This is a genomic window from Streptomyces sp. NRRL F-5122 (assembly GCF_001507435.1).
GTDB lineage: Bacteria > Actinomycetota > Actinomycetes > Streptomycetales > Streptomycetaceae > Streptomyces > Streptomyces lannensis.
The window spans coordinates 1-57671 of record NZ_LMWH01000243.1 but is presented as its reverse complement, the minus strand read 5'-3'; the positions used below and the strand labels follow the sequence as shown (position 1 = coordinate 57671).

Annotated in this window: 43 protein-coding genes and 5 pseudogenes (1 of these 48 running past the window's edge); 24 read left to right on the top strand and 24 right to left on the bottom strand. The window is 71.6% G+C overall.

The annotated features are described in order from the left end of the window. On the top strand, positions 1–276 hold the 3' portion of the coding sequence (locus tag ADL25_RS27845) for an ABC transporter ATP-binding protein (RefSeq protein ID WP_234381074.1). It extends 396 nt beyond the left edge of the window; 276 of the gene's 672 nt are visible here — the last part of the coding sequence; its start codon lies off the left edge, out of view; it ends in the stop codon at positions 274–276. A gap of 274 nt (positions 277–550) precedes the next feature. Here the strand turns inward: ADL25_RS27845 and ADL25_RS27840 are convergent, their stop codons facing one another. Next, positions 551–988 carry a TIGR03618 family F420-dependent PPOX class oxidoreductase gene (locus ADL25_RS27840; protein WP_059130588.1) on the bottom strand — a complete coding sequence of 146 codons (438 nt, stop codon included), beginning with the start codon at positions 986–988 and terminating at the stop codon, positions 551–553. Between the two features lie 83 nt (positions 989–1071). On the opposite strand from ADL25_RS27840, the gene ADL25_RS27835 reads away from it, so the two are divergent. The 3 genes from ADL25_RS27835 to ADL25_RS27825 all read left to right on the top strand — a co-directional run bounded on the left by ADL25_RS27835 (position 1072) and on the right by ADL25_RS27825 (position 3057). Then, on the top strand, positions 1072–1422 hold the full coding sequence (locus tag ADL25_RS27835) for a winged helix-turn-helix transcriptional regulator (RefSeq protein WP_059130587.1): 351 nt from the start codon (positions 1072–1074) through the stop codon (positions 1420–1422). 156 nt (positions 1423–1578) lie between these two features. Then, positions 1579–2394, top strand: a complete 816-nt coding sequence (locus tag ADL25_RS27830; RefSeq protein ID WP_059130586.1) for a DUF1028 domain-containing protein — start codon at positions 1579–1581, stop codon at positions 2392–2394. A gap of 138 nt (positions 2395–2532) precedes the next feature. Continuing rightward, positions 2533–3057 carry a hypothetical protein gene (locus ADL25_RS27825; RefSeq protein ID WP_059130585.1) on the top strand — a complete coding sequence of 175 codons (525 nt, stop codon included), beginning with the start codon at positions 2533–2535 and terminating at the stop codon, positions 3055–3057. Between the two features lie 100 nt (positions 3058–3157). On the opposite strand, the gene ADL25_RS27820 is transcribed toward ADL25_RS27825, so the two are convergent. Then, entirely contained in the window at positions 3158–3565 is a 408-nt protein-coding gene (locus tag ADL25_RS27820) for a winged helix-turn-helix transcriptional regulator (RefSeq protein ID WP_063805762.1), read from the bottom strand. A 184-nt stretch (positions 3566–3749) separates the two neighbouring features. Between ADL25_RS27820 and ADL25_RS27815 the strand changes: the two genes are divergently transcribed. Continuing rightward, positions 3750–4856: a Gfo/Idh/MocA family protein gene (locus ADL25_RS27815; RefSeq protein ID WP_059130584.1), complete on the top strand. Its 1107-nt coding sequence runs from the start codon at positions 3750–3752 to the stop codon at positions 4854–4856. A gap of 208 nt (positions 4857–5064) precedes the next feature. On the opposite strand, the gene ADL25_RS27810 is transcribed toward ADL25_RS27815, so the two are convergent. After that, positions 5065–6696, bottom strand: coding sequence for a DUF1416 domain-containing protein (locus tag ADL25_RS27810; protein WP_159045021.1), 1632 nt, complete (start codon positions 6694–6696; stop codon positions 5065–5067). 255 nt (positions 6697–6951) lie between these two features. Then, entirely contained in the window at positions 6952–7869 is a 918-nt protein-coding gene (locus tag ADL25_RS27805; protein WP_059130583.1) for a LysR family transcriptional regulator, read from the bottom strand. Between the two features lie 466 nt (positions 7870–8335). Here ADL25_RS27805 and ADL25_RS27795 point away from each other — a divergent pair, with 466 nt between their 5' ends. Continuing rightward, positions 8336–9238, top strand: coding sequence for a slipin family protein (locus ADL25_RS27795; protein WP_079050611.1), 903 nt, complete (start codon positions 8336–8338; stop codon positions 9236–9238). A gap of 93 nt (positions 9239–9331) precedes the next feature. On the opposite strand, the gene ADL25_RS27790 is transcribed toward ADL25_RS27795, so the two are convergent. Then, entirely contained in the window at positions 9332–10534 is a 1203-nt protein-coding gene (locus ADL25_RS27790) for an MFS transporter (RefSeq protein ID WP_059130581.1), read from the bottom strand. A gap of 78 nt (positions 10535–10612) precedes the next feature. Here ADL25_RS27790 and ADL25_RS27785 point away from each other — a divergent pair, with 78 nt between their 5' ends. From ADL25_RS27785 to ADL25_RS27775, 3 genes are all read left to right on the top strand, one after another. Beyond that, positions 10613–11578, top strand: a complete 966-nt coding sequence (locus ADL25_RS27785; RefSeq protein WP_059130580.1) for an ArsR/SmtB family transcription factor — start codon at positions 10613–10615, stop codon at positions 11576–11578. 35 nt (positions 11579–11613) lie between these two features. Beyond that, positions 11614–12129 (top strand): glutathione peroxidase, encoded by a 516-nt coding sequence (locus ADL25_RS27780; protein WP_059130579.1) that lies wholly within the window; start codon positions 11614–11616, stop codon positions 12127–12129. A gap of 74 nt (positions 12130–12203) precedes the next feature. Further along, on the top strand, positions 12204–13094 hold the full coding sequence (locus tag ADL25_RS27775) for a MerR family transcriptional regulator (RefSeq protein ID WP_059130578.1): 891 nt from the start codon (positions 12204–12206) through the stop codon (positions 13092–13094). Positions 13095–13138: 44 nt separating this feature from the next. Here ADL25_RS27775 and ADL25_RS27770 read toward each other — a convergent pair whose 3' ends face one another. Both ADL25_RS27770 and ADL25_RS27765 read right to left on the bottom strand, forming a co-directional pair. Next, the gene (locus ADL25_RS27770) at positions 13139–15088 is read right to left on the bottom strand and encodes a hypothetical protein (RefSeq protein WP_059130577.1); all 1950 of its coding nucleotides are present in this window, start codon (positions 15086–15088) and stop codon (positions 13139–13141) included. Positions 15089–15340: 252 nt separating this feature from the next. Beyond that, positions 15341–17989, bottom strand: coding sequence for a serine hydrolase (locus tag ADL25_RS27765; RefSeq protein ID WP_107116717.1), 2649 nt, complete (start codon positions 17987–17989; stop codon positions 15341–15343). A gap of 144 nt (positions 17990–18133) precedes the next feature. On the opposite strand from ADL25_RS27765, the gene ADL25_RS27760 reads away from it, so the two are divergent. The 3 genes from ADL25_RS27760 (at position 18134) to ADL25_RS27750 (ending at position 20565) form a co-directional block, all read left to right on the top strand. Next, positions 18134–18886 carry a GOLPH3/VPS74 family protein gene (locus ADL25_RS27760; protein ID WP_059130575.1) on the top strand — a complete coding sequence of 251 codons (753 nt, stop codon included), beginning with the start codon at positions 18134–18136 and terminating at the stop codon, positions 18884–18886. 402 nt (positions 18887–19288) lie between these two features. Then, positions 19289–20146, top strand: a complete 858-nt coding sequence (locus tag ADL25_RS27755; protein WP_059130574.1) for a helix-turn-helix domain-containing protein — start codon at positions 19289–19291, stop codon at positions 20144–20146. A 230-nt stretch (positions 20147–20376) separates the two neighbouring features. After that, entirely contained in the window at positions 20377–20565 is a 189-nt protein-coding gene (locus ADL25_RS27750) for a DUF397 domain-containing protein (RefSeq protein ID WP_059130573.1), read from the top strand. Positions 20566–20737: 172 nt separating this feature from the next. Here the strand turns inward: ADL25_RS27750 and ADL25_RS27745 are convergent, their stop codons facing one another. Next, positions 20738–21577: a hypothetical protein gene (locus tag ADL25_RS27745; RefSeq protein ID WP_059130572.1), complete on the bottom strand. Its 840-nt coding sequence runs from the start codon at positions 21575–21577 to the stop codon at positions 20738–20740. Between the two features lie 100 nt (positions 21578–21677). Between ADL25_RS27745 and ADL25_RS27740 the strand changes: the two are divergent. Continuing rightward, positions 21678–22459: pseudogene (locus tag ADL25_RS27740) on the top strand (SDR family oxidoreductase); the annotation flags it as partial. A 391-nt stretch (positions 22460–22850) separates the two neighbouring features. Continuing rightward, entirely contained in the window at positions 22851–24422 is a 1572-nt protein-coding gene (locus ADL25_RS27735; protein WP_059130571.1) for a sodium:solute symporter family protein, read from the top strand. Positions 24423–24522: 100 nt separating this feature from the next. On the opposite strand, the gene ADL25_RS27730 is transcribed toward ADL25_RS27735, so the two are convergent. The 3 genes from ADL25_RS27730 to ADL25_RS27720 form a co-directional block, all read right to left on the bottom strand. Beyond that, positions 24523–25638 carry an ADP-ribosylglycohydrolase family protein gene (locus ADL25_RS27730; RefSeq protein WP_059130570.1) on the bottom strand — a complete coding sequence of 372 codons (1116 nt, stop codon included), beginning with the start codon at positions 25636–25638 and terminating at the stop codon, positions 24523–24525. A 214-nt stretch (positions 25639–25852) separates the two neighbouring features. Then, positions 25853–27529 (bottom strand): hypothetical protein, encoded by a 1677-nt coding sequence (locus ADL25_RS27725; protein WP_059130569.1) that lies wholly within the window; start codon positions 27527–27529, stop codon positions 25853–25855. A 172-nt stretch (positions 27530–27701) separates the two neighbouring features. Further along, positions 27702–30287, bottom strand: coding sequence for a bifunctional FO biosynthesis protein CofGH (locus ADL25_RS27720; protein WP_059130568.1), 2586 nt, complete (start codon positions 30285–30287; stop codon positions 27702–27704). A 205-nt stretch (positions 30288–30492) separates the two neighbouring features. Between ADL25_RS27720 and ADL25_RS27715 the strand changes: the two genes are divergently transcribed. Beyond that, positions 30493–32013 (top strand): CehA/McbA family metallohydrolase, encoded by a 1521-nt coding sequence (locus ADL25_RS27715; RefSeq protein ID WP_059130567.1) that lies wholly within the window; start codon positions 30493–30495, stop codon positions 32011–32013. Positions 32014–32115: 102 nt separating this feature from the next. Further along, positions 32116–32511, top strand: coding sequence for a nitroreductase family deazaflavin-dependent oxidoreductase (locus ADL25_RS27710; RefSeq protein WP_059130566.1), 396 nt, complete (start codon positions 32116–32118; stop codon positions 32509–32511). A 7-nt stretch (positions 32512–32518) separates the two neighbouring features. Here the strand turns inward: ADL25_RS27710 and ADL25_RS27705 are convergent, their stop codons facing one another. The 7 genes and pseudogenes from ADL25_RS27705 to ADL25_RS27675 form a co-directional block, all read right to left on the bottom strand. Further along, positions 32519–33970 carry an aldehyde dehydrogenase family protein gene (locus tag ADL25_RS27705; RefSeq protein ID WP_059130565.1) on the bottom strand — a complete coding sequence of 484 codons (1452 nt, stop codon included), beginning with the start codon at positions 33968–33970 and terminating at the stop codon, positions 32519–32521. Continuing rightward, positions 33967–35698, bottom strand: a pseudogene (locus ADL25_RS27700) (N-acyl-D-amino-acid deacylase family protein). The gene ADL25_RS27705 and the pseudogene ADL25_RS27700 overlap by 4 nt, the downstream one beginning before the upstream one ends. Positions 35699–35710: 12 nt before the next feature. Further along, positions 35711–36829 carry an LLM class flavin-dependent oxidoreductase gene (locus ADL25_RS27695; protein ID WP_079050610.1) on the bottom strand — a complete coding sequence of 373 codons (1119 nt, stop codon included), beginning with the start codon at positions 36827–36829 and terminating at the stop codon, positions 35711–35713. 102 nt (positions 36830–36931) lie between these two features. Then, positions 36932–37709: pseudogene (locus tag ADL25_RS27690) on the bottom strand (SDR family NAD(P)-dependent oxidoreductase). A gap of 9 nt (positions 37710–37718) precedes the next feature. After that, a complete protein-coding gene (locus ADL25_RS27685; protein WP_059130563.1) occupies positions 37719–38660 on the bottom strand; it encodes an LLM class F420-dependent oxidoreductase in 942 nt (313 codons plus the stop codon). 108 nt (positions 38661–38768) lie between these two features. Continuing rightward, positions 38769–39722, bottom strand: coding sequence for a hypothetical protein (locus ADL25_RS27680; RefSeq protein ID WP_199839218.1), 954 nt, complete (start codon positions 39720–39722; stop codon positions 38769–38771). A gap of 144 nt (positions 39723–39866) precedes the next feature. Further along, positions 39867–41132, bottom strand: a complete 1266-nt coding sequence (locus ADL25_RS27675; RefSeq protein ID WP_059130561.1) for an amidohydrolase family protein — start codon at positions 41130–41132, stop codon at positions 39867–39869. A 208-nt stretch (positions 41133–41340) separates the two neighbouring features. On the opposite strand from ADL25_RS27675, the gene ADL25_RS27670 reads away from it, so the two are divergent. The 3 genes from ADL25_RS27670 (at position 41341) to ADL25_RS27660 (ending at position 46353) form a co-directional block, all read left to right on the top strand. Further along, on the top strand, positions 41341–44286 hold the full coding sequence (locus tag ADL25_RS27670; protein WP_059130560.1) for an AfsR/SARP family transcriptional regulator: 2946 nt from the start codon (positions 41341–41343) through the stop codon (positions 44284–44286). A 218-nt stretch (positions 44287–44504) separates the two neighbouring features. After that, positions 44505–44705 (top strand): hypothetical protein, encoded by a 201-nt coding sequence (locus ADL25_RS27665; protein ID WP_059130559.1) that lies wholly within the window; start codon positions 44505–44507, stop codon positions 44703–44705. 250 nt (positions 44706–44955) lie between these two features. Further along, the gene (locus ADL25_RS27660) at positions 44956–46353 is read left to right on the top strand and encodes an O-antigen ligase family protein (RefSeq protein WP_063805761.1); all 1398 of its coding nucleotides are present in this window, start codon (positions 44956–44958) and stop codon (positions 46351–46353) included. A gap of 47 nt (positions 46354–46400) precedes the next feature. On the opposite strand, the pseudogene ADL25_RS46545 reads toward ADL25_RS27660, so the two are convergent. Next, positions 46401–47996: pseudogene (locus ADL25_RS46545) on the bottom strand (FadD3 family acyl-CoA ligase); the annotation flags it as partial. 110 nt (positions 47997–48106) lie between these two features. On the opposite strand from ADL25_RS46545, the gene ADL25_RS27645 reads away from it, so the two are divergent. Genes ADL25_RS27645 through ADL25_RS27635 form a run of 3 tightly spaced genes read left to right on the top strand, consistent with a single transcriptional unit; the run spans position 48107 to position 50499 of the window. After that, positions 48107–49255: a lipid-transfer protein gene (locus ADL25_RS27645; RefSeq protein WP_059130556.1), complete on the top strand. Its 1149-nt coding sequence runs from the start codon at positions 48107–48109 to the stop codon at positions 49253–49255. A 36-nt stretch (positions 49256–49291) separates the two neighbouring features. Continuing rightward, the gene (locus tag ADL25_RS27640) at positions 49292–49723 is read left to right on the top strand and encodes a Zn-ribbon domain-containing OB-fold protein (protein WP_059130555.1); all 432 of its coding nucleotides are present in this window, start codon (positions 49292–49294) and stop codon (positions 49721–49723) included. After that, positions 49720–50499: an enoyl-CoA hydratase/isomerase family protein gene (locus ADL25_RS27635; protein ID WP_420711367.1), complete on the top strand. Its 780-nt coding sequence runs from the start codon at positions 49720–49722 to the stop codon at positions 50497–50499. Before ADL25_RS27640 ends, ADL25_RS27635 begins: the two co-directional genes overlap by 4 nt. 291 nt (positions 50500–50790) lie before the next feature. Here the strand turns inward: ADL25_RS27635 and ADL25_RS27630 are convergent, their stop codons facing one another. Both ADL25_RS27630 and ADL25_RS27625 read right to left on the bottom strand, forming a co-directional pair. Beyond that, entirely contained in the window at positions 50791–53127 is a 2337-nt protein-coding gene (locus ADL25_RS27630; protein ID WP_059130554.1) for a serine/threonine-protein kinase, read from the bottom strand. Between the two features lie 288 nt (positions 53128–53415). After that, positions 53416–54204, bottom strand: coding sequence for a VOC family protein (locus ADL25_RS27625; RefSeq protein ID WP_159045019.1), 789 nt, complete (start codon positions 54202–54204; stop codon positions 53416–53418). Positions 54205–54347: 143 nt separating this feature from the next. Between ADL25_RS27625 and ADL25_RS27620 the strand changes: the two genes are divergently transcribed. After that, positions 54348–54995, top strand: a complete 648-nt coding sequence (locus ADL25_RS27620; RefSeq protein WP_079050609.1) for a TetR family transcriptional regulator — start codon at positions 54348–54350, stop codon at positions 54993–54995. A gap of 110 nt (positions 54996–55105) precedes the next feature. On the opposite strand, the gene ADL25_RS27615 is transcribed toward ADL25_RS27620, so the two are convergent. Next, positions 55106–55567, bottom strand: coding sequence for an Lrp/AsnC family transcriptional regulator (locus ADL25_RS27615; RefSeq protein ID WP_059130552.1), 462 nt, complete (start codon positions 55565–55567; stop codon positions 55106–55108). A gap of 82 nt (positions 55568–55649) precedes the next feature. Here ADL25_RS27615 and ADL25_RS27610 point away from each other — a divergent pair, with 82 nt between their 5' ends. Beyond that, on the top strand, positions 55650–56276 hold the full coding sequence (locus ADL25_RS27610; protein WP_059130551.1) for a LysE family translocator: 627 nt from the start codon (positions 55650–55652) through the stop codon (positions 56274–56276). Between the two features lie 81 nt (positions 56277–56357). Here ADL25_RS27610 and ADL25_RS27605 read toward each other — a convergent pair whose 3' ends face one another. Beyond that, positions 56358–56831 (bottom strand): nitroreductase family deazaflavin-dependent oxidoreductase, encoded by a 474-nt coding sequence (locus ADL25_RS27605; RefSeq protein WP_059130550.1) that lies wholly within the window; start codon positions 56829–56831, stop codon positions 56358–56360. Continuing rightward, positions 56828–57571: pseudogene (locus ADL25_RS27600) on the bottom strand (acyl-CoA dehydrogenase family protein); the annotation flags it as partial. The gene ADL25_RS27605 and the pseudogene ADL25_RS27600, both read right to left, overlap by 4 nt. Positions 57572–57671: the final 100 nt, after the last annotated feature.

The following is a 57671-nucleotide window of genomic DNA, read 5'->3' as shown; positions in this document are numbered from 1 at the left end:
GACCACGCCGCACAGCGTCCCGGCGAGTTGTCCGGCGGCCAGCAGCAGCGCGTCGCCATCGCCCGCGCCCTCGCCAATCGCCCCTCCCTCCTCCTCGCCGACGAACCGACCGGGCAGCTCGACGCGGAGACCGGCCGCTCCGTCATGGAACTGCTGCGCGCGGTCGTCCACAGCCAGTCCGTCACCGCCCTCGTGGCCACCCACGACCCCCAGCTCCTGGCCATCGCCGACCGTGTGCTGGAGCTGCGGGACGGCCGTATCGTCCCGGCGGAATGAGCTCGGGGGCGGCGCATGCCGGCCGATCCGGGAAGGCGGAATCCCTGCGGCCTTCCGACGCCCGGTGCGCATCCACGGACAAGGCGTTCCGCGCCGCGGCGCAACTGGTCCCTGCTGAAACCCGTCCCGGGGGCGCCGCTCAACCGCTCGGGCCTTTCGGCGAGCCGTGGGTGGTCTTGGTGCGCGTGCGAGAGATTCTGCCCCGGCGAGGCGTGTCGCCGACCCCACGTGTGCAGTTCGGCGAGGACCGGGAGCAGGGCGCGGACGCGGGAGGTCAGCGGCCGTAGATCCGGGTTGGGGTGACCAGGACGGCCGTGCGCCGCTGCTCCGCCATGACCCGGTCGTACTCGTCCCAGTCCTCGTGGCTGCCGCCGGCCGCCGTGAACACCGCGCGCAGCAGCAGCCGCAGCCGCTCGCCGTCGACGCCGGCGACCCGATCGTCCGGCCCCACGAGAGCGACCGAGCCCTCGACGGTGACCCAGTCCCAGCCGGAGCGGACCGAAACGGTCACCTGGGGCCGTGCCCGCAGATTGGCCAGTTTGACCTTGCCGTAGGTGACGAACCCGAGCGCCTGCCCGCCCGTGAGCGGGTGCGGCAGCAGCCCCGCGTTCACCACCGAGGCATGGATCGTGCCGTCCGCCCGAAGCGTCGAGACGACGACCAGACCGCTCTCCTTCGCGGCCAGCGCGGCGAACCTGTCCAGCGTTGTCATACGCACCCTGTCCCTCGTCCGCGTCCGGCACCGGACCTCTGTGGATTCGGTTTTCGGACTCACCGCGGCGCTACCGTAGCAGGGTGAGTCGGAACAGCGAGCCAACGAATCCGGGCGCGCCCCGGGTCTGCCCCATCGCCGACGCGCTCGACGTCGTGGGCGAGCGCTGGACGCTGCTCGTGCTCCGCGAACTGGGTTTCGGCGTGCACCGGTTCAAGGACATCCGGACCAACACCGGCGCACCCCGCGAGACCCTCACACTGCGTCTGCGCAAGCTCGAGGAGTCCGGACTCATAGAGCGCCGTCGGTACTCGGAGCGTCCGCCCCGCGACGAGTACCTGCTCACCGCCGCGGGCAAGGACCTCGAGCCCGTCCTCCGCGGCCTTCGGGAATGGGGCGAGCGCCACGCCACCCCGCTGCGCCGCACCTCCTGAACGAGCCCGGCCGGCACCCCGCTTCGTCCACCGGCGCCCCGGCGCGCCCGGCTCCGGCCGCTCGCCCCCTCGGGCGACAGCGGCAACACATCACCGGCGTGAGTGTCCGTCCCGGCTTCTGGTGCCGGTGTCCGGGCCCCTCTAGGGTCCTCTTCCATGACGTTCTCGATCGTGGCCCGGTCCGGCAAGGCCCTGGGCATCGCAGTGGCGAGCAAGTTCCTTGCGGTCGGTGCCGTGGTTCCGGCCGCGGAGGCCGGGGCCGGGGCGGTGGCCACCCAGGCGGCGGCCAACCTCCGTTACCTCCCCCAGGGACTGGCCCTGCTGCGTACGGGCGTTCAGCCCGCGGACGTGGTGGCGGGTCTCGTCGCCGCCGACCGGGAACGCGCGCACCGTCAGGTGGGGATCGTCGGACCCGAGGGTCCCGGAGCGACGTACACCGGCGAGGAGTGCCTGGACTGGGCCGGCGGGACGGCGGGGGACGGCTACGCGATCCAGGGCAACATCCTCACCGGCCCCGAGGTGGTCGAGGCCATGGAGTCGGCCTGGCTGTCCTCGCCCCAGGAGGCGCTCGACCGTCGGCTCCTCGCGGTGCTGGCGGCGGGCGACGCGGCGGGCGGTGACCGCCGGGGCCGCCAGAGCGCGGCCCTGTACGTGGTGTCACCGGGCGCCGGATACGGAGGTGGCAGCGATGTCGCATGCGACCTCCGGGTGGACGACCACCCCGACCCGGTCGGGGAGCTGCGGCGCCTGCGGGACGTCCATGAGCTGCTGTTCGGCACGCCCGACCCGGGCACCCTGCTCGACCTGTCGGGTGAGTTGAAGGAGGAGGTCCAGAGCCTGGTCACCGAGCGCGGTTACGCCTCACTGGACATGTGGGCCGGGGTGGAGAACCTCGAGAACCGCCTGGTCTCCGGCAAGATCGATCCGGTGGTGCTGGCCCGGCTGCGGGACGCCGCCCCGGACGGGAAGTAACGGGCTCGTACGGCCCGGCCCTGCCGGATGCGGGAGCGGTCCGCGGCCGACAGGTCCGGCCCCGGGGCGGATCGGCGCCGTTGCGTGTCCGGCGCGCGGCGGCGCAACCGGCGAGCCCTCCGAAGAGTCCTAAGCGGCATGATCGACACACGCGCACGCCACGCTCTCGGCGCCTCCACGCTCGTCGTGGCCCTGGCGTCCCTGTTGCTCGCCTGCTCCGGCAGCCCAAACACGACGTCCGGCGGCGGGACGTCGCCCTCACACGACGTCCGCACGACGGCGTCGGCACCCGCCGCCCAGGAGCCGGCCGCGGGCGAGCCGGCCGCCGCCGACGCGACGGAGCCGGCACCGGGGGTCGAGAAGGTCCGCGACGTGTTCGCCCGGCTCCAGGCCACCTACAACGACGGGTGCACGACCCCGGGGAACTGCGAGTACTTCCTCGGCCGGGTACTCGACGAGCTCAACGGCCTCGACGCGGCGATGAAGGCGGACCCCCAGGGACCCGCACACTTCAAGGAGCCTCTGGCCCGGATCGCGGAACTGCGGGCCGAACTCGGCGGCGACCGCTCCTTCGAGAACCTCAAGCAGCACCAGCAACTGCTCACCGGCACCCGGGACAAGATCAACGCCTGGATGCAGGGCCACCCGGAGGACTACCGATAGGACGGGCGCAGAGCACGGACGGCGGGAACTCCGGGGCCGCCGGGCCTCGTTCAGCCGCGCACAGGCCACACGCTGTCCTCTGGGTACGACGGCCGGAAGGTCACTCCTCCCGGCCGTCGTACTCGGTACGGGACTCGCCGATCTCCTGCGCATGGGCGTCGGCCCAGCCGGCCAGATCGCGGACGACGCCGAGCAGCGAGCGGCCGCGTTCGGTCAGCGCGTAGTCGACCTGGGGCGGAACCGTCGGATGCACGGTGCGGCTGACCAGGCCGTCCCGCTCGAGACCGCGCAGCGTCACGCTCAGCATCCGCTGCGTGATGGGGCTGGTCAGTCGCCGCAGTTCGTTGAACCGGTAGGTCGACTCGCCCAACTGGCAGACGACGACCACGCTCCACTTGTCGCCGATCCGCTCCAGCACGCTGCGGATCAGCGGACGGGCCTCCTCGCGGCAGCCCGGGGACTCGGACGCCGCTTCCGTACGGAGTTCTTCTGCAGTTGCCGCGGTCACGGTTCCCTCCGGGATACCTGGGCACTTCGAAGTGCTCTCTTGTCCGGATCCGCCACCGACACGAGGCTCGATCGTGAGCAGTCGGCGGTGCCGGAGCGCATCACATGCGTCCCACCACTGTAAAAGCCACAGGGCGGTGACCGGAGGCCGAAGGCGGACTGCCACAGCGCACGAGGAGAACCACATGGCGAAGATCGGCGTCGGCATCATCGGAGCCGGCCGCGGCGGCTGGGCCGCACTCGGACACATACCGGCTTTCAGGGTCCTGCCCGACTACGAACTGCGGGCGATCAGCACCACCCGGCGCGCGTCCGCGGACGCGGCCGCCCAGGAGTTCGGCGTCCCGTCGGGCTTCGACAACCACCGCGATCTGATCGCCCACCCGGAGGTGGACCTGGTGGTCGTGTCGGTGAAGGTCGCCCACCACCACATGCTGGTCTCCGAGGCGCTGGAGGCCGGCAAGGCCGTCTACAGCGAGTGGCCGCTCGGCGTCGACCTCGACCAGGCCGTCGACCTGGCGCAGCGCGCCCGCACCGCACGGGTCCGCACGGTGATCGGTCTGCAGGCGCGGTTCGCCCCCGCCGTGCGCCATGTCCGCGACCTGGTCGCGGACGGCTACGTCGGCAAGGTGCTCGGCACCACCCTGATCGGCTCGGGGCTCGCCTGGGTCGGCGAGACCGACCGCGCCCACGCCTACATCTTCGACCGTGCGAGCGGCACGACGACCCTCACGGTCCCCGCCATGCACGCTCTGGAGGCGCTGAACTTCGCGCTCGGAGACTTCGACGAGGTCTTCGCCAACCTCGTCAGGGGACGTACGGAGGTCCGGATCACCGACGAGGGGACCACCGTCCCGGTGACCGCACCCGACCAGGTGTCCGTGACCGGCACCCTGCGGGGAGGCGCCGCCGCCTCCGTCTACTACCGCGGGGCCCACTCCCGCGGCGACAACCTGCGCTGGGAGATCAACGGCACCGAGGGCGATCTGGTTCTGACCGCCCCTGGCGTCAACGGCAACCTGCAGGTGGCAGACCTGCGCCTGGAGGGTGGCCGCGGGTCCGACGACACGGTCGCACCCATCGAGATCCCCGACCGGTACTTCGCCGCGGTTCCCCGCGGGCTGACGGGACCGGCACACAACGTGGCGCAGGTCTACGCCGCGTTCGCCGCCGACCTCCGCGACGGCACCCGTACCGTCCCCGGCTTCGACCACGCCCTGGAGCGGCACCGGCTGCTCGGCCTCATCGAGGCGACCTCCCGGACCCGGACCGCCCTCAAGCCCGCCGCCTGAGGTCCGCGCGACGCACGGACCGGCGGCCGGACTCCGGCGATCGCTGCGTCCGTCCGGTGACCGTGGCCGGGCGGGCGATGGTGAGCCCGTCGAAGAAGGAGCTGCTGGAAGCGATGGCGAAGTATGCGGCGCACCTGCTGCCCGGGGCCGGCTGACCGGGCTTTCGCGGGGGGGAGTCGGGACCACCGGCCTGCCCCGGCTCGATCCGTTACCGCTCCAGGGCGTCGATCACCGCGTGCTCCACGATGTCGTCGACGAGTACCACCCGGTGGCCGGCGGCGGCGAGCAGCGAGGCGGCGATCGCGGCTCGGAAGCCGCTGTGGCAGTGCACCCAGTACTCCGCGTCCGGCAGGGACGCGAGGGCCTGGGGCAGTTGGGGCAGCGGGATGTGGCGGGCGCCGGGGAGGTGGCCGGAGCGCCACTCACGGCCGCCCCGGACGTCCAGTACCTCCACAGGTCGCCCGGTCCGGACCCGGGCGAGGGTGGCGAAGTCGGCACGCGGGTACGAGGCGAGCCACTGGGCGCCCGCCCATTCCAGGGGGCTCCCGACGGCCGCGGCCGCGATGCGGTCGAAGCCGATCCGCAGCAGCTCGATCCGGACCGCCTCCAGTTGGTTGCGGCCGGTGGCCAGCAGGGAGAGGGACGAGTCGAACGGCACCAGCCAGCCGAGATAGGTGGCGAGCGACCCCGAGGCGTCGAAGTTGACGGTGCCCGGCAGGTGGGCCGAGGCGTAGTCGGCTCGTGCGCGCACGTCCACCACCCACTCGCCCGCCGCGATCCGGTCGGCCAGTTCGGCCGGTTCAGCCGGCCGGGGCGGGGCGAGCGAGGCCCGCGGCACCGGCCCGGCGGCGTTGATCGCCCCCATGCGGTGGTAGTACGCGGGACAGGGCTCCAGAGCGGCCAGCGTCGTCGTGGCGAAGGCGTCTTCAGTCTGGTCGAAGACGGGGTTCACCTGCCGTTCCCGGCCGATGGTGGACCGCTGCACCACGCTCGTCGTGGTCGCGGCGCAGAAGCTGCCGAAGCCGTGGGTCGGGAGCACCACCGTGTCGTCCGGCAGCAGCTCGGCCAGGCGGCGGACCGAGCGGTACTGCTGGTGGACCAGCGGCCCGGTCCGCTCACTGCCCATGAGGTCGGTGCGTCCGGTGGTGCCGTACAGCAGCGAGCCTCCCGTGCACACGAGCCGCGGCACCCCGTCGGCGGACGCGAAGGCGTAGGCGACGTGGTGGTCGGTGTGCCCGGGCGTGGCGATCACCCGGATCCGCAGCTCACCGGCTTCCAGCAGGTCCCCGTCGGCGACCCGGACGGCGTCGAAGCCCAGCCTCGGCCCGGTGGGCACCGCGTACCCGGTCCGGAAACGGCGGCTGAGTTCGAGGCCGCCGGTCACGTAGTCGTTGTGCAGATGGGTCTCCACGACCGAACCGAGCCGCAGGCCGCGGGAGTCCAGCACGTCGACGATCCGCTCCACGTCGCGCTGCGGGTCGACGGCGACCGCGACCGTCCCGTCCGTGATGAGGTAGCTCCGGTTGCCGAGGCTGAGTGTGGAGATCTGGATGGTCTCCAGGCGTTCGGGGAGCAGTTCGCACAGACGCAGCTCGGCCTCGACGGTCCGGCCGGGCTCCGCCTCGACCGGTGTCTCGGTGACTCCGAGCGGGGAGAGCGCCCGCAGCACCCAGCGCCCCGGGAGCACATCGAAGCGGAACTCGCCGGCCGGTGAGGTGGCGACCTCGGCGACGAACTCGCCCGCCGGGTCGAGCAGGCGGACCCAGGCGCTCGAGGCCGACCCGTCGGCGGCCTGGACCCGCCCGGCCACGACGGTCCGGGTGGTGGTAGCGGGATCCACGGGCGTTCCGATCATCTGTGGCGTGCCGTCCGCGGACCGGTGCGTGCGACCAGGTCGCCCCACGCCGCGAACGCCGGGCGCAGTGCCGTGGACGTGAGCCGTCGACGACGGCTCCGGACGGCACGTCCCTCGGACGGGATACCTCCACCACACCCCATCCCTTCGGCGCCGTCAAACCCACGAGGCCCCTGATCGCAACGGCCGCACCGGACCGGGGTGGGGCATGCGCCCTCGTGGCCCCGGGCACCCGCAGTGTCATGCCGGCCGCCGCGCCGGGGAGGGCACCCGGTCGCAGACCATCTGGGCGGCCAGCGACGTGAACGCGCGGACCTTCGCGTTCTCGGTGTCCGCGCGCCAGACGAGGGCGCCGTTGGCCCGGGGCAGACCACTGAGCGGGCGGTGTACGACGCCGGGATGCCGGTATGCGCGGAACAGTCCCTCATGGGTCGTCCACACCGTCTCGCCGGTGGCGACGTTGTGCAGCGCCTCCTGGTAGGTGCTCCCGCCCCTCCCGCGGCGCAGGGGCCTGCCGGTCGGGGTGAACGGCGGGCAGAAGCCGTGCCGCAGGGCCTCCGGCAGTTCGGCGGGACCGTCGAGCAGGACCCAGCCCGCCAGGTCCTCGATGTCGACCGACTCCCGCTCCCCCAGCGGATGGTCCAGGCCGACGGCCAGCACGCGCCCGTGGGACACCAGGACGGGCCCCACCTGGAGGTCGGGCTCGTCTATCGGCAGCAGCGTCAGCAGTACGTCGACCTCGCCACTGCGCAGCGGCGAGTAGGGGTCGCGCCAGGCCACCTCGGTCACCACGACGTCACAGGCCGGGTGGCGGCGGCCGAAGACGACGACCATGTCCGTCAGGGGCGGCCCGTTGAGGCAGCCGAGGAAGCCCACCCGCAGGGTCCCGACCATGCCCTGCGCGATGGCGCAGGCCTCGTCGTAGCTCCTGCGGAGGCCGGTGTACGCCGCGCCGAGCGTCCGCCGGGTGTGCTCGCCCAACGGGGTCAGCTCGACCCGGCGGCTGGTGCGGGTGAACAGCGGTGCGCCGATGTGCCGTTCCAGGGACCGGATCAGCTGGCTGACGCGGGACTGGGACAGTCCCATGCGTTCCGCCGTGCGGCCGAAGTGCAGCTCCTGCGCCAGTACCAGGAAGGTCTCGATCTCCGTCAGATCCACTGCCTTGCTCCTCGCATCGATGAGCCCGGCTCATGGATTGTGTACTACTTCGGCCTTGATCGACCAACCCTCCGCTGCGATCGTCTGGTTGCGGCCGGCCGACTCGTCGACATTCGGGGGAGTCGACAGGTCGGTCGGCGGCATGTGCGACTCGGAGGCACTCGCCCGGCGCTCGCTCCGTGAACAGCCGTGCGAGGCACGGGACTTCGGCGCCGCCACCACCGCGGTCCCGTTGCGGGGAGTCCACCGTGCCGTGGGACGGGCGCCCGGTGCCGCCGGAGGCCGACGCAGAGGCTACCGCGTGGATCGAGGAGCTGTGCTCCCGGGCGGTGCAGCCTTCCAGGTGGATGGGGGCCGGTTCCCGTTTCTTGACGAACTCCTGACGCTTCGCCCGCATCCGGCACTCCGGTCCGCGGTGTCCATCTGGGTGTCACTCTTCGAAACCCTGTAAGGGAAGTGAAGTGCCATGGAAGGCACCGTCGTGGCGGTCGTCCTGGTGGTCGTGCTGGTTCTGCTCGTGCTGCGCAGCGGAATGCGGGTGGTCAACCAGGTCGAGCGCGGGGTCGTGTTCCGCTGGGGGAAGGCACAGTCGCACCACAGGCAGCCGGGCATCACGTTCCTGATCCCGTTCGCCGACCGGATGCGGAAAGTGAACGTGCAGGTGGTGACCATGCCGGTACCCACTCAGGAGGGAATCACCAAGGACAACGTCTCGGTCAAGGTCGACGCGGTCGTCTACTTCCGGGTGATCGATCCCGTGAAGGCCGCCATCGAGGTCCAGGACTACGTCTTCGCGGTCGGGCAGGTCGCCCAGTCCTCGCTCCGGTCCATCATCGGCAAGAGCGACCTCGACGATCTGCTGTCCGACCGTGAGCGGCTGCACGAAGGCCTCGCTCTGATGATCGACAGCCCGGCCGCGGGGTGGGGCATCCACATCGACCGCGTCGAGATCAAGGACGTCCAGCTGCCGGAGTCCTTGAAGCGCTCCATGTCGCGGCAGGCCGAGGCCGAGCGCGAGCGGCGGGCCCGGGTCATCACCGCCGACGGCGAGTTCCAGGCGGCGCAGCAGCTGGCCAACGCCTCGCGCATCATGTCGGACACCCCGGAGGCCATGCAGCTCCGGCTCCTGCAGACGGTCGTGGAGGTCGCCGCGGAGAAGAACTCGACGCTGGTGATGCCCTTCCCGGTCGAGCTGCTGCGGTACTTCGACCGGGCGGCGCGCAAGTTCGGGTCCGAGGAGGCGCCGGGGCCCCGGGCGGACGCCGTCAAGGCCCCGCAGGCCCCGCAGGTGCAGCCGCCCGCGGACCCGCGGCTGTCGACCGCGGTCTTCCCGTCGCCCGCGAACGAGGCGCCCGGCAACGAGGCGTGACAACGCGGACGGCCCCGTCCCGGACCTTCGTGGTCCGGGACCGGGCCCCCTCGCCGGTGGACGCGACGGCCCCCCGCATCCCGAAGTGCGGTCTCACTCCCCGCTCTTCGCACCCGCGGCGGGCACGAGAAGGCCGTCGCGCGGCTGCCGGCGCCGGGCCCCGACCGCCAGCGTCACCATGACCGACGCCACCGCCATCACGGTCATCGCGGAGCCCGGCGAACCGAGTTGGGCCACCGCTCCGGCCAGCGCCGCGCTGACGCCCTGCATCGTGAGCATGCCCGCCGAGTGCAGACCGAGGGCGTGCCCGGCGAGTGCGTCCGGCGTCAGCTCCATCAGCCGTTCCTGCTGAACGAGGCTCGCGCCGAAGCCGGCCGAGGCCACCGTCACACAGACCGCCGCGACCGGCAGCGCGGGACGGAGCACAAACAGCAGATAGGGCGTCGCCAGAAGCAGCAGCAACGGAACGCCGAGGCGGCGCCGCACGGCGGGCGGCACGAGACGGCCCATGGTCACGTCCCCCACGAACATCCCGAACGCCGCGCACGCGAACAGCACCCCGGCGCGCTCGGGTGCGTAGGCGACGTACAGCGACTCGCAGCCGACGATCAGGCCGTTGGGGATCCACAGCAGCAGATAGATCCTCCGGCGCGGCGGCGACGACCACAGCAGCGCGTTGGTGCGCCAGGTCTGGGCGACCGAGGGACGACCGCCGGTCCGCGCGGCGCGGCGGCTCAGGCCCAGACGGATTCCCACGGCCGCCGCCAGGTACAGGGCCGCCGCGGTCAGCAGGGTCGTGCGCGGGGACAGGACCGCCACCAGAACACCGCCGGTCGCATATCCGGCGATCTGCATGAGCCCGCTCATCATGTTGAAGAGTGAACGGCCCAGCAGATAGCCGTCCTTGGACAGGATCTCGTTCAGCAGCCCCCAGCGGACCCCGCCGCCGAGCGACTGGACCAGACCGAGAAGCAGGACCAGCGCGAACACCCAGCCGACGGGCAGGCCGGGCGCCGCCATCGCCGCCGTACCCACCGCGAACACGCACGCGATGCCGGCCAGGGTGGCCCGCGGGGGCAGCCGGTCCGCCGCCGACAGCAGGGTCGTCGCGCCCAGGACCTGCGCCAGCTGCGGGCCGAACATACTCACGGCCGACAGCAGGGGCGAGGCGGTGGCGCGGTACACCAGGGTGCCGAGGGCCAGACCGCCGACGGTCGAGGCGGCCGTCAGGAGGGAGGTGGACAGGAAGAACGGGGTGAACTCCCGGGTGCGGAAGAGGTCGGAGTAGCTGCGCATGCGCGGAGTCTGGGCGGCGCCCGTGCACGGTCGTTAATGTTTCGCGTACACGCGAAACATCGGGAGGGCGCGGGCCCCATGAGTCTCTGGTACCTCAACGCCGACACCCTCGCCGGCAGCCGGTTCATGGTGTCGCCGCTCGCCGAGACCTTCGCGAGCCTGAAGCTGCTGCACGCGGGCGCGGCTTCCCACCCCGGCGAGAGAGCCTGGCTGGACACCCATCTGCCCGCCTACCGGCGGCTGCTGGCCGACGACCCGGTCACGGCGCTGCTTGTGCGCAGCGGCCTGGGCCGGGAGTGGATCGCGGACTTCCTCACCCCCACCCCGAGGGAGCAGGAGAGCTTCGAGGAGGGCGTCGCCCGGGTGCGCACGGCGTCCCCCGCCGTGGCCCGCGCTCATCTCACGGTCTCCCTGCGCGGCCCGCTCCCCGCCCGCCTGGACCGCGACGACCTGCCGGAACGCGCCGCCGAACTCCTGACCTATGTGTGGACGCGGACCGTACGCCCCTACTGGGACCGGCGGCGCCGCATCCTGGAGGCCGACGTGGTCGCCCGCACCGCGCAGTTCGGCCGGGGCGGCTGGGCGGCCGCGGTGGACACCCTGCGGCCCGGGCGGACACGCTGGCTCGGCGGGAACCGGCTCCAGGTCAATCTGCACGAGTACCCGCCGCGCGAGATCTCCGGCGCCGAGCTGCTCTTCGTGCCCGTCACCCCGCAGACCGGCTGGGTGTCCTGGGAGGAGACCGACCGGTACGCCGTCGTCTACCCGTGTGCGGGCGTGCTGGCGCAGGGACCGCGTACGGAGGTGCCGGAGAGCCTCGGCACCCTGCTCGGACCGGCCAGGGCCGGGGTCCTCGTCCTGCTCGACTCGCCGATGAGCACCAGCCAGCTGGTCGCCGTGACCGGACAGGGGCTCGGCACGGTCGGGCGCCACCTCAAGGTGCTGCTCGACGCCCGTCTGGTGGATCGGCGACGGACCGGCCGGTCGGTGCTCTACTCCCGTACGGCCGCGGGTGAGGTGCTCGTCACAGCACAGCGGGACTGACGGCCTCGTCATGATGCGGAGTTAGCATCCGCGTCATGACTACAGACAACACCAGCGGTTCCGGCGGCTCCGTCCTCGACGTCGAGATCGACGCCCTCCAGGGCGGTTCCGCGAACCTCTCCCAGTACGCGGGCAAGGCCGTCCTCGTGGTGAACGTGGCCTCCAAGTGCGGGCTGACCCCGCAGTACGCGGGCCTGGAGCGGCTGCAGGAGCGCTTCGCGCCGATGGGCTTCACCGTGCTCGGGGTGCCGTGCAACCAGTTCCTCGGGCAGGAGCCCGGGAGCGCCGAGGAGATCGCGGAGTTCTGCTCGGCGACCTACGGCGTGACCTTCCCGATGACCGAGAAGGTCGAGGTGAACGGCGACGGGCGGCACGCGCTGTACGAGCGTCTGGTCGGCCACGCGGACGCCGAGGGCCACACCGGCGACATCCGCTGGAACTTCGAGAAGTTCCTGATCGGCAAGGACGGCCGGATCGCGGCCCGCTTCGCGCCGAAGACGGAACCGGAGTCCGCCGAGGTCGTGGCGGCGGTGGAGAAGGCGATCGTCTGACCGCGTTCTCCACATGGTTGACCCTGCCCCAGGGGCAGGGTGGAGCGTCCTCGTCACCGGGCGGCAGGCGCCCGGTGACGGAGGATGACAGGGTGAAGGAAGAACTGCTCACGATCGGCGCCTTCGCCGCGCGGTCACGGCTGTCGGCGAAGGCGCTGCGGCTGTACGACCGGCTGGGACTGCTGACGCCCGCGCACGTCGACGAGGCCAGCGGCTACCGCTACTACCGGGCCGACCAGGTGGAACGCGCCCGGACGGTGGCGCTGCTGCGCCGGCTCGACATGCCCCTCGCGCAGGTCGCCGATGTGGTGGCGGCGCGCGAGTCGGACGGCGGCCGGGCGTCCGAGCTGCTCGCCGGCTACTGGGCCGGTGTCGAGGAGCGGATCGCCGGACAGCGCACCCTCGCCGACTTCCTCCGTGGACGGCTGTCGGGGAGGAGCTCCGAGATGTACGGGAAGTTCGTGGTCGAGACGGTGGACGTGCCGGCGCAGGTGGTGATCACCGAGAAGCGGCACACGCTGGCGGACGAGCTGCCGGCCTGGATCGGCGCCTCGTTGGGACGGCTGGAGGAGGCGGCACGGGCGTGCGGCGGGGTGGCCGGCGCACCGTTCGTCGTCTACCACGCCGAGGTCTCCCAGGAGAGCGACGGACCCGCCGAGGCGTGCGTACCGGTGGCCGACGAGGCGGCGGCACGCGCCTGGGCCGAACAGCGGGGCCGGACATGGGAGACCGAGGTGCGGGTCGAGCCCGCCCAGCGGCTCGCATGCACCCGCATCACCAAGGCGCAGGTCGCGCACCCGCAGATCCTCGCGGCGTTCGAGGCGGTCGAGGCCTGGGTCGCGGAGCAGGGACTGGAGTACGCGGGGCCCTGCCGCGAGGTGTATTTCGCCGACTGGGACGCGGCGGGGCCGCAGGACCCGGTGTGCGACGTGGCGTTCCCGGTCAGGGGCACCGCCGCGCGGTAGGCCGTCGCGGTGGCACGACCGCCCGCGGTCGCGACGGACGGCGGCTACCGCAGCTCCTCCGGACACGGGGTGCCCCGCGGCAGCTGGTACGGCGCGGCCAAGCGGTAGACGCCGGAGCCGGGGGCGACGAGTTCCGTCCACTTGTCGCCCGCCGCGTCCTCGGCGGTCTCCATCAGACAGCCATGGACGTTGTCGTACGTCTTCGGCATGCCCGGGGCCCGGTGCTTGGACTCCTCCGTCTCCTGCGGCGGCTTGACGCTCTTGCCGTCCGCGTCGACCAGGCCCAGCCAGGGCGAGTACGGGATGCGGATGAGCACCCGGCCCGCCTTCTTCACCTCGATCGTCAGCTCACCCTGCTCCGCGCGGTCGACGACCGCCGGGGGGTCCGCCAGCGGAGTGGGGTCGGTCACCGCGAACAGCTGCCAGTTGGCGTCGCCCCAGACCTGTTTCAGATACGGCATCCCTCGCTGGACGAGCTCCCGTTCGCGTTCGCCGCCGTCCCCGTCGGGCTCCCCCTTCGGCAGTACGACGTAGTGCACCGCCCAGCGCTGGAGCCACGCGTGGTAGTTGGCGGAGTTGAGCGTGTCGTCGTAGAAGAGCGGGTTGCGCTCCATGTCGGCCTGCCGGTTCCAGCCGCGCGCCAGGTTCACGTACGGGGCGAGCGCCGACGCCTCGCGGTGCGAGCGCGCGGGGACCACCTCCACCCGGCCCCGCTCGGCGCCCGCCACCTGGAGCTGGTTCACCAGCGGCGCGAGCTCGCGCGCCCAGGACGCCGCCGGGGTCGTGTGGACGATGTCGTCGACCGTCTTGGCCCCGATCCAGACGACGAAGCCGGCCGACGCGATCACCAGGGCATACCACTTCCGGCTGCGCGGCACGGCGAACGGCAGGGCCGCCACCAGCGCCACGCCCGCGAACAGCATCGCCAGCCGGGTGATGTTCGAGCCGATCTGGGAGCTGATCAGCCAGACGAGGAGCACGGACAGCGCGTACACCGGCGCCGTGATCCGTACCGTCCGCCACTCCCTCGGGACCAGGACGGCGACCAGGACGGCGTACACGAACGGCAGGAGCGCCGAGGCCCACGTCATCGGCTGCGTGCCGGAGAAGGGGAACAGCCAGGCGGAGAGGGCCACCACGACGGTCGGCGCCAGGCCCAGGGCCCATGCTCCCGGGCGGCGTCTCTGCAGGAACAGCGCCACCGCCACCAGACCCACGAACAGGCCCGCCACCGGTGAGGAGGCGGTGGCCAGCGCGGCCAGCGGCGCCGCGCACAGCGCCTTCGCCCAGCGCTTGTGACGCCAGCGGTGGGGCCAGCAGAAGACGCACGCCGTGGCACCCAGCGCGAACATCGTGCCCAGGCCGAAGGTCACCCGTCCCGAGATGGCGTTGCACAGCAGGGCGAACACCCCGGCCAGGGCCGGGCCCCACGGCTCGCGGACCGCACGGCTGCGGATGAGGATCAGAGTCAGCAGCCCCGCCGAGATCGTCCCCGCGACCATCATCGTCGTACGCACGCCGAGGACCGACATCAGATACGGCGACACCACGCTGTACGACACCGGGTGCATACCCCCGTACCAGGCGAGGTTGTACGCCGAGTCGGGGTGGCGGCCCACGAACTCCGCCCAGGCGTCCTGCGCGGCGAGGTCGCCGCCACTGTTCGCGAACGTGAAGAACCAGACGAGGTGCAGCACTCCCGCGAGAGCGGTGATCGTGAGGACCGTGTGCCGGCGGGCCAGGTCCGCCGCGCGCGACGACCTCACCCGGGTCAGCAGGGGGCGCAGGCCCGACGCCGACTCGGGGCCCCCGCCAGGGGCTTCGGGCGCCGAGTCAGCGGCCGGGGGCCGGAGGCTGTCCGGAGGCGCCGGGACGGCCCGGGACGGGGTCCCGTCGGCGGTGGGCGCGCTCAGCGGTATTCGCGGGCCCGACGACCCGCCCGCATGACGACCCGGATCCGCGTCGTCGGCGTGCTTCGGCTCCGCTGTGGCCACCTGAAGGTACTCCCCGTGTCCCGTTTTCCGTTCTCGTCCGCCCCGGTTCCGTTCTCTCCCCGTGTCCGGGCGTCCGCAAGAGTTACGTCACCGTTCCGTCGGGGTTCTCTCCGGTGTCCGGGCCGGGTCAGGTCGTGCCGCTCACGGTCTGCCCCGATCTCGCGACGCTAGCACGCACCCCGCCGAGAGGATCCCGGGTGGGGGCTCGTTCGGCGGGGTGCGCGGCGTCGTTCCGGCGGCCGGTACGGCGGCTCAGCCCGTTCGGGTGAACTTCGCGCCGTAGCCCGGTTCCGCGAGGTCCTTCTGCAGGGCGACCGGGATCGTCACCGCGCGGTTGGATGCGTCGCCGACCTTCAGCTCGCCGACGACCGTGCCGGCCTTCGCCTCGTGCGGAAGCGGCTTGCCGTTGTCCCCGATGGAGATGCCGGTCTTCAGCCCGGGCCACCCGATCGCCTTCATGTTCTTCGTGGCGACCACCGGGGTCCGCCCGCCGAGCTGGTCGTCCACGTAGCCGACGACCTCACCCTTCTTGACCACCGTCGCGGTGGCCAGGCTCTGCTGGACCTTGTCGATCAGCTTCTGGCTGTTGTCGAGCGCGAGCTGGAGGCTGTCCCAGACCCGGCCCGTGTGGGCGTCCTGGTTGAGGACGGCACCGTAGATGGTCTGCGTCTCCCCGTCGACGACCTTGGTCGCCGCCCACACGAGGTTTCCGCCGGCCGGGGTCGACGAACCGGTCTTCAGGCCGATCACGCCGACCTGCTTCACCAGCAGGTCGTTGTTGTTGTAGATCGGCTGGTCGAGGCCGGGGATCTCCGCCTTGGCCATGCCGACGACGGAGCGGAACACCTCGTTCTGCATGACCGCCCGGGCCAGCTTCAGCTGGTCGACGGCGGTGCTGACGGTCGTCTTCTCCAGACCGCTCGGGTCGGTGTACGTCGTCTTCGTCATGCCGAGCTTCTCGGCCGCCGCGTTCATCTTCCCGACGAAGGTCTTGTTGTCGGAGTCCCAACGGGCCAGCAGCCGTGCCGCGTTGTTCCCGGAGGGGATCATCAGCATCTGCAGCATCTGCCGCTCGCTGAACTTCTGGCCCTTCTTCATGGCCGCCGTCGACTCGTCCTCGTTCTTCGACTCGTCCTCCGCCTGCTGGTCGGCGGTGATCGTGGGGCCGCCGTCGTTCCCCTTGAGCGGGTGCTCCTGGAGAGTGACGTACGCCGTCATGATCTTCGCGACGCTCGCGATCGGCTTCGGGCTCTGCGTGCCCTCCGTGCCGATCGTGCCGACGCCGTCGACCGCGATCGCCGACTGGCCCTGGCCCGGCCAGGGCAGGTCGAGCTTGCCGCCGCCGAAGGTGTAGGTGTCGTCGGCGGTCAGTTCGAGGGAGGCCGCGGGCAGCGGGCGGACCGCCTGCACGATCGCAAAGATGATCACCAGCAGCACGACGAGCGGCGTCCAGATCTTGATCCGCCGCAGGACCGTGCGCACCGGGGTCTCTGGCGGCGGCGGAGTGTTCGTCAGCTCGGCGAGCAGGTCCAGCGGCGGCTTCGGCGGAAGCGGCTGCTGTGCGGTGCGCTCGGGTCCGACCTGGGGGAGCGCGGCGGTCGCCTCCGCCGGGCTCATCCGGGGCGCGACGTCGTCAGGCGCCCTCAGCGGGACGAACCTGCTGGTGCGTTCGGCGTCGGACGGCGCCGGGGCCTTGGCGGCAGGCTTGTCCGCAGGCTCGCCCGCCGCCTTGCCCGACGGCTTCACATCGCCCAGCTTGAGCATCGTCGTCGGCTGGTCCACCGCGGGCTTCCCGGCCCCCGCACCCCCCGACTCCCCCGCGGACTTCTCCGCCGCGCCGGAGGACTCCCCGGACTTCTCGGGCGCCTTGTCCGCGGGCTCGTCCTCGGGCTCGCCCGACGACTTGTCCGCAGGCTCGCCCGCCGCCTTGCCCGACGGCTTCACATCGCCCAGCTTGAGCATCGTCGTCGGCTGGTCCACCGCGGGCCGGCGCGTGGTCTTGAAGACGGCGGTGGGCCGGTCCACGGCCTCCTCATCGGCATTCTCGTCCGCCGTCGGTTCGGAGGCGTCCTCGGTCTCGCCCGGTTCGGAGGCGTCCCCGTCGGCGTCGTCGTCGCCCTCGGTCCCGCCTTCGGTCTCGGGGACTTCCTCGGTCTCGGCGTCGGCCTCGGGCGCCGCGTCGGCCGCCGCCGGGGCGTCAGCCGCGGACGCGTCCTCGTCCTCGTCCTCGGAGGCGTCCTCCGGCTCCGCTCCGGCGGTGCTCTCGGCCTCCGGCTCCCCGGGCTCCTCGGTTCCCTCGGGTTCCGCGGGTGTCTCCACGGCGTCGACGGACGGCGCGTCCTCCACCGCCTCGGCCGCCTCCGGCTTCTTCTCGGCCCGCTCCTGCGCATCGCCCGAACGCTCGTCGGCCGTCTCCGTCACGGCTTCGGGACCGACCTCGTGGTCGTCCGCCGTCCGCACCCAGGAGGCCAGGGAGGCACGCCGCCGCGTGTCGCCCGCCCCGCCGTCCCCGCGCACGACGGTCGCACGGCCGGAGGAGCCGTTCCCGGCCTCCTCCCCGGAATCCGGGGCCTCCGCGTCCTCATCGGCGGCCTCCGGCGCCGTGGCGGCCTCGCCCAGGGCCGTTCCTGCGGAGCCGCGCAGCCCCCGCGTGGAGAAAACCGCCGTCGCCTGGTCGACCCGCGACGTGTCACCGGCCCGCGCGAGCCGGGGATCGCCTCCGGCCCCCGCCGGCCCCGGAACCGCCGCCCCGCTCCCCGACGTCGGTTCCTGCGACGACTCGTGCTGCTTCGACCTGTCGGGGGACTCGCCCGCCACCGATGCCTCCTCGTTGCGCCACGCACCCACTCGCGCGCCTTGCCGAACCGTGAACCGCCGCCCGAGCACGGCTGTCCGAACCATGTACCAGTGTCCTGTGTGAGGGATTGACCCAAGCGCTAGACGAGAACGACATACCTACTGGTTCCACTGCATTCCGGTCACGCACCCTCGACAGACCAATGTGAGAGGGGTCACCCTGTCATTCATCCACGCGGGGAGGCATGGATGGGCAGGAGCCGCAGAACAATTCCGGAGGAGCTTCTGCTGCTCGCACTGGACCCGACCACGGGTACCACTGCGCAGCCGCAGTCGCTCGACCTGGGTCTGGCCGGAGCACAGCTAGTGGAGCTGGCGCTGGCCGGACGGATAGCCCCAGACGGGGATCGTATCGCCGTGGTGGCACCACGGCCGACTGGAGATCCAACTCTGGACAGCGCGTTGGAGTTGCTGCGCAGGCGCGGCGCTCCGGTACGGGCCGTCCATTGGATCGGCGGGCCACGTCTAGGGCTGCGCCAGACCTATCTCTCGCATCTGGAGCGGTGCGGCATGGTCCACGCCGTGCCGGGCCAGATGTGCGGGGTGCTGCCGACGACCCGGTACCAGGCGACGGACACCGCCATCAGCCGGGAGATCAGGTCCCGGCTGGACTCCGCGATCCGCACCGGTGTGCCGCCGGACCCGCGGACCGCGGCGCTCGCCGCGCTGGCCCACGCGGTCGGCCTGGGCAAGCACCTGTATCCGGGCAATGAGGGACGCTCGTCCCGCTCCCGGCTGCGGGACCTGATCAGGCACGACCCCATGGGCGGTCTCGTGGCGCACGCCGTGATGGACGTCCAGAACGGCGCGGCCGCACAGCCGCGCCGGAGCCCGGCACCGGCCGGCCGCCCGGCCGCCGGACCCAGGCCCGCACCGGAACCCGCCCGCGGTGTTCCGATGCAGCCGCACCACGGTTCCATGGCGCGCGTCGTGGCCCACTGAGCCGCAGTCCCACGGCACCACCAACGGCTGTACCGGCAGGACCGGTACGGCAGGTACCGCACGACCCGGCAGGCGCGCGATCCGTCCCCGAGATCCGGTTCGGGAGCCGCCGGTCCGCGCGGGGCGATGAGACCGTACGTCCGACGACACGGTCCCACCGCCCCGCGCGGCCGCATGCGGGAGCGCCGTAGGCCTCCGCCGCGCACGGCACCCCGCCGGCCGGCCCGGGGCGGGCGTCGTCCAGGACGCCGTCGGCCGCGGCATCCGGCCGACTGGCCGCCCAAGTGGTGCGCGGGCTGCGCATATCCGGTGTTTCCCAGCGGTAGAAAGCACCTTGGTGGCAATCTGCTCAACGGCAGATACGCAAAGCAGCAGAGGCACGCAGCCGGAGGTGCACGTCCCGTGGCGTCGAATGTCAATCCCACCGTCCGGCGGCGCCGGCTGGGCCAGGAGCTGCGCCGGCTCCGTGAAGTCAAGGGCATGACGGCGGAAGAGGTCGCGGAACGCCTGCTGGTCTCGCAGTCGAAGATCAGCCGTCTGGAGAACGGCCGCCGCAGCATCAGTCAGCGTGACGTCCGCGATCTGTGCGGGGTCTACGAGGTCGAGGACCAGCGTGTCGTCGAGTCCCTGATGGAGATGGCGCGGGACTCCCGCCAGCAGGGCTGGTGGCATGCCTTCGGGGACATCCCCTACAGCGTCTACATCGGACTCGAGACCGACGCGGAGTCGCTGCGGGTGTACGAACCGCAGATCATCACCGGTCTGCTGCAGACGCGCTCCTACGCCGAGGCCCTGATCCAGGGGGCGTTGCCGGAGACGTCGGCGGCGGACATCGACAAGCGCGTCCAGGTGCGCATGCGCCGCCAGGAACGTATCGCCGCCGAGAACAGCCCCCTGCGTCTGTGGGTCGTCCTGGACGAGGCGGCTCTGCGCCGCGTCGTGGGGAACAACCTGGTGATGCGCGAGCAGTTGGAGCATCTCGCGGAGATGTCCCAGCTCCCGCACGTCACCGTGCAGGTGCTGCCCTTCGGTGTGGGGGCCCATCCCGGGCTCAACGGCCAGTACGCGATCCTCGAGTTCGCGGACGCGGCCGACTCCAGTGTGGTGTACCTGGAGGGAGTCACCAGCGACCTGTATCTGGAGAAGGCGCACGACGTCCAGAAGTACGCGGTGATGTACGAGCATCTGCGGGCGCAGGCCCTGAACGTCGACCAGTCGCGGCAGTTCATCACGGATACCGCGAAGGAGTACGCGCGCTGAGCCCTTACGCGAAGGAGCGGCGGATCTTACACCAGCGCAACCTTCACGCGTAAGGGCCCACTGGAATATGCCATCCGGTCGAGTGAACGACTCCTCCGAGCAGGGATGTCGACGAGTAGCTTCGATCACGCCATCAGACAAACAAGTTGGCGCGAATCGCATCGCGGGCACCATCCAGGTGTTCCCGCAAGGCGACGACAGCAACTCAGCAACTCGCTACCGGAGTGAACATGGCAGTACTTCAGGGGGCCACGGCAACGTGGACCAAGTCGTCCTACTCGGCGGGCAACGGCGCGTGCGTCGAGGTCAAGTCGCCCACCGCGGCGGCACTCGCCGTACGGGACTCCAAGGTTCCGGACGGGCCCGTCCTGGCCTTCCCCGCCGACGCCTGGAACGCCTTCGTGGAGGGGATCAAGTAGCAACGAGCAGTACATCTCCACAAAGATCTCCGAAAGCCCTCTCGACTGGCCCGCCGTCCCGGCCGAGGGGGCTCACTCCTTCCCAGGGGGCCCGGCCGGCTCCGGGCGCCCGAGGCGGCGTCCGCCGCGCCAGACGGTGTCCGCGCCCGAGGCGGCGTCCGCGCCACGCGGTTCAGCGGAGCCGGTCCACGTACCGGTCCGTGCCCGGCACCGTGGGGACGAACGGCGCCACCAACTCCACTCTCCCGAGACCGCCTTCGGCCACCGCCCGGTCGAGGCCCGCGAAGTGCTCGTCCCAGCACTCCCTCGGGTCCTTCTCCAGGAACCACAGCAGGGTCAGACGGGTGTCCACTCCCTCCACCTGCTTCACATAGGTCATACGGTCGCCCGGCAGCGGGGTCGGACGGAAGAGGGTGACCATGGCGGAGGGGGAGCCGGCGAGGCGCCGCGGCAGATGGCGGGTGCGCAGCCACTCCAGCAACGCGGCCCGCTCCTCGGGCCCGTCGGCGTCGACGACCTCCAGGACCAGGCCCGCGTACGGGTGGTCAAGCGCGTGGAAGTCCCTGGGGCCCGCCGCACCGTCCCGGTGGACCGTCCCCTCGTGGTCCTGGAAGGCCGTGAAGACATGGGTACGGTCCCGGTACACGCGAGCGTCGTGGTTGAGCCGCTTGTTCACGGCCACCGTCCAGCGCATGTGGTCGTCGTAGCGGCCGTCCGTGACCCAGTACGTGGCGAGGTAGCACCCCGCCGTCACCGGTTGCGCGACGGCCGACTTCTCCGGGCTGCGAAGGAGTTGCAGATCCCGGGTGGCGACCCAGCGCCGGCCCGCGAACATCCACGGCATCGCCATGGCGCCCGCGTAGTAGTGGTCGTCCTCGTACCAGCGGTTGTACGCGTACTCGTGACCGGGGTGCGGCTCCACCATGGTGATCAGGGCGTGGCCCGGGTGGACTCCGTAGGGGCCCACGGCGGCCAGTTCCCCGTACACCTCGCTGCGTGTCCGCTCGCCCATGCCGCTCCCCTTCCCTCATCCGCCGCCCGCCCATACTCTGACGGCCCGTCAGGAAAAGTGCCAGGGGCGCGGCACGCCGGGAGGAAGGGCGGTCGGTTCGATGTCACTGCTCCAGGGCAGGACCGTCGTCGTGTCGGGGGTCGGCGCCGGGCTCGGACACCAGGTCGCCGCGGCCGTGGTGCGCGACGGCGGCAACGCCGTGCTCGGCGCGCGCACGGAGGCGAACCTCGCCGAGTCGGCCGCCGCACTCGACCCGGACGGCGCCCACACGGCGTTCCGCGCGACGGACATCACCGACGAGGGACAGTGCGAGGCCCTCGCGGCACTGGCGGTGGACCGGTTCGGAGCGATCGACGCCGTGGTGCACGTCGCGGCCCGGGACAGCCACTTCGGCGGCCTTCAGGACGCGGATTTCACCCCTGGCACTCGGTCATCGACGTGAACCTGCTCGGCACGCTGCGCATGACACGGGCGTGCCTGCCGGCCCTCAAGAGGTGCGGCGGCTCCGTCGTGTTCATCGGCACGCAGTCGTCGGTGGCCGCGCCGTCCCAGGTGCGGCAGGCGGCCTACGCGGCCTCGAAGGGCGCGCTGACCAGTGCGATGTACTCACTGGCCCGGGAGCTCGGACCGTACCGGATCCGGGTCAACACGGTGCTGCCCGGGTGGATGTGGGGACCGCCCGTCCAGGCCTATGTGCAGTTCACCGCACACACCGAGGGCGTACCGGAGGCGGATGTGAAGCACCGGCTGACGGATCGGACGGCGCTGCCCGAACTGGCCACCGACGGCGATGTGGCGGACGCCGCGGTGTTCCTCGCCTCGGACCGGGCGCGGGCGATCACGGGCCAGTCCCTGCTCGTGAACGCTGGAGAACTCATGCGGCAGTCCGGCCGGTCCCCGGAGCGGCTCCAAGGACGACCGGGCGGGTGGATGTTCCGTGCAACGGCGGCTCCCCTCCGGGCCGCCCGGGACCCGCATCCCGTAAGCCCGTTCCCGATCCATCGGATGTTTCCCACTGGCGAAGTGCCCGCTCATGGTGTGTTCCTCGTCACGAGCACGACAACCGCCGTACAGGTCAAGAGACGGTAAAATCGTTCTGCTTTCTGATCTGAGTTCATATCCGTGACCGAGAAAGGTCTTGACCGACCACCTGACCAGCGGTTCAATCCCCGAAGTCCCCCGCTCCCGCACGGGGGCGCCGCCCGTGTGTACCTACTGGCGAAGTGCCGTCCGGTATCTGCAGGTTCACAAGGCGGACCCCTGGAGGGGGCACATGAACGGTCTCGACTGGGCCGTCCTGATCGCGTACTTCGGTGTGATGACCGCGATCGGCTTCTGGTCCCACAAGCGCGTCGACAACGTCAGCGACTTCTTCACCGCGGGCGGCAAGATGCCGTGGTGGCTGTCCGGCATCTCCCACCACATGTCGGGCTACAGCGCCGTGATGTTCACGGGGTACGCCGGCATCGCCTACACCTACGGCATCACGTCCTACGTCACCTGGGCGCTTCCCATCGCCATCGGCGTACTGATCGGCGCGAAGCTGTTCGCGCCGCGTCTGAACCGGCTGCGCTCACGGCTGCACGTGGCCTCGCCGCTGGAGTACCTCAAGGACCGCTACAACGTGCCCACCCAGCAGGCACTCGCCTGGTCCGGCATTCTGCTGAAGATCGTGGACGTCGGTGCCAAGTGGGCGGCGATCGCCACCCTGCTCAGCGTCTTCACCGGGGTCACGCTCACCCAGGGCATCATCATCACCGGCGGCATCACCGCGGTGTACTGCACGATCGGCGGCCTGTGGGCGGACGCGCTGACCGAACTGGGGCAGTTCGTCATCCAGCTGCTGGCCGGTCTGGCCATGCTGGTCATCGCGCTGAACAAGATCTCCGACCAGGGCGGTCTGTCCAAGGCCCTGGACTCGCCGAAGCTCCACGGTCACGGGGACGGCTTCGCCGGCCCCTATCTGACGGTCTTCTTCATCTCCTATCTCTTCATCAAGCTCTTCGAGTACAACGGCGGCATGTGGAACCAGGCCCAGCGCTACATGGCGACGGGCAGCGCGAAGGAGGCGACGCGGTCGGCGCTGCTGTCGGCGGGCCTGTGGTTCGTGTGGCCGGTCATCCTCTTCATCCCGATGTGGCTGGCGCCGCTCCTGGTGACGGCGCAGAAGCCGGACGGTTCGGACGCCTACGGTCTGATGAGCGAGCAGTTGCTGCCGCACGGCCTGCTGGGCCTGGTGGTCGTGGGCTTCTTCTCGCACACGATGGCCATGTGCTCCTCCGACGCCAACGCGATCGCCGCCGTGTTCACCCGGGACGTGGTACCGGTGTTCTCCAAGGCGGCGCGGACATGGACCTCCCGGACGGGCCTGATCGCGGGCCGGGTCACGACGGTCGCCTTCCTCGGCCTGTCCATGGCGGTGGCGACCCAGGTCAACTCCCCCACCTTCAAGGACATCATCACGGTGGTCATCAAGTGGGTGGCCGGTCTGATGGGCCCGATCGCGATTCCGTTCATCCTGGGCCTGCTGCGGCCGTTCCGTAAGTCCGGCCCGGCGGCCGCGCTGATCAGCTGGGCGGCCGGCCTGCTGGCGTTCTTCTTCGTCAACTACAACCTGGACTTCTCCCAGCGCACGGACGTGAAGCTGGAGTACCAGGTGTCGCTGCCGATGGTGATCTCGCTGGTGCTGTACATCGTGATCGGTCTGGTGCGTCCGGAGGACACCCCGGAGCGGGACGCGATCATCGAGCAGCTGAACACGGACGACGACGGGGCGACGGCCGCGGTGCCGGCGGCGGACGCCGTGGCGCCCGGCCCGGGCACCACCACGCCGTCCGGCACCTGAGGGACGACGAGGTACGGGACCAGGGTCCGTCGTTCGGATCAGGTCGGCTGGGCGATAACGCGCCTTTCGATCGACGCCGGCATGATCCGAACGACAGGACCTACGCCCGGGGGTAGCGCACGAGCCACCCCTGCGACGACCCGGTGGGGCCGTGCAGGGCGGCCCCCTGTGTCATCTCCATGGCGAAGTCGTCCGCCAGCACCAGCATCGTGGGACGGCCCTCCAGCTCGGCCAGCCAGGCCGGCGGGAGGGCCGTCTCGCCGTACAGTGCCCCGAGCAGTCCGCCGGTCAGGGCGCCCGCGGCCCCCGACGGGCCGCCGTGGTTCACCGCGAGGCACAGCCCGTGCCGCGCGTCCTCCGCCACCAGCGCGCAGTACACGGCGACGGCCAGCGTCCCGTCCGCCCCACCGCCCCCGACGAGTTCCTCGATACGCGCCGGTGTGGGCATGCCCTGCCGCACCGCGCCCAGCGCATGCTGCAACGCGTCGGCGACGGGCTGCTGCCCCGGCCGCGGGGCGAGCAGGGCGAGGGCCCGCTGCACGGCCGCGTCCGGGCTCTCGCCACGGGCCAGGGCGTGCACGATCACGGCGTACGCGCCCGCGGCAAGACAGGCGGTGGGGTGCCCGTGCGTCTGCGCGGCGCACTCGACCGCGAGTTGGAGCACGAGCTGCGGGTCCCAGCCGACGAGCAGTCCGAAGGCCGCCGAACGCGCGGCCGCCTCGGGCCCCTGCTCGCCGGGGTTCTTGGGCGCGTCCAGCGTGCCCATGGTCTCGTCGCCGAAGCCGGTCAGACAGGCCCGGGCCGGGGAACGGCGGTCGTACAGCCACTCCTCGCGGGCCAGCCAGCCGTCGTCCTCGCGGCGCTCGTCGGGGCCCCAGTCCCGCTGGGTGGCCGCCCAGCGCAGATACGCGCGGTGGAGATCGGTCGGCGGATGCCAGGCGCCGGTGTCACGGCGGACCTGGGCGCGGATGAGGCCGTCGACGGTGAACAGGCTGAGCTGGGTGAGATGCGTGATGGCGCCGCGCCGGCCGTGCTCGACGGCGAGGCCGCTCAGCCCCTCGTGGCCGTAGGCCGTGCGGATCTCCTCCAGGGAGAGCCCGTCCAGGGGGGCGCCCAAGGCATCACCCACGGCCACGCCGAGCAGGGTTCCGCGTACGCGGCTGCGGAAGTCCTGCTGCTCGGTCCGGCCCCAGGGGGCACCGGCTGTCGCACCCACCCAGTCCTCCTCGGGGCACCGTCCGCACGTCGACAGTCCAGCACTGTAATAGAACAGGAACGGTCGATTCAGGACACCGAAGAGTCAGGCGCGCCACACCAGTGGACAGCTTTCGCACATTCGGTCGCCCCGGCCGAGGACCGGAGAAGACGGGAGGGACGGCACGGTGTGCCGCTCGTGGCCCGTGGCCACGAGCGGCACACATGGACGTGCGTCAGGCGGCTGCCCTGCGGCGCACCACCAGGACGACTCCCACACCCAGCGCGAGGGCCAGGAGCGCGGCCCCGCCGATGATCAGCGCGCCACCGGCACCGGTGAACGCGAGCCCACCGCCCGAACCCGTCGCCTCGTCGCCCGAGCCACCGTCCGAACCGGCGGAACCGGAGCCGCCGTCGGTGCCGGAGGCACCGGAGGTGTCACCCGCGGAGGCCGTGGGGCCGGGGCTGCCCGACGGCCCGCCGGTGGACGGCCCTCCCGCGCCCTGGCCGTCGTCGGGGCCGTTCAGGACGATCCAGGCGGTGTTGTTGGACCGCTCGGTCTCGAACGGGTTGTCCCAGGACGGCAGCGCCACCTTGCCCCGGGCGTTCTTCACGACCTTGTCGATGCGCAGCTCGAAGGGGAAGGCGACCTTGGTGTTCTCCAGGAGCGGCGTGTCCACCTGGCAGCGGTAGCCCTTCGTGCCCGCCTCGATGGTGGTGAAGGTGCAGCGGTCGGGGCTCTTGGTCACCGTCGCGCCCTCGGGCACGGCGACGGAGAAGGAGATCGGCTCACCGCCCGAGCGCAGCGCGCTGATCCAGGCGGGTCCGTCGTTGCGGAATCCGACGTCCGCCTTCACCGTGTCCCCCGCCTCGCCCCGGAGGGAGGCACCGGTCAGCACCAGGTCATAGGTGTTGTGGCTGGGGAGGTCAAGATCGGTGTAGCGGGTGTAGTCGGACGCGGCGCCCGGCACCTCCTCGAGGGTCAGCGGCGCGCCGGTGCCCGGCGTGTAGCCGTCCCCCGCGAGCAGGGCCTTCGCCTTCCCCGCCTCGACCGCGGAGAAGCCGTAGCTGAACACGTCGTTGAGCGCGAAGCCGGCCGTGCGCACCTTCAGCGGCTCGGCCAGTGCGTAGGCCGTACCCGCCTTGTAGGTGCCGGAGAAGGTGCAGATCGCGTCGATGCCCTGATGCAGCAGCGAACCGGTGGTGGTCGCCTTGTAGGCGCAGTTGCCGTAGCTGTCGGGGAAGCTCAGGCCGCGTGAACCGTAGAAGTGCAGCACGGCCCCTTCGGCCGCCAGGCCGCCGGCGTTGCGGAAGCCTACCGGTGCCCGGTAGATGTCGCCGGCGGCGAGACCAGCCGGTTCGGTGAGCTTGCGGCCGAGCAGTTCGGGGCCGCCGACCAGCACATCGATGGTGAGTGGCGCGAAGTCGACGCCCTCGCCCTCTCCGGTGACCTTGATGGAGCCGAAGTCGCCCGCAGCGCTGTCGTCGTTGATGTCGAGGCGGATGCCGCCGAGCCGGTTGTACTGCTCCCCGGCGTAGATCTCGTTGCCCTCGCAGACGGCGGTGAGACCGCTCGCCTGGCAGGGCAGCTTCACGGCCGCGACACCCTTGAGGCCGCTTGCATCGATCTTGATCTTGTAGTCGCCGTTGTGCGCGACGGGGATGACGCCGCCTTCACCGGGCTCGTCACTGCCGGGGGCGGCCAGCCGCAGGGTGACCTGCGGCACGGACGGGTCGCCGTTGTCCCCGTGGAGCGGGAGGTCCACATGGTTCGTTCCGGTGATGGCGACCGGCAGCGGCGTGCCTCCGTCGGCGAAGGCGGGCACAGTGGCGAAGGACCCGGCGGACAGAGCGGCGACCGCCGTGAATCCGAGCACTGCCCGGGATACGGCTCTGCGGACGGGACGTCTCATCAACGCTTCCTTGTCGGATGTCGGAGTCTGAGGGGTGTTCCGTGCCTGGGCACACCCCTCAGACCACCCGTGCGCCTCGTTCGTTGCCCGGAGCAACATCACAGAAACATCACAGGGTTTCGGCTCCTCCCGCCGCGGGCCGCGGCGGGAGGAGCCGAACGCCGCCGTCCTGTCAGTCCAACACCGGCAGCAGTTCCGGCAGATGCCCGTCCGACGCCTCCGCCGCCCGCTGCCGTTCCTGCGAGACCTCGCCGTACAGCGTCGTGCGCGGTTTCGCCGGGCGGCCCGCCGCCTCCGCCACCGCGACGAGTTCCCTGACGGACTTGTACGACCCGTACGACGAGCCCGCCATCCGCGAGATGGTCTCCTCCATCAGCGTGCCGCCCAGGTCGTTGGCGCCGGAACGGAGCATCTCCGCCGCGCCCTCGGTGCCGAGTTTCACCCAGCTGGTCTGGATGTTGGGGATGTGCGGATGCAGCAGCAGGCGCGCCATGGCGGTGACGGCGCGGTTGTCGCGCATCGTGGGACCGGGGCGGGCGATGCCCGCCAGGTAGACGGGCGCGTTGGTGTGGATGAACGGGAGGGTGACGAACTCCGTGAACCCCCCGGTCCGTTGCTGGATGCCGGCGAGGGTGCGCAGATGCCCCAGCCAGTGGCGGGGCTGGTCCACATGGCCGTACATCATCGTCGACGACGAGCGGATGCCGAGTTCGTGCGCCGTCGTCACGACCTCGATCCACGTGGCCGCCGGCAGCTTGCCCTTGGTCAGGACCCAGCGCACCTCGTCGTCCAGGATCTCGGCCGCGGTGCCGGGGATCGTGTCGAGGCCCGCCTCCTTCGCCGCCGTCAGCCAGTCGCGGATCGACATGCCGGTGCGTGTCGCGCCGTTCACCACCTCCATGGGCGAGAAGGCGTGCACATGCATCCCGGGAACCCGGGACTTCACCGCCTTCGCGATGTCGAAGTAGGCGGTGCCGGGCAGGTCGGGGTGGATGCCGCCCTGCATGCACACCTCGACGGCGCCCACGTCCCAGGCCTGCTGGGCACGGTCGGCGACCTGGGTGAGGGAGAGGGTGTAGGCGTCGGCGTCCGTGCGGCGCTGGGCGAACGCGCAGAAGCGGCAGCCGGTGTAGCAGACATTGGTGAAGTTGATGTTGCGGGTGACGATGTACGTGACGTCGTCGCCGACCACCGACTTGCGGACGTCGTCCGCCACCCGGCAGAGCGCGTCGAGCGCGGGACCGTCCGCGTGCAGCAGGGCCAGCGCCTCCTCGTCGCTGAGCTTCGTCGGATCGTCCGCCGCCCGGCGCAGCGCGGCCCGTACGTCGGTGTCGATGCGCTCGGGCGCCATGCCGGGCACGGCCGCCTCCCTCAGCGCCTCCCAGTCGCCGTACACCTCGTCGAAGTCCGCACGGCGGTCGCCGGTGCGCCCCTGGGTGTCGATGCCGCGGTGCAGGTCCGTGCGCCCCGACGCCCGGAACACCTCCTCCGGCTCCTGCCACGGATGCCCCTCGACGATCGCGTCCGCACGGGCGAGCCCCGACTCCGGGTCCGCCAGCGCCCGGACGTGGGGCAGCAGCCTCGGGTCCAGCCAGGGCTCACCGCGCCGGACGAACTCCGGGTAGACGCAGAGGCGTTCGCGCAGCTCGAAGCCCGCAGCCCGGGAGCGCTCGGCCAGCCGCTCGATCTGCGGCCAGGGCCGCTCCGGGTTCACATGGTCGATGGTCAGCGGCGAGACCCCGCCCCAGTCGTCGATGCCGGCGCCGATGAGCCGCTCGTACTCGCCGTCCACCAAGTTCGGCGGCGCCTGGAGGCAGGCCGCCGGACCCATGATGTGCCGGGCGACGGCCACCGTGGCCACCAGTTCGTCCAGTTCCGCGTCCGGCATGCCCCGCATCGCCGTGTCCGGCTTGGCGCGGAAGTTCTGGATGATCAGTTCCTGGATGCCGTGATGGCTGCGGGCCACCTTCCGCAGCGCGAAAAGCGACTCCGCGCGCTCCTCGTACGTCTCACCGATCCCGATCAGGATTCCCGAGGTGAAGGGCACCGAGGAACGGCCCGCGTCCTCCAGCACCCGCAGCCGCACGGCCGGTTCCTTGTCCGGGGAGCCGTGGTGCGGTCCGCCCGGCTCCGACCACAGCCGGGTCGCCGTGGTCTCCAGCATCATCCCCATCGACGGGGCGACCGGCTTCAGCCGCTGGAAGTCCGTCCACGACATCACCCCGGGGTTGAGATGGGGCAGCAGACCCGTCTCCTCCAGGATCCGGACGGAGACGGCCCGCACATAGGCGATGGTGTCGTCGTAGCCGTGCGCGTCCAGCCACTCGCGCGCTTCGGGCCAGCGGTCCTCGGGCTTGTCCCCGAGGGTGATCAGCGCCTCCTTGCAGCCCAGTGCCGCCCCCTTGCGGGCGATGTCCAGGACCTCGTCCGGGGACATGAACATCCCGTGCCCGTCCCGGCGCAGCTTGCCCGGCACGGTGACGAAGGTGCAGTAGTGGCACTTGTCCCGGCACAGACGGGTCAGCGGGATGAAGACACTTTTGGAGTAGGTGATGACACCCGGTCGGCCCGCGGCCCGCAGGCCGGCGTCCCGCACCCGGGCGGCCGATGCGGCCAGGTCCTCCAGATCGCCGCCACGGGCCTGGAGCAGCACCGTCGCCTCGGCGGCGTCCAGAGCGACTCCGTCACGAGCACGTTTCAGGGCGCGACGCATGGAGTTCTCGGTGGGTCCGGTTCCGGAGGTCGCGGAAGTCGTCATCCTCCGAGCATACGTTTGCGGTGATCAGGTCCTACAGGGCGCTCGCGTCCCGGTGGTACGGCGCGGCAATGCACCGGCAACCCCCTGTTACGCCGACGCGCGGCTGCAGATCGGCTTCCCGTGGAATGGAGTTCACGGGTGAACACCAGAGTGGGAAGCACCCTCTCTGCACCACCCCGTCATCCGACACTCCGGGAGCAGCAGCATGTGCGAGGACGACCACGGCATCGGAAGACGCGCACTGTTCGTGACGGGTGCGGCCGTCGCGCTTACGTTGGGAACCGTGAGCTTCTCCAACGGGCCCGCCGCGGAGGCGGCCGACAACCAGGAGACGAAGACGGTGCGCGGCACGCTGCCCACCGGCTCCCCGGACTTCGTCTACCTCCCGGTCGACGTCCCCGAAGGCGTCCGGGAGATCAAGGCCTCCTACACCTACGACAGGCCGTCCGTCCCGGCCGGCACCCAGGGCAACGCCCTCGACATCGGCGTCTTCGACGAGCGCGGCACGGAACTGGGCGGCAAGGGCTTCCGCGGCTGGTCCGGCGGCGCGCGCACGGAGTTCTTCATCCGCGCGGACGACGCCACCCCGGGGTACATCCCGGGCCCGGTCCGCGCCGGCACCTGGCACATCGCGCTCGGCCCGTACACGGTGGCGCCGCAGGGCCTGACGTACGAGGTGACCATCACGCTCACCTACGGCGCGCAGGGCCGGACCCCGGCGCCCGTGTACCCGCCGAACCGGGCCAAGGGCCGCGGCCGCGCCTGGTACCGGGGCGACTGCCACATGCACTCCTGGTACTCGGACGGCCGCCGCACCCCCGCGGAGATCGCGGCGCTGGCCCGGGCCGCGGGCCTCGACTTCATCAACACCTCGGACCACAACACCCACTCCTCCCATGCTCACTGGGCCGACCAGGCGGGTGACGACCTGCTCATCATGCTCGGGGAGGAGGTCACCACGCGGAACGGCCATGTGCTGGCGCTGGGTACCGACCCGGGCACGTTCGTCGACTGGCGCTACCGGGCGGGCGACAACCGCTGGGCGCGGTTCGCCCGGGACATCCGCCGGGCGGGCGGCCTGGTCGTCCCGGCCCATCCGCACGCCACCTGCATCGGCTGCGGCTGGAAGTTCGGCTTCGGCGAGGCGGACGCGCTGGAGGTGTGGAACGGCCCCTACACGCCGGACGACGAGGTGACGCTGGCGGAGTGGGACAACACCCTGGTGGCGGCCGTCCGGGAGGGGCACGGCAGGTGGCTGCCGGCGATGGGCAACAGCGACGCCCACCGCGACCCCGACGCGATCGGCACCCCACAGACGGTCGTCCTCGCCGACGACCTCACCAGGGAGGCCGTCCAGGAGGGCATCCGCGCGGGCCGCTCCTACGTCGCCGAGTCGAAGAACGTCTCGCTGACGTTCACCGCGGCGGGCGGCCGCGGCGAACACGCGGGCATCGGCGAACGGCTGCGGGTGGACCGCGACACCCCGGTAACGGTCCGCCTGGAGGCGCAGGGTGTGCCCCGCTGCTCGGTCCGTTTCGTCACCGACCAGGGCGTGCTGTTCACCAGCGACCCGCTGCCGGTGACCGGCTCGGGCACCGTCGAGTGGCACACGACGGCGCAGTACGCCGCATACGTGCGCGCGGAGCTGCGGCACGAGGCGGCGGTCGGCCCGTTGCCGGGCGTCCTGGCCGCGTTCACGAACCCGATCTTCCTGGGCCGGGCGTAGGCCCACCGGGGGCGCGTGGCCGGTTACCGCGCGCCCCCGCAAGAGGTCTGCGAGACTGCGTGGAGCGGCTCGCCCTTCACGTCGTCAGGGGGACACGGGACCATGCCGGGCTTCACCGACCTCAAGTACCGCGCGATCACGGCACTCCAGCGGCACGTCGTCAATCCGGTGCAGCGCCGCATGCCGCTGCAGACGCTCCTGGAGACCACGGGACGTGTCTCGGGTCTGCCGCGCCGGACCCCCCTGGGCGGGCGCCGCATCGGCGACTCCTTCTGGCTGGTCTCCGAGCACGGCGAGCGGTCCCAGTACATCCGCAACCTCCGCGCAGATCCCCGGGTGCGTGTCCGCATCGGCGGACGCTGGCACCCGGGCACCGCCCATGTGCTCCCCGACGACGACCCCCTGGTCCGGCTGAAGGCGCTGCCCCCTCTGAACAGCGCGGCGGTGCGGGCGTTCGGGACCGGACTGCTCACCGTGCGGGTGGACCTGGACGACTGAGGGCCGCTCAGCCCGGCCAGACGATCGCCTGCAACTCGCTGTAGGCGTGCAGGGCGTAGGAGCCGACGTCACGGCCGACGCCGCTCCTCTTGAAACCGCCGAACGGCGCCTCCATGTTGCGGCCGACGGTGTTCACGCCGACTCCGCCCGCCCGCAGACGCCGGGCCACGCGGAAGGCACGGGCCACATCCCCGGACCAGACGTAGTCGATCAGGCCGTAGTCGCTGTCGTTGGCCAGTGCCACCCCCTCCTCCTCGTCGTCGAAGGGGACGACCACGACCACGGGTCCGAAGATCTCCTCGCGGACCACCCGCATATCGGGGGTGCAGTCCGCGAGAAGCGTCGGAGCGACGTAGAAGCCGCGCTCGCAGGGCGGCCGTTCGCCCCCCGCGACCAGCCGCGCGCCCTCCTTGCGGCCCAGTTCGACATACGACTCCACCCGGTCCCGGTGCGCCGACGAGATCACCGGACCCACCACCGTGGCCCTCTCGCGCGGATCCCCGACCGTCAGGTGGCGGGCGTACCCGGACAGTCGGGACACCAGGCGGTCGTACACACCCCGCTGTGCGATCACCCGGGTGGGCGCCGTACAGATCTGGCCGCTGTAGAAGGAGAACGTCGTCCCGATCCCCGCCACCGCCGCGTCCAGGTCCGCGTCGTCGAAGACGAGCGCGGCGCCCTTGCCGCCCAGCTCCATCAACTGCCGTTTCATGGAACGGCCGCAGACCTCGGCGATGCGCTGCCCGACGGCCGTGGAACCGGTGAAGCTCACCATGTCGACGTCGGGACAGTCCACGGCCGCCTCGCCGGCCTCCGGGCGCGAGCCGCCGACCACGTTCACCACGCCGGGCGGCGCGCCCGCCTCCTGGAGGGCCTCGGCCATGCGGTACACCGACAGCGGGTCCTGCGACGCCGGCTTCACCACCACCGTGTTGCCCATGGCCAGCGCGGGCGCGATCTTGCCCGCCGGGTTGGCCCAGGGGTTGTTGTACGAGGTGATGCAGGTGACCACACCGACCGGCTGGCGCACCGCGAGCGCGCCGAGGACGGCGGCCCCGCCGAACGGCCCCGCCTCGTTGATCTGCGGAGGCAGCGGCTGCTCCGCCGGTTCCACCCGTGCGTACCGGCGGAACCGGGCCACCGCCACCCCGACCTGCATCCCGCGCGCCGTACCGGTCGTGGCACCGCTCTCCGCCCGCGCCAGGTCGGCGTACGGCACGAGGTTGCGCTGCATCACGTCCGCCGCACGGGCGAGGACGGCCGCCCGCTCCTCCGGGGACTTCCGCGACCACGGCCCAAAGGCCTCACGGGCCGCCGCGGCCGCCGCGTGCACCTGCTTCCGGGAGGCCTCCGGCGCCCATCCGACGGTCCGCTCGGTGGCCGGGTCGACGACCTCGTAGTGGCCGTCGTCGGGCTCCACCCAGGCACCGCCGACGAACAGCCGCTGCCGCCGCGTCACGTCGTGCTCACCGTCCTGGTGTCCCGCCCGGAGCGCAGCACCGTGCCGGGCACGGCCCCGGTCACCTCGTCGTCCCGGATCGCCACCACGCCGTTGACCCAGACCGCCCGTATCCCGATCGCCTTGGAGTCGAGCCGTGGACCGTCTCCCGGCAGGTCGTGCACCAGGGTGGCCTGACCGGCGTCGACGCACTCCGGGTCGAGAAGGACCAGGTCGGCATGGAAGCCCTCCCGCACCCGGCCCCGCTCCCGCAGCCCGAACAGCTGCGCCGGGTCGTCCGTCAGCATCTTCACGGCCTGCTCCAGCGGCACCAGCTTCCGGCCGCGCAGACAGTCCCCGAGGAACCGGGTCGTGTACGGGGCGCCGCACATACGGTCCAGATGGGCGCCCGCGTCCGAGCCCCCGAGCAGGACGTCCTCGTGCCGCCAGGTCTCGGCCCGCAGCGCCCAGGAGTCGGGGTCGTTGTCCGTCGGCATGGGCCACAGAACGGTCCGCAGTCCGTCGCTCGCGCAGATCTCGACGAGGCACTCGAAGGGGTCCTGTCCGCGTTCGGCGGCGACGTCGTTCACGACCCGCCCGGTCAGACCCTCGTTGCCGGGGCTGTAGGTGTCCCCGATCACGTACCGCCCGAAGTTCGCGAGCCGCCGGAAGACGCCCGCCTCCTTGGATCGGGCGCGGCGCAGCATCTCGGCGCGGACGTCCGGGTCGCGCAGCTTCTCGATCCGTTCCGGCACGGGCAGACCGAGGACCGGGCCCCACCCGGGGATCAGGTTGAGCGCGCAGAACGTGCCGAGGGACATGTTCATCGGAGTGAGGATCGGCATGGTGAGGGCCACCACCCGGCCGCCCGCCTTGCGGGCCCGCTCGCTCGCCGTCAGCTGGCGCGGCACGTGCTCCGGGACGGACGCGTCGATCGTGAGGACGTTCCAGTTCAGGGGCCGTCCGGCGGTCGCGCTCATCTCCACGAGCAGGTCGATCTCGGCGTCGCTGAACTGGTCGAGGCAGCCCGCGACGATGGCCTCGATCTGTGTGCCCTCGTGCTCGCCCACCGCCTTGGCGAGGGCCAGCAGCTCCGCCGGCCGGGCGTGCCGGGAGGCGACCGGCCGGCCGTCGCCGTCGGAGTGGGTGGACGACTGCGTGGTGGACAGACCCCCGGGCACCCGCGTCCATGGCCTCGTGGAAGAGCCGGAGCATGGCGGTCAGCTGCTCCCCGGACGGCTGTCCGCCGACCGCGTCCGGTCCCATCACGTACCGCCGCAGCGCGCAGTGCCCCACCATGAAGCCCGCGTTGACGGCGATCCGCCCTGCGAGTGCGTCCAGATACTCCCCGAAGGCGTGCCAGTTCCAGGGTGCCCCGTCCTCCAGGGCGATCAGCGACATGCCCTCCACCTTGGACATCATCCTGCGGGTGTAGTCGGCGTCCCCCGGGCGCGCGGGATTCAGCGGGGCGAGGGTGAAGCCGCAGTTGCCGGCCGCGACGGTGGTCACTCCGTGGTTCAGCGAGGGAGTCGCGTACGGGTCCCAGAACAGCTGGGCGTCGTAGTGGGTGTGCGGGTCGACGAAGCCGGGGGCGAGGACGAGGCCGGTCGCGTCCTCGGACGTGCGCGACTCCCCGGTCACCGTGCCGACGGCGGCGATGCGGCCGTCCCGTATCCCCACGTCCGCGGTGAATCCGGGCGCTCCCGTGCCGTCCACGACGGTAGCGCCCCTGATGACGTGGTCGAGCATGCGGGCACCCCCTCAGGCGGCCTGACGGAACCGGGTCGTGCGATGCACCGGGTCCGTGTCGATCTTCGGAATCACGTGCTCGCCGATCAGCCGGATCGTCTGAAGCGTCTCCTCCTTCGGGACCCCGACGGGCAGTCCGAAGCTGAGCTGGTCGGCGCCCGCCTGCTCCCACCTCTTGCACTGGGTGAGCACCTCGTCGGGATCGCCGCAGACGAGCAGCTCCTCCTCGATGAGGAGTTCGAGGAATTCCTCGGTGTACTGGGGAAGCGTCTCGGGCCAGACGTGGAAGCCCTCGGGGCGCGGGAAGGTGTCGTGGTAGCGGAAGACGAGGGACGGCAGGTAGTGCAGTCCGCCGTTCATCGCGACCCGGATCGCCTCCTCGTGGGTGGGTGCGCAGATGGCGGTGGTCGTCACCATCACGTTGTCGTTGACGAAGTCCCCGACGGGTTCCGCGTCGACGATCGCCGTCTTGTACTGCTCGAGCACCCACTCCATGTCGGAGACCTTCTGAATGCTGAAGCCGAGCACTCCGAGGCCCTTCCTGGCGGCCATGGCGTACGAGGGCGGCGATCCGGCCGCGTACCACATCGCGGGGTGCGACTTCCCGTACGGCTTGGGGAGGACCTTGCGCGGAGGCAGCTGCCAGTGCTTGCCCCGGAAGCCGGGGTACTCGTCCTGGAGCCACATCTTGGGGAACTCGGCGATGGTCTCCTCCCAGATCTCCTTGGTGTGGTTCATGTCGGTGATCCCGGGGAGGAAGCCGAGGATCTCGTGGGAGCCCGCGCCGCGTCCGCTGCCGAACTCGAACCGGTTGCCCGAGAGGTGGTCGAGCATGGCCACCTTCTCGGCGACCTTCACCGGGTGGTTGACCTGGGCCAGCGGATTGAAGATCCCGGAGCCGAGATGGATCCGCTCGGTCGCGTGGGCGAGGTAGCCGAGGAAGACGTCGTTGGCGGAGAGGTGGGAGTACTCCTCCAGGAAGTGGTGTTCCGACGCCCAGGCGTACTTGAAGCCGGACTTGTCCGCCTGGATGACGTACTCGGTCTCCTCCATCAGCGCCTTGTGCTCCGCGAGCGGATCGGTCTCGGCCCGCTTGCCCACGTATCCCTGTACAAAGAGCCCGAATTCCAAGGAGGTTCACCGTCCCCGAGTCATGACCTGACGCATCGTCAGGTTCTTTTCCGTCGCCGACTGTGGCACCGCCGGGATGCACCGTCAATAGCTGACAGGCCGTCAGATAACGGAGACGCCGGCCAACCATCCGCCGTCGATCACGAACGGCTGTCCCGTGATGTAGGAGGAGTCGTCACAGGTCAGAAAGAGGGCGAGCCGCGCGACCTCCTCCGGCCTGCCGATCCGGCCGAGCGGCACGAGCCTGCGGTAGAGCTCGTCGAGCGCCCCGGACATCTCCTTTGCGTCCGCCTCGGGATCGAGCAGGGCGGGATTGGACATCGGGGTGTCGATCGCGCCCGGACACATCGCGTTGACGCGGATCCGCCGTGGCGCCAGCTCGATCGCTGCGACCCGGGTGAGACCGAGGAGGGGCGTGCTTGGTCGCCGCGTAGGTGCCCACGGCCGCCATACCGGTCACCGCCGTGTACGAGGCGGTGTTGACGACGGTGCCGCCTCCGGCGGCCGCGATCTCGGGCGCCACGGCCCGGATGCCGAGGAAACAGCCGACCTGGTTGACCTGGACGACGTTCATGAACTCGTCCAGGGGCGTGTCGACCAGGGCGTTGAAGCGCAGGATCCCGGCGTTGTTGACCAGCCCGTCGATGCGGCCGCGCGCGTCCTTCGCGGCGGCCACGGCGGCGGCCCAGTCCGTCTCGCGCGCCACGTCGAGGTGGACGTACGACTGCCCCAGCTCCTTCGCGAGTTCCTCCCCCCGGTCGTCGAGCACGTCCGCGAGGACGACCCGTGCGCCCTCCTCGGTGAACAGCCGCGCCTCCTGCTCGCCCTGTCCGCGCGCCGCACCGGTGACGATGACGACGCGTCCGTCCAGCTTGCCCATGGGGTCTCCTCAGTGAAGATCGGGGGCGACCTCGGCCCCGAACGCCGCGATCTGGTCGGTGAGTTCTGCGCGGCTGCGGCTGCGGAACCGCACCTGGATCTGGTGCACGCCCATGGCGCCGTACGCGCGCAGCGACTCGGCAAGGACCCCGGGCGGTCCGGCGAGCGTGCGCCGGCCCACGTCCCACCCCGGCCCACCCACGTACAGCGGCTCGGTGATGGCTCCCACGGTGAAGGGCCCCTCGACTCCGGCCTCCGCCCGGATCCGGTGCAGACGGTCGATCTGCGCGGGCAGCCGGTCCCGGGGATCGCCCTGCGGGAGCCAGCCGTCGCCCTTGAGCGCGGCCCGGCGCACGGCGGCGGGCGAGGAACCGCCGACCCACAGCGGGACACCTGTCTGGACCGGCCGGGGCCGCTGCCCGAGATCCGCGAAGTCGTACGCCTTCCCGTGGTGCTCCGGGTACTCCTGCGGACCCAGCGCCGCCCTCAGCGCGTCGATCACCTCGTCGAGCAGGGCACCGCGCCGGCCGAAGTCCACTCCGAGCGCCTCGAACTCCTCCGGCACATGTCCGGCCCCCACACCGAGCACCAGCCGTCCGCCCGAGAGGTGGTCGAGGGTCGCGTACTGCTTGGCGGTCACGAGCGGATGCCGCAGTCCGACGATCGCCACATGGCTCAGCAGGCGCAGGCGCTCGGTGACGGCCGCGAGGTGGGCGAGGGTGGCGACCGGGTCGTACCAGACCGTGCTCATCGCGGGGGCGAGGCGGCGCGGGACGGCGACATGGTCGCAGCTCGCCACATAGGCGAACCCGGCGTCCTCCGCGGCCCGGGCGACGGCGACGAGGTCCTCGGGACCCGCACCCGCCTCCCAGGCCTCGGCGTAGAGCGTGCTCTGGGACTGGATCGGGAGCTGCATCCCGTATACCAGTTGCCCGTCCGGCCGCACCTGCATAAGCCATCCACCTCGCTGACGGACCGACAGTTTGACCGAGCCAGTCCATAGTGATAACTGACGGCCCGTCAGACAAGGGGGTGCCGCCCGCGTTCCGGGCGGCCACGTTCAGGAGCGGTACGGGTTGCGCAGATAGGTCTGACTCAGGTCGCCCGTGTTGCCGAAGTAGCGTGAGACGAGGTACGCGGGATCCGTCGCGATCACGCCGGCCTGGAGGTCGCTGCCGTCGTTGGAGTCGTCCCAGGCCCACGGGGCGTGCGCCGCGTTGTCCTGACCGTTGTCACCGCGGAAGGCGCCCCACTTGGCGTAGGTCTCGGTGTTGTTGCGCCGCCCCCAGAGACTGTCGGCGGTGGTGAGATCGGTGAGTCCGTAGCGTGCGTCGCGGTCGTTGCCGCCGTTCGGGACGGAGCCCGCGCCGCGGCTCGGCGCGTAGACGATGCCGTCGCCGCCGGGGAAGTCGGTGCCGTCCCAGGCGTAGGCGCCATGGCCGCGCGCCTCCTGGAAGCTGGTCGGGTGCTGCGCGCCGTCGTAGTTCTGCATGATCACCGTGCCGTCGATGTTCTCGCGGCCGTCGGTGAAGGGGCTGCCCGGCGGGGTGTAGGAGTAGAAGTTGTCGTGCGCGAGCGTCACGACGGCCTGCAGGGTCCCGTACTCGCCACCGTCCTTGCGGACGACCTCCACCTGGCCCTCCATGTCGTTCTCGTGCGACAGGAGGTTCAGCGGGTAGTCCTTCCAGTCCCGGGGATGGAAGAAGGCGTACGTGATGTACCAGTGCGTTTCGGTCTCGGCCACCGAGTAGTACACGGTGCCGGTCAACCGCGAGGCATTGGCGTCCAGGTCCTCCCAGTCGTCGACGGTGCTCCAGTCGCCGTCGTAGTTCACCGGCGCGAGGCAGTCGGCGGTGTAGTAGGACGACGAGGTGTCCTGGTGGTGCAGTGGCGCCCAGCGGTAGGCGAGGTCGGCGTCACCGGGAGCGGCCTGGGCGGGCGGCGCGCCGAGCAGCACGGTGGCGCCGACGAACGCGGCCGACAGGGCGGCCAGGACTGATCTCCGACGGGGCACGGCGGTCCTCCGGCAAGGGGAGCGGGGATATGCGGGTGCCCCCATGCTGAGGACCGGCCGGTCCCGGTGCGGCCACGGTCGGTGAACGTTCAGCGCGGTGCGCGATTGTTCATCTGCGCGCCCCGGACCCTGCGCGGATGCTCCTCATTCCCCCGCCGCCGCGGGGGCCTGCCCCGGCCACAGGCCGTCCTCGGTCAGCCCGAGCAGCTCGATGGCGTTGCCCCGGACGACTCGCTCCACGACGTCCGCGGCGAGATGGCCCATCTGCGCCTCGCCCACTTGCCGCGACTTCGGCCACGTGGAGTCGGAGTGCGGGTAGTCGGTCTCGTAGAGCACATTCCCGACACCGATGGCGTCGAGGTTGCGCAGCCCGAAGGCGTCGTCGAAGAAGCAGCCGTGGACGTGCTCCGCGAAGAGTTCGGGGGGCGGCCTGTGCACCTTGTCGGCGACCCCTCCCCAGGCGCGGTTCTCCTCCCACACGACATCGGCGCGCTCGAGGATGTACGGGATCCACCCGATCTGCCCCTCCGCGTACATCACCCTGAGATGCCGAAAGCGCTCGAACTTGCCGCTCAGCAGCCAGTCGACCATGGAGAAGCAGCAGTTGGCGAAGGTGATGGTGGAGCCGACGGCCGGCGGGGCGTCGGCGGAGGTGGACGGCATGCTGCTGCTGGAGCCGATGTGCATGGCGATGACGGTGCCGGTCTCGTCGCAGGCGGCGAGGAAGGGGTCCCACTCGTCGGTGTGGACGGACGGCAGCCCGAGACGCGGCGGGATCTCGGAGAAGGCGACGGCCCGCACGCCGCGCTCCGCGTTGCGGCGCACTTCGGCAGCGGCGAGACCGGCGTCCCACAGCGGGACCAGGGTGAGGGGTATCAGACGGCCCTGCGCCTCGGGACCGCACCACTCCTCCACCATCCAGTCGTTGTAGGCGCGCACCCCGAGCAGTCCCAGCTCGCGGTCCTTCGCCTCGGTGAAAGTCTGCCCGCAGAAGCGCGGGAAGGTCGGGAAGCAGAGGGCGGACTGGACGTGGTTGACGTCCATGTCGGCGAGGCGCCGGGGGACGTCGTACGAGCCGGGCCGCATCTGCTCGTATGTGATGACCTCGAGCTTGATCTCGTCCCTGCTGTACCCGACGGCCGTGTCCAGGCGGGTCAGGGGGCGGTGCAGATCCTCGTAGACCCACCAGTCGCCGACCGGCCCGTCGTCGCCCGGTGCGCCCATGACGGGGGCGAACCTGCCGCCCAGGAAGGACATCTCCTTCAGGGGCGCCCGGACGATGCGCGGTCCCGTGTCGCGGTACCTCCGCGGGAGCCGGTCCTGCCAGACGTCCGGGGGCTCCACCGTGTGGTCGTCGACGGAGATGATCTTCGGGAAGGTGCTGGTTCCGTTGGACTGTGAGGTCTCCATACGGTCACGGTAGCGCTGACCTGACGATCCGTCAGCTTCTTATGGAACCACTCCGGCCCGGCGATGCGTGGAGAGAACTTGTGTGGGCAGTGTGATGTCCCACCCGGCGGGCTGTGATCGCTGTCTCCCATGGCTGACGTATCCGCCATGAACAAGGCAAACTGGCCTCCTGGTTGTGGACGGTTCGGCAGGGGGCCTGGGGGCAGCGATGGAGGGTGTACCGCGAGTGCCGCAGCAGCGGGGTCCCGAGGAATCGGCGACGCTGCGCTTCGGCGTGCTCGGGCCGGTGCGCGCGTGGCGCGGAGAGGAGCTGCTGGCCACGGGCTCGCCACAGCAGCGCGCCCTGCTGGCCGCGCTGCTGCTGCGCGAGGGCCGTACGGCGACCGCGTCCGAACTGATCGACGCGCTGTGGGGCGAAGAGCCGCCGCCGCGCGCGCTGGCCGCCGTACGCACCTACGCCTCACGGCTGCGCAAGGTCCTCTCACCCGGAGTGCTGGTCAGCGAGTCGGGCGGGTACGCGCTGCGGCTGGGCGACACCCGCTCCCTGGACGTCGCGGCCGCCCAGGAGCTGGCAGCGGAGGCGGAGAAGGCCAAGAACGCCGGGAACCTGTGCCACGCACGGCAGGTGCTGAACGAGGCGCTGGCGCTGTGGGACGGGGAGTCGCTGGCGAGCGTGCCCGGACCGTACGCGGACACCCAGCGCACCCGCCTGGAGGAGTGGCGTCTGCAACTCCTCGAGTCCCGCCTGTACATGGACCTCGAGCAGGGCTGCCATGCGGAGGCGGTCTCCGAACTCACCGCCCTGACGGCCGCGCACCCGCTGCGCGAGCGGCTGCGCGAGCTGCTGATGGTGGCGCTGTACCGCTCGGGCCGCCAGGCGGAGGCGCTGGCGGTGTACGCCGACACACGGCGTCTGCTGGCCGACGAGCTGGGAGTCGACCCGCGTCCCGGCCTGAAGGACATCCAGCAGCGGATCCTCCAGGCGGATCCGAGCCTCGCGGAACCGTCCGCCCCGGCTCAGGAAGTCTCGTCCGCACCCGTCCGGCCTGCGCAACTGCCCGCCAATGTCCCGGACTTCACGGGCCGGGCGTCGTTCGTCGCCGAGCTGGGAGAGGTCCTGGCCTCGGCCGAGGGCAGGGTGATGGCCGTCTCGGCGCTGGCGGGGATCGGCGGCGTGGGCAAGACGACGCTGGCGGTGCACGTGGCACACCAGGCGCGTTCGGCCTTCCCGGACGGGCAGTTGTACGTGGACCTGCAGGGTGCGGGCCCCCGGGCGGCGGAACCCGAGACGGTCCTCGGCTCCTTCCTGCGCGCTCTGGGCGCCGCGGACTCGGCGATCCCGGACTCGCTGGAGGAACGGGCGGCGCTGTACCGCTCGGTTCTGGACGGCCGACGGGTCCTGGTCCTGCTGGACAACGCGAAGGACGCCGCCCAGGTACGCCCGCTGCTGCCCGGCACGGAGGGCTGCGCGGCCCTGGTCACCTCACGGGTGCGCATGGTGGACCTGGCGGGCGCGCATCTCGTGGACCTGGACGTGATGTCCCCGGACGAGGCGCTGTCCCTGTTCACGAAGATCGTGGGCGAGGAACGGGTGGCCGCGGAACGCAAGGCGGCGCTCGACGTGGTGGCGGCGTGCGGCTTCCTGCCCCTGGCCATCCGCATCGCGGCGTCCCGCCTCGCGGCCCGGCGCACCTGGACGGTCTCGGTCCTGGCGGCGAAGCTGGCCGACGAGCGGCGCCGCCTGGACGAGCTCCAGGCGGGAGACCTGGCGGTGAAGGCCACCTTCGAGCTCGGTTACGGCCAGCTGGAGCCGGCCCAGGCCCGCGCGTTCCGCCTGCTGGGCCTGGCGGACGGCCCTGACATCTCCCTGGCGGCGGCCGCGGCGGTACTGGACCTGCCGGTGGACGACACCGAGGACCTGCTGGAGTCGCTCGTCGACACCTCCCTGCTCGAGTCGGCCGCGCCCGGCCGCTACCGCTACCACGACCTGGTCCGGCTCTACGCGCGTGCCTGCGCCGAGCGGGACGAACATCCGCCGAGCGAGCGGGATGCGGCGATGTCGCGGTTGCTGGACTTCTATCTGGCGACGGTCTCGGGGGTCTACCTGATCGAGCGGCCGGGGGACCGGCTGGTGGACCACCTGGAGCACGCCGCATATCCGGGGCTGACCTTCTCGGACCGGCACCCCGCCCAGGACTGGCTGTATTCGGAGGCGGTCTGCCTGCTGGCGTGCGTACGCCAGGCCATGCGCACGGGGATGATGCGCCGTGCCGTCGACGTCCTGTGGGCAGCGGTCGACCTGGCCGAGTCCGGGGCCAACTCCAAGGAGTACGAGGCCGTGGCCGCGCTCCTGCGGGATGTCGCCCGGGAGGCGGGCGACCCCCGTACCGAGGCACGGGCGCTGACGGCGCTGGCCTTTGTGCACCAGCACAACGGCAGCCGGTTCGACGTGGCCGTCGAGGAGGCACAGTCGGCCAATGAGCTGGCCCGGTCCGCCGACGACCCGCTCACGGCCTGCTGGTCGTCCAACATCAGCGGTGTGATCGCCCTTTACCAGAACCGGAACGACGCCGGCGAGGTGCACCTCACGGGTGCCATCGAGAACTTCCGCGCGCTCGGGGACCGGCCGGGCGAGGCGAGCGCGCTGTGCAACCTCTCGCGCGTCCACCTCGCCACCGGACGCACGGAGACCGCCGTGGAACTGGCACGGAAGGGCACGGCGATGTACGACGACATGGGGCACGCCCTGAAGGGCGCCAACGGACGGTACGCACTGGGCCTCGCCCTCACGCAGAGCGGGAAGTTGGCCGAGGCGACGGAATGCCTGCATCAGGCACTGTGGGTCTTCCGGGACAGCAGGCAGCGGCTGTGGGAAGGCATGACCCTGTTCCGCCTCGCGGAGCTCGACCTCGCCGCCCGGCGCCCGGCCCAGGCGGCGTCGAACGCCGAGATGGCCCTGACGCTGCTGCGCGGCATCGGCGGCGAATGGCGGCACGCCAATGTCCTCACGGTGCTGGGGCGCTCCCTCAACGGGATCGGCCAGCTGGACCGCGCCCAGGTGTGCTGGCGCGAGGCCCTCGAACTCTTGGAGGCGCTGGGCGCACCGGAAGCGGACGAGGTCAGAGGGCTGCTCAAGGTCGCGTCGGCCGCCTGAGTCCAAGCGGATCGCCGTCGGGGAGCAGACGTTCATCATTCGTTTATCGCCGCACAGCACTCTTGGCTGTGTCGAACCGTCGCATCGGGGGGCAGACGGAGCGGCGGCCGGCCGGCCCCTCTAAGGTGTACCGGCCCAGCAGATCCGTCCGGCAACCCTCGGGGGAGTTGCCGGGCGGATCCTGCCCAACCAGCGCACAACACAGGGGAGTCAGCGAGATGAGCGACCAGAACACCACGGACAACGTCCACGCCACCGGCGAGCCGGTCGGCGATGCGTCCACGGACAACGTCCACGCGACCGAGGAACCGGTCACGGTCAAGAACGTCCACGCCACGAGCGAGCCGCTCGACCTGAAGGGCGAGGGCACCGGCACGGCCACGCCGGACAACGTCCACGCCACGGACGAGAAGGCCTGACCAGACTTACCTCCACACGGGGATCGGCCGCGGCGGCGCGGAGGGGGAGCCGCCGCGGCCGTGGTGTGTCACGAGCAGAGTTGTACCGGCGCCCGCCGCCACAGCAGTAGTCGACTCCCCTGAGCCGGACCTGGCGGCGCCACACGCCGTCGGCCCGCGGAGAGCGGCGGGGCCTCGGCCGCAAGCCCGCTCCGCCCCGTTCGCCCGCCGGACATCCATCCGTCGCACCCGAGGGCCACGCTCAGGTGCCATGGCATCCGACCGGAGCGCGTCGGCAGGAGCTGGGCTGCCGACGGCGATCGCTGAGTTCCTCCCGCTCGCCGTGGTGGCCGTCGTGCTGATGGACGCCGCCACCGACTTCTTCCCCGACGACCCGCTCGTCGGGATCCTGACGCCGACACGGCTCACCCTGGTGGTCGGGTTGATCGCCCTGGTCGTGCCCGTGCCGGGCCGGCGACGGGCCCGGCTCCGGGACTTCCGGACCCGGCTCGACCTCCCCATCGTGCTGCTGCTCCTCGCCGCGGCGGCGACCACGTACGCCGGCGGGCACCCCACGGCGCCGCTGCGCGGACTGCTGAGCGTCGTCGTCTGCTACTACCTGGTCGTCGGACTGCGCCGCACCCAGCCCGCGTCGTGGCGCGCGATCGGAGTGCTCGCGGTGGCCGGGCTCGCGGCGGCGAGCACCACCGCCTTCTCCCAGGTGACCAATGAGATCCCGACCGGCTTCTGCCGTACCGGCCTGCTCACCGACGTCGCCTGCGACGCGGGCGGGGACGGTGTGCTCATCCGGGCCACGGGGACCTTCTCCAACCCGAACCTGCTGGCCGCCTTCCTGGTGCTCCTGCTGCCGTTCGTCCTGCTCGCAGCCGTCTCCGTCGACGACCGCACGGCGCGCACCGCGATCGTCGTCCTGGTGCTCGTCGGATACGGGGCTCTGCTGACCACGTTCTCCCGCGCCGGATATGTCGCCGGTGCCGCCGGGCTCCTGGTGCTCGGCGGGGCCCACTGGCTGGCACCCCGGCTCGCCGAGCGGGCGCAGCGGCGGCTGTTCGCCGTCCTGGGCGTGCTGTCCCTGCTCCTGGCGTCCGGGGTCATCTGGGCGGTGTCCCGGGCCGGGAACTCCCTGGGCGTACGGGGCCAGGCCTGGGCCGCGGCTCTCGAGATCGGCGCCCACCATCCGCTGGGCGTCGGCCTCGGACGGTCGGGCGCCGTCATATCCGCCACCGCACCCGGTGACCGGGTCTTCGTCCACGCCCACAACCTCTGGCTCAACTGGCTGGTGGAGGCGGGGCCGCTCGGTCTGCTCGCGGTCGCCCTGGTCGCGCTGATCGCCTTGGCCACCGCGGCGCGCGCCGCCCGTACGAAGTCGGTCGTCGGCACCGTCGGGCTCGCCTCGCTGACCGGGTTCTTCCTGATGAGCATGCTGGACCATCCGGCCAACCTGGACCGGATCGACGTCCTGTTCTGGTGCGTACTCGCCGTGATCATGGCCGATGCCCCGGTCGCCCGCCGCCGCCCCGGTGGCGCCCCGGCACCCGGCGCCGCTCGGATCGAGCCCTTCGGCCAGGGACCCCGGCCCGTCGGCGCCGGTGTGGGCTCCCACCGCGCTCCCGCCCCGGTGACCGGCGGCCCGGACGGTGAGCTCTGAACCGGAACCGGCCGTCGTGAACCGCCGCGCTCAGCCCCGGTGGCCGACCCGTCCCGCAACTCACCCTTCACCACCTTGCCGCTCGCGTTGCGCGGCAGTTCCCGTACGAACTCCACCACCCTCGGCACCTTGTAGTTCGCCATCTCCCGGCGGGACCACGCGATCAGGTCGTCGCGGGTGAGCACCGCCCCGGGGCGCCGGACCACGTACGCCTTGCCGACCTCCCCGAGGCGGGCGTCCGGTACCCCGATCACCGCGACCTCCGTCACGTCCGGGTGCAGGCCGAGCAGTTGCTCTATCTCGGCCGGGTAGGCGTTGAAGCCACCGACGATGAACATGTCCTTGAGCCGGTCCGTGATGCGGAGATTGCCGAGCGCGTCCAGCACGCCCACGTCGCCCGTGCGCAGCCAGCCGTCGGGGGTCAGCACCTCGGCCGTGGCACGCTCGTCCTCGAAGTAGCCCTGCATGACGTTGAAGCCGCGGACCAGCACTTCACCGGGGACGCCGGGAGCCACCGGCCGGCCGCTCGCGTCGGCGACCCGTACCTCCGTGCCGGGCAGGGCGCGGCCCGACGTCGTCGCGATCACGGACGGCTCGTCCCCCCTGCGGCACATCGTCACGAAACCGCTCGCCTCCGACAGGCCGTACGCCGTCAGGACCGTCTCCACACCGAGCTCGGCGCGCAGGCGTTCCACCAGCCGCAGCGGCACGACGGCCGCCCCGGTCACCACCAGGCGCAGGGCCGAGAGGTCGTGGGCGGCACGGGAGGGGTGGTCGAGGAGGGACTGGTGGGGGGTGGGCGGGCCCGGGAGGACCGAGATGCGCTCGGCCGCGATGTTCGCCGGCACCGTGTCCACGTCGAACACCGGCTGCGGGACCATCGTCGCTCCCCGCATCAGGCATGCGAGCACCCCGGCCTTGTAGCCGAAGGTGTGGAAGAAGGGGTTCACGATCAGATAGCGGTCGCCCCGCCTCAGACCCGCGAGATCCGACCAGATCCCGTACGCGCGCAACGACTGGGCGTGGGTGATCACCACCCCCTTCGGACGGCCGGTGGTGCCCGAGGTGAAGACGATGTCCGAGGGGGACGTCCCGGTCAGGGCCGCCGTCCGTGCCCGTACCTCCCCCTCCCCCGTCCCCTCGCCGCCGGCCAGGAAGTCCTTCCAGGTGCGGAAGTCGGCCGGGGCGTCGTCCGCCAGCACGACCACCTGCTCCAGGTGCGGAAGGCCCGGCAGAGGGCCCTTCCCCGGTCCCTCCCCCGCCGCACGGCGCAGCGACGCCACGTACGACGTGCCCAGGAACGTTCCGGTGACGAACAGCAGCTTCGCCCGGCTCCTTTCCAGCACGTACGCCGCCTCCGTGCCCTTGAACCGCGTGTTGAGCGGAACGAGCACCGCCCCGGCCGTCACCGCACCCAGCGCCGAGACGATCCAGTCCAGGGTGTTCGGTGCCCAGATCGCCACCCGGTCGCCGACACCGACGCCGTTCGCGATGCAGGCCGCGGCGGCACGATCCACCCGGGCGCCCAGTTCCGCGTACGAGATCCGGGCGCGGCCCTCGACCACCGCCTCCACGTCCCCGTGGCGATCGGCCGCGCTGCGCACCAGGCCCGCAATGCAGCCCCACTCCATGTCACCGCGCACAGCGACCTCCTGGAACATGAACTCGGAACGCGTAGCTGACTGTCCGTCAGATTAGCTGTAACCTGACGACCTGTCAGCCGCCGGTCCGGACTCCACGCGGAGGTGTGCCCATGGCAGGGCTCAAGGACGCGACCGCCGTCGTCGGCATCGGGCAGACCGACTTCGCCCGCCGACTGGGGGAGCCCGAGAAGACCTTGGCGTGCCGGGCGATCCTCGCGGCTCTCGACGACGCGGGAATCGCGCCCGGCGAGGTGGACGCGCTCGCCTCCTACACCATGGAGGAGACCGACGAGGTCGAGGTGGCCAAGGCGGTCGGGTTCGGGGACCTGACCTTCTTCAGCAAGGTCGGCTTCGGGGGCGGCGGCTCCTGTGCCACCGTCGCCCATCTCGCCGCCGCCGTCGCGACCGGGCAGGCGACCGTCGGTGTCGCGTGGAGGTCGCGCAAGCGCGGCAGCGGCCCCCGGCCGTGGCGGAACACGGCCGTCCAACTGCCCACCCCCGCCCAGTGGACCCGGCCCTTCGGACTGCTGAGGCCGGTCGACGAGATCGGGATGCTCGCTCGCCGCTACATGCACGAGCACGGGGCCACCCGGGACCACCTCTTCAACGTCGCCCTCGCCTGCCGCAACCGGGCCAACCAGAACCCTGCCGCGATCATGTACGAACGCCCGCTGACACGGGAGATGTACATGAGCTCCCGGTGGATCAGCGAGCCGCTGTGCCTGTTCGACAACTGCCTCGAGACGGACGGAGCGCTGGCCTGTGTAGTCGTCTCCGCCGAGCGCGCCCGCGACTGCCGGCACCGGCCGGTGTACGTCCACTCCGCCGCCCAGGGACTGCCCGCGCAGCACCACGGGATGGTCAACTACTGGAACGACGACCCGCTCACCGGCCCGGCCTGGACGGCCGCCCGGCACCTGTGGAAGCACGCCGACCTCGCCCCGGACGACGTCGACGTCGCGCAGATCTACGACGCGTTCACCCCCCTCGTACTGCTCTCCCTGGAGGGATACGGCTTCTGCGGCAGGGGGGAGGGCGGGGCCTTCACCGAGGGGGGCGCGGTCGAGATCGGCGGGCGGCTGCCGGGCAACACCGCGGGGGGGGGGCTGTCCGAGGCGTACGTCCATGGGTTCAACCTGATCAACGAGGGCGTGAGGCAACTGCGGGGTACCGGCACCGCCCAGATACCGGGCGCGGCAACCTGCCTGGTCACCGCCGGCGAGGGTGTGCCCACCTCCGCCCTTCTGCTGAGGAACTGACCCGTGTCCGCCCACCCTTCGTCAAGGAGCCGCAGCATGGCCGACGACCTCCTCTCCCCGGTCCGCGACGAGGACGGCGCGCCCTTCTGGGAGTACGCCGCACACGGTGAGCTGCGTGTCCAGGCCTGCGCGGACTGCGGCGAGCCGCGCTTCCCGCCGCGCCCCTGCTGCCCGGACTGCGGGTCCTTCGCGAGCGAATGGCGGCCGACGAGCGGGAAGGGGCGGATCTGGTCGTACGTCGTCGCGCATCCGCCGCTGCTTGCGGCGTACGCGGCGCGTGCGCCGTACAACGTGGTGGTGGTGGTGGAGCTGGCCGAGGCGCCGCACATCCGGCTCGTCGGGAACCTCGTCAGCGGCCGCGACGCTCCTGTGAACTCCGTGCCCGGCGATCGGATCCGCATCGGCGCCCGGGTCCAGGCCGTCTTCGACGGGGACGGGATGCCGCGCTGGGTTCTGGAGCGGTCGTGAGCGCAGGGCTGCGGATCGCCGCCGACAAGGAGACCGGGGTCGCCGTCGTCACCCTCGACCGGCCGGCCAGACTCAACGCCATCGACCTGCCGACCGCCGCGGAACTGACGTCCTGCTGGCTGGAGTTGCGCTACGACGACTCCGTAAGGGCCGTCGTCCTCACCGGCGCCGGAGAACGGGCCTTCTGCACGGGCCTCGACCGGGACGCACACGTGCCCCAGCCGAACTCGCCCTACATGTTGGACGATCCGCTGCTCAGGATCGGCCCGAAGGCGAACGACCTGTGGAAGCCCGTGATCGCCGCCGTGCGGGGCATGGCCTGCGGTGGGGCGTTCTATCTGCTCGGTGAGAGCGAGTTCGTCGTCGCCGACACCACCGCCGTCTTCTTCGACCCGCACACCACGTACGGGATGGTGAGCGCGTACGAGTCGGCGTACATGGTGCACCGCATGCCGTACGGCGAGGCGGCACGGATGGCCCTCATGGGCACCGCGGAGCGGATCTCCGCGCGCCGGGCGTACGAGACCGGCCTGGTGTCCGAACTGACCGATCCCGGCGGCGCCTTGGAGGCGGCACTGCGCTGCGCCGCCGTCGTCGCCTCCTACCCGCAGGAGGGGGTGCAGGGCACCGTACGGGCCCTGTGGGCGGCGAAGGAGGCGGCGCTCGCCCGGTCGTTCGCGCAGGCGCCGGGGCTCATCGCACTCGGCAACCTGCCCGCCGAACGGCAGGCGGAGCTCTTCGCCCGGAGACGGAAAGCGGGGTTCCGGCTCCGGTAGCCCTCGTGTCGCGGGGCTCGGGCCGGCCACCCGCCTCCTCCGCCGCCGTCCCGTGCCGCCTGCGGCTTCCATGGCATCCGTCGGAGAACCCCGTCAGGACCAGCGCGACCAGGGCCTGTGGACTTGAGACCACGCCACAGCATGCTCATGCCAACGGATTATCCGGACACCCCACCCCGACCGCCACCGTCTGGCACGACTCGCGCACCCGGCGTAGCGTCTGCGGTGGCGGCCGCCGTCCGGCGCCCCTTCCGTCAGGCCTGGTGCGACGGCCGTCCGGCTCACGCCGGCTCAGGTGGTCCGGGCCGTCCCCGTCCCCTTCTCCGCGTCCAGGGCGTACACGCAGCGGTCCTTGCTGCACGCGTACACCACACCGTCCTTGACGACCGGCGCACCGGTGATCTCGCCCCCGGTCGCCAGCTTCCAGCGCAGCCGGCCGTCGTCGGCCTTCAGCGTGTAGAGCAGGTGGTCCGTGGAGCCGAAGTGGATACGGCCCTCGGCCACCGCCGGGGAGCCCACGATGTCGCCACCCGCCTGGAAGCGCCACTTCGGTGTGCCCGTGACCGCGTCCAGCGTGTAGAGGCCCTTGCCGCTGCCCACATGGACGTGCCCCGCGGCCACCAGGACCGGTTCGATCGCGGCACGCGACTCGGTGGCGATGCGCCAGCGGTCGCGGCCGTCCGTCGCGTCGAGGGCGTACACCGTGCCGAGGTAGTCCGCGAGATAGATGCCGCCGCCCGTCACCGCCGGACCCGGCACGAACGTCGGCGGGCACAGGAACACCGCCGGCGCCTCGAAGTGCCAGCGCACCATTCCGCTCGACACCTCGACGGCAAGGACCCGGGTGCCGGCCGAGACGTACACATAGCCGTCCGCGGCCCGCGTCAGGCGCACGGGGACACCGCCGCACGAGGCCGCGTCCCCGATTGGGTAGGACCAGCGCTCCTCGCCGGTACGGGCCTCCAGCGCCCGCAGCCGGGCGTCCTTCCACACGTACACCGTGCCGTCGTGGACCACCGGTCCGGCCTCGGGCGACTCGAAGTCCGTCTGGGCACCGGTGATCTCCCACAGCTTCTGCCCGCTGGACGCCTCCCACGCCTGGACGCCGCCGCCGCGGGTGCCGGTGACGACCGTGCCGCGGTCGGCCTTGAGGGAGTACACCCAGCCGTCCATGGACAGCCGCCACAGGTCCGAGCCCTCACGGGCGTCCAGGGCGAACAGCGTCGGGCCGTCGGAGGCGTGCACGCGGCCGTCCGCGACCGCCATCGACCAGGCCACGTCCCGGGTCTTGAAGCGGCGTCTGCCCGTCGCCACGTCCAGCGCGTGCACCTCGAAGGACGTGACGTAGACGAGGTCGTCGGCGACCGAAGGGGTGCCCCAGACGTCGTTCGACATCCGAAAGCGCCACGGCCGCCATCCGGAGGCGCTCTCCGGCGGCGCGACCGCGGGGGCGACCGCGGCGGCCCCGACCAGGCCGTTGACGCCGGGACCCGGGCGGGACCAGGAAGCGACCAGGCCCGCCTCCGGAGGCGGCGCCTTGACCGCGGCGGCCCGCGCGTCGGCGACCCGCGGCCCGGGGCCGATGGGCACGGCTGCACCCGCGAGCCGCACCGGTCCGGCGTCGGGCGCCCCGACCGGAACCGGCACCGGGGGGTGCGGGGGCGGAGGCGGCACCGCCGGGCGAGCGCCCCCGCCGCTGCGGTTGCCCGAAGAGGACGGCTTCGCCGCCGGACGCCCGCCCCGGCGCGACTCGATGAGGCCCACGGCCTTCTCGGGCAGCCACGCGGACGCCGTACCGCTGTCGTCGGACCCCGAGCCGAAGAGGTGCGGCGCGAGCTGCGCCTGGAGGTCGGCCGGGTTCGGACGGCCGGTCGCGTCCATCTGCATGCAGGACTCGATCAGCGGACGCAGTTCGTCCGGCAGCCCCGAGAGGTCCGGGCCCTCGCGCAGCAGCATGAACACGGTCTCGACGGGATTGGCGCCGTGGAAGGGGGGATGTCCGGTGGCCGCGAAGACGAGCATCGAGCCGAGCGAGAAGACGTCGCTCGCCCCCGTCACGCTGCGCGAGTCCTTCGCCTGCTCGGGGGACATGTACGCCGGGGTGCCGACGGCGACGTTCGTCATCGTCAGACGCGTGTTCGACACCCCGGAGGCGATACCGAAGTCGATCACCCGTGGACCGTCCTCGACGACGAGCACGTTCGACGGCTTCAGGTCGCGGTGCACCAGGCCCGCCCCGTGGATGGACTGCAACGCCTCCGCGACGCCGGCCGCCAGCCAGCGCACGGCCTGGGCCGGCAGCGGCCCGCAGTCGGTCACTATCTCCTCGAGGGAGGGTGCGGGCACGTACGCGGTGGCGAGCCACGGCACGGCCGCGCGCGGGTCGGCGTCGACCACGGCCGCCGTGTAGAAGCCGGAGACCGCGCGTGCGGCCTCGACCTCACGTGTGAAGCGCACACGGAAGAGCTGGTCCTCGGCCAGCTCGGTGCGCACCGTCTTGATCGCCACGCGCCTGCCGGACGCCGAGCGCGCGAGATAGACCAGCCCCATGCCGCCGGCACCCAGCCGTCCCAGCACCTCGAACGGCCCGATCCGGCGCGGATCGTGCTGTGTCAGCTGATCCACCACTTGCCTGCCACCTCCCCGTACGGGTCGCGTCATCCGCCTTGTGCACGCGACCCCGTGCAGCGTCTCACCACCGCACCGCCGTGGCGGCACGCAGCCCGATTCTCCCTGTCCGGGCCACTGGTTGCGAACCCGGGGGCGGATCGGGGTGTCTCAGGACAAAACCATGCCGGACCGTCCTTCGGGAAGCAGGCGCCCGCATCATGAAACGCCTGAGGCGCCCGTGAAGTGCCGCCCCGCGCGCCCCTGCCGTGCCACGAAGTGCGGCCCCTGACAGGGAAAGGGTCCCGGCTACCGCTGGAGCAGTGCGAAGGAAGCCCCCTGATCGTCCGTGACCACCGCCACCCGTCCGTACGAGGTCTCGAACGGTGGTACCTGTACACGACCGCCGAGCCGGCTCAGCACGCCGAGCGCGGCCGCGCCGTCCGCGACACCGAAGTGGACGAGGAAGTGGGGCGGCATCTCGGCCGGGAAGACGTCCAGCAGGGGTGCGCGCCCGAAGTCGGGCACCGCGTCCGGGCCGAACAGGGCGTCGTGGAACAGACCCGTGTAGAAGGTGTTCGCGGCGGCCGTGTCCCGCGCGTAGAGCTCGGCCCAGGTGAAGGAGCCGGGTTCGTGCCGCCTTCCGAAGCCCGGGTGCGTACCGGCCTGCCACAGTCCGAAGACGGCGCCCTCGGGGTCGGCCGCCAGCGCCATGGTGCCCAGCGAGTCCACCGGCGTGGGCGGAACGACGATCCGGCCCCCTGCCGACCGGATCCGCCCGGAGAGCGCCGTGGCGTCGGGCGTCGCGAAGTACACCGTCCAGACGGTGGGCATCCGCCCGTCCCGCTTGGGCACCAGCGCGGCCACCGTCTCGCCGCCCGAACGGGCCCACACCGAGCCCCGGCCGTCCTCGAAGTCCCATCCGAAGAGGCCGCCGTAGAACCGCTTGCCCGCCTCGACGTCGGGCACGTGCGCGTCGATCCAGCAGGGGACGCCCTCCGGGAAGGCGGGCCCGTCCGGATCCTCACGGCCGGAGGCGCCCTCTCCAGGGCTCGCGCCGTTCTCGCATGGCGGGGTCGAGGGCGGATTTTCGGCCATGCCGCCAACTTAAGGGCGCTTCCCGTCGGGCGCGCGCCCGCGTACTCCCTTCTCACGCGCCCGGGGAGCGGTTGTGCACCCCTCTACTCCCCATTTGCAGTCGGCCGAATCGCGCTCCGATCACCCCTCGGTAAGCTGACGGCATGACAGGACAAGTGCGTACCGTCGACGGCCGCGTGGCCGGTCGGCGTGGGCAGGCGACCCGGCAGAAGCTGCTCGACTGCCTCAGCGAGATGCTCAGCTCGTCGCCGTACCGGGACGTCAAAGTCATTGATGTCGCCCGGAAGGCCGGGACGTCGCCGGCGACCTTCTACCAGTACTTCCCGGACGTCGAAGGCGCCGTCCTGGAGATCGCCGAGCAAATGGCCGCGGAGGGCGCGGGGTTGACCGCGCTGCTCGAAGGGCGCTCGTGGGTCGGCAAGACGGGCTGGCAGACCGCCCAGGAACTCGTCGACGGATTCCTCGAGTTCTGGCGCAAACACGACGCGATCCTGCGGGTCGTCGACCTCGGGGCGGCCGAGGGCGACAAGCGCTTCTACAAGATCCGCATGAAGATCCTCAACTCGGTGAACAACTCCCTGGCGGACTCCATCACCGAACTCCAGTCCAAAGGCAGGGTCGACAAGGACGTGAACCCGGCGGCCGTGGCCGGCTCGCTCGTGGCGATGCTCGCGTCCGTGGCCTCGCACCAGAAGGGCTTCCAGTCCTGGGGCGTCAAACAGGCCGAACTCAAACCGAACCTCGCACTGTTGGTGCATCTGGGTGTCACGGGGAAGAAACCGACGAAGTAGGCGTCCGTCACGCTGCGTCGCCGTAAGGTTTTCCCTGCCCTGGTCGGCTGTTCCAGCCCAAGTTCTGTCATGCGGGCGGTGGTTCACTCCGGTGGACCACCGCCCGCTGCTCATGTGCGGGTGGCGGGCAGCGGACGGTCCTCCACCACGTGCTTCATCACCAAGGTGGACGTCAGCCGCCCCACGCCGGGAAGGGTGGCGAGGCGCTCGTCGTACAGCCGCTGGAAGGCGGCGAGGTCGGCGGTGGCGATCCGCAGCAGATAGTCCGGGTCGCCGAACAGCCGCTGCGCCTCCAGGACGTGCTCCACCTCGCTGAGCGCCCGCTCGAACCCGGCGACGGTGTCCCTGTCCTCCTGGCGCATCGAGACGAAGACCAGCGCCTCGAAGTTCAGCCCGAGTGCGGCCGGGTCCACGACCGCCCGGTACCCGCGTATCGCCCCGCTCCGCTCCAGCTCGCGCAGCCGCCGGTGGCACGGCGAGACGCTGAGCCGCACCCGCGCGGCCAGCTCCGTCACGGTCAGCCGGCCGTCCCGCTGGAGCTCGGCAAGGATTTCCCGATCCACACTGTCCATGAGGCAGATCTTCCCTCGAAACGGGCCACAGTGAGCAAATTCAGGGAACACATTCGGGCCTATCACACCTAATGTCACCGGCATGGACACGGGAACCTTGATGTCTTTCCTCGCCGTGGACCTGCTTCTGGTGTGTGTGCCGGGTGCGGACTGGGCGTACGCGATCGCGGCGGGGCTGCGGGGGCGGTCGGTGGTGCCGGCGGTGGCGGGCCTGGTGGCCGGGTACGCGGCGCACACGGCCCTTGCGGCGGCGGGGCTCGCGGTTCTGGTGGCGGGGTCACCCGGGTTGCTGACGGCGCTGACGGTGGCCGGAGCCGGATATCTGGTCCGGCTGGGCTGGCAGGTGCTGCGCCGCCCCGGCACTCCGGGCGCGGCGCCGGAGGGCACCACCGGCACGTCACCGGCCCACAGCTTCCTGCGGGGCGCTGCGATCAGCGGACTGAACCCCAAGGGGCTGCTGCTGTATCTCTCGGTGCTGCCCCAGTTCCTGGTCACGCGGGGTGCGCACCTGCCGGTGGCGGTGCAGACGGGGGTGCTCGGCCTGGCGCACATGGCGTGCTGCGCCGCCGTCTACCTGACCGTCGGCACCCTGGCCCGGGCCGTGCTGCGCACTCACCCTTCCGCCACCCGTGCGGTCACCCGGACAAGCGGCGCCGCGATGCTGGGGATCGGCGCGTTCCTGCTGGTGGAGCGTCTGGCGACGATCTGAGCGACGCGAGGGCGCCCCACCGGCTCACCGGAGGGCCGATCGCCCACGGGCCGGGCGACCGGTGCCGCGCCGACGGCCTGATCACCGCTGCACGAGCCGGAACAAACGGATCTCCCGCTCCACCCGCTCCTGGTAGGTCGCGTACGGGGGCCGGAAGGCCACGACCGCCTCCCAGGCCTCCGCCCGCTCACGGCCCTCCAGCAGACGGGCGGTGACCGGGACGTCCTCCCCCTTCCAGCTGATCTCGGCGTCGGGACGGACGAGGAGGTTGGCGGTCCACGCGGGGTGACCGCTCCGCCCGAAGTTCGACCCGACGACGATCCAGCAGCCGCTGCGCTCCGGCATGCACGCCAGGGGCGTACGGCGCGGCAACCCGCTCCTGGCTCCGGTGGAGGTGAGGACCACACCCGGCAGCATCAGGGAGCTGAGCAGGGCCCTTCCCCGGGTCAGCCGATGCACCGCACGGTCCGTCGCCGGCACGACGTGGGGCGCGACCTTCGCGAAGGCGCCCATGGAGGAAAGCTTCCGCACGATCCGTACACCCGCGGACGTCATACGGCCACCTCTCGCCCCTCGAAGAGCCCGGCGGTGTCGGCGGCGTGCGCCCGCAGCCGGTGCACGGGACCGAACAGCAGCTCGTCGCCGGCCGCGCGCTTGAAGAAGAGATGCGCCTCGTGCTCCCAGGTGAACCCGATGCCGCCGTGCAGCTGGATCCCCTCGGCCGCGGCGATCCGCAGCGCCTCCAGCGCCTGCGCCAGGGCGAGCCCGCCCACCGGCTCCCCCTGCCCGGCCGCCCAGGCCGCGTAGTAGGCCGCCGAACGAGCCGCCTGCACACTCACGTACACATCGGCCAGGCGGTGCTTCACGGCCTGGAAGGACCCGATCGCCCGCCCGAACTGCTCCCGTTGCCCGACGTACTCCACGGTCCGTTCCAGCGCCCGGTCGGCGGCCCCCACGGCCTCGCAGGCGAGGACGGCCGCTGCGCGGTTCCCGACGGCGGCGAGCGCGCCCGGCACATCGGCTCCGTCCTCGCCCAGCAGCTCCGCCTCGACGTCGCGCAGCCGGACCCGGGCGCGGGGACGGGTCACGTCCAGAGCCGTCTGCCGTGTCCGCAGCCCGGCATCGCGTACGAGGAACAACAGGGTCCGCGACCGTGCGAAGCCCCCGGCGTGGGCTGCCACGAGAAGCAGCCCGGCGCTGTGCCCGTCGAGCACCTGGCCGACCTCGCCGTACAACCGCCAGGCCCCGCCGGCCCGCCGGGCCTGGACGCCGCCCGCACGCCCCCCGCCGACCCAGCCCCGTTATCTTCTTTGCGGTCCTGCAAGAGGGCCGCTGGCCTCCGGGCCCGGCATGGCTGTTGCCCCCTGTCGAACGGATGACCTGGGGGGTGGTGTC

Coding starts and splice junctions, on each gene's coding strand:
- ADL25_RS27840 (WP_059130588.1), bottom strand. CDS start 988: ATGACAACGCTGGACAGGTTCGCCGCGCTGGCCGCGAAGGAGAGCGGT.
- ADL25_RS27830 (WP_059130586.1), top strand. CDS start 1,579: ATGACGTTCTCGATCGTGGCCCGGTCCGGCAAGGCCCTGGGCATCGCA.
- ADL25_RS27825 (WP_059130585.1), top strand. CDS start 2,533: ATGATCGACACACGCGCACGCCACGCTCTCGGCGCCTCCACGCTCGTC.
- ADL25_RS27815 (WP_059130584.1), top strand. CDS start 3,750: ATGGCGAAGATCGGCGTCGGCATCATCGGAGCCGGCCGCGGCGGCTGG.
- ADL25_RS27795 (WP_079050611.1), top strand. CDS start 8,336: ATGGAAGGCACCGTCGTGGCGGTCGTCCTGGTGGTCGTGCTGGTTCTG.
- ADL25_RS27790 (WP_059130581.1), bottom strand. CDS start 10,534: ATGCGCAGCTACTCCGACCTCTTCCGCACCCGGGAGTTCACCCCGTTC.
- ADL25_RS27785 (WP_059130580.1), top strand. CDS start 10,613: ATGAGTCTCTGGTACCTCAACGCCGACACCCTCGCCGGCAGCCGGTTC.
- ADL25_RS27780 (WP_059130579.1), top strand. CDS start 11,614: ATGACTACAGACAACACCAGCGGTTCCGGCGGCTCCGTCCTCGACGTC.
- ADL25_RS27765 (WP_107116717.1), bottom strand. CDS start 17,989: ATGGTTCGGACAGCCGTGCTCGGGCGGCGGTTCACGGTTCGGCAAGGC.
- ADL25_RS27760 (WP_059130575.1), top strand. CDS start 18,134: ATGGGCAGGAGCCGCAGAACAATTCCGGAGGAGCTTCTGCTGCTCGCA.
- ADL25_RS27750 (WP_059130573.1), top strand. CDS start 20,377: ATGGCAGTACTTCAGGGGGCCACGGCAACGTGGACCAAGTCGTCCTAC.
- ADL25_RS27745 (WP_059130572.1), bottom strand. CDS start 21,577: ATGGGCGAGCGGACACGCAGCGAGGTGTACGGGGAACTGGCCGCCGTG.
- ADL25_RS27735 (WP_059130571.1), top strand. CDS start 22,851: ATGAACGGTCTCGACTGGGCCGTCCTGATCGCGTACTTCGGTGTGATG.
- ADL25_RS27725 (WP_059130569.1), bottom strand. CDS start 27,529: ATGAGACGTCCCGTCCGCAGAGCCGTATCCCGGGCAGTGCTCGGATTC.
- ADL25_RS27720 (WP_059130568.1), bottom strand. CDS start 30,287: ATGACGACTTCCGCGACCTCCGGAACCGGACCCACCGAGAACTCCATG.
- ADL25_RS27715 (WP_059130567.1), top strand. CDS start 30,493: ATGTGCGAGGACGACCACGGCATCGGAAGACGCGCACTGTTCGTGACG.
- ADL25_RS27710 (WP_059130566.1), top strand. CDS start 32,116: ATGCCGGGCTTCACCGACCTCAAGTACCGCGCGATCACGGCACTCCAG.
- ADL25_RS27685 (WP_059130563.1), bottom strand. CDS start 38,660: ATGCAGGTGCGGCCGGACGGGCAACTGGTATACGGGATGCAGCTCCCG.
- ADL25_RS27675 (WP_059130561.1), bottom strand. CDS start 41,132: ATGGAGACCTCACAGTCCAACGGAACCAGCACCTTCCCGAAGATCATC.
- ADL25_RS27670 (WP_059130560.1), top strand. CDS start 41,341: ATGGAGGGTGTACCGCGAGTGCCGCAGCAGCGGGGTCCCGAGGAATCG.
- ADL25_RS27665 (WP_059130559.1), top strand. CDS start 44,505: ATGAGCGACCAGAACACCACGGACAACGTCCACGCCACCGGCGAGCCG.
- ADL25_RS27660 (WP_063805761.1), top strand. CDS start 44,956: ATGGCATCCGACCGGAGCGCGTCGGCAGGAGCTGGGCTGCCGACGGCG.
- ADL25_RS27645 (WP_059130556.1), top strand. CDS start 48,107: ATGGCAGGGCTCAAGGACGCGACCGCCGTCGTCGGCATCGGGCAGACC.
- ADL25_RS27640 (WP_059130555.1), top strand. CDS start 49,292: ATGGCCGACGACCTCCTCTCCCCGGTCCGCGACGAGGACGGCGCGCCC.
- ADL25_RS27625 (WP_159045019.1), bottom strand. CDS start 54,204: ATGGCCGAAAATCCGCCCTCGACCCCGCCATGCGAGAACGGCGCGAGC.
- ADL25_RS27620 (WP_079050609.1), top strand. CDS start 54,348: ATGACAGGACAAGTGCGTACCGTCGACGGCCGCGTGGCCGGTCGGCGT.
- ADL25_RS27615 (WP_059130552.1), bottom strand. CDS start 55,567: ATGGACAGTGTGGATCGGGAAATCCTTGCCGAGCTCCAGCGGGACGGC.
- ADL25_RS27610 (WP_059130551.1), top strand. CDS start 55,650: ATGGACACGGGAACCTTGATGTCTTTCCTCGCCGTGGACCTGCTTCTG.
- ADL25_RS27605 (WP_059130550.1), bottom strand. CDS start 56,831: ATGACGTCCGCGGGTGTACGGATCGTGCGGAAGCTTTCCTCCATGGGC.